Source organism: Glaciihabitans sp. UYNi722 (assembly GCF_040549465.1).
GTDB lineage: Bacteria > Actinomycetota > Actinomycetes > Actinomycetales > Microbacteriaceae > Lacisediminihabitans.
This window is the reverse complement of the sequence record NZ_JBEPTL010000029.1, coordinates 1-42,900: the sequence shown is the minus strand read 5'-3', so window position 1 is coordinate 42,900 and position 42,900 is coordinate 1. Positions and strand designations below refer to the sequence as shown.

41 protein-coding genes, 2 tRNA genes and 2 pseudogenes are annotated in these 42,900 nt (G+C 64.0%); 31 read left to right on the top strand and 14 right to left on the bottom strand.

The features are described from left to right. The first annotated feature begins 125 nt into the window (after positions 1 to 125). Positions 126 to 935 (top strand): TetR/AcrR family transcriptional regulator, encoded by an 810-nt coding sequence (locus tag ABIB56_RS16555; RefSeq protein WP_354570323.1) that lies wholly within the window; start codon positions 126 to 128, stop codon positions 933 to 935. 64 nt (positions 936 to 999) lie between these two features. Next, the gene (locus tag ABIB56_RS16550; RefSeq protein WP_354570322.1) at positions 1,000 to 2,031 is read left to right on the top strand and encodes an aldo/keto reductase; all 1,032 of its coding nucleotides are present in this window, start codon (positions 1,000 to 1,002) and stop codon (positions 2,029 to 2,031) included. Between the two features lie 113 nt (positions 2,032 to 2,144). Here ABIB56_RS16550 and ABIB56_RS16545 read toward each other — a convergent pair whose 3' ends face one another. Both ABIB56_RS16545 and ABIB56_RS16540 read right to left on the bottom strand, forming a co-directional pair. After that, positions 2,145 to 3,440, bottom strand: coding sequence for an MFS transporter (locus ABIB56_RS16545; RefSeq protein ID WP_502917620.1), 1,296 nt, complete (start codon positions 3,438 to 3,440; stop codon positions 2,145 to 2,147). Positions 3,441 to 3,445: 5 nt separating this feature from the next. Beyond that, positions 3,446 to 3,859, bottom strand: coding sequence for a MarR family winged helix-turn-helix transcriptional regulator (locus tag ABIB56_RS16540; RefSeq protein ID WP_354570320.1), 414 nt, complete (start codon positions 3,857 to 3,859; stop codon positions 3,446 to 3,448). Between the two features lie 368 nt (positions 3,860 to 4,227). Between ABIB56_RS16540 and ABIB56_RS16535 the strand changes: the two genes are divergently transcribed. Genes ABIB56_RS16535 through ABIB56_RS16520 form a run of 4 tightly spaced genes read left to right on the top strand, consistent with a single transcriptional unit; the run spans position 4,228 to position 7,035 of the window. Next, positions 4,228 to 5,097: an alpha/beta hydrolase gene (locus tag ABIB56_RS16535; protein WP_354570319.1), complete on the top strand. Its 870-nt coding sequence runs from the start codon at positions 4,228 to 4,230 to the stop codon at positions 5,095 to 5,097. A 6-nt stretch (positions 5,098 to 5,103) separates the two neighbouring features. Continuing rightward, the gene (locus ABIB56_RS16530; RefSeq protein ID WP_354570318.1) at positions 5,104 to 5,568 is read left to right on the top strand and encodes an HIT family protein; all 465 of its coding nucleotides are present in this window, start codon (positions 5,104 to 5,106) and stop codon (positions 5,566 to 5,568) included. 32 nt (positions 5,569 to 5,600) lie between these two features. Continuing rightward, positions 5,601 to 6,650 (top strand): lipoate-protein ligase LplAB, encoded by a 1,050-nt coding sequence (gene lplAB, locus ABIB56_RS16525; protein WP_354570317.1) that lies wholly within the window; start codon positions 5,601 to 5,603, stop codon positions 6,648 to 6,650. A gap of 52 nt (positions 6,651 to 6,702) precedes the next feature. Then, on the top strand, positions 6,703 to 7,035 hold the full coding sequence (locus ABIB56_RS16520; RefSeq protein ID WP_354570316.1) for a hypothetical protein: 333 nt from the start codon (positions 6,703 to 6,705) through the stop codon (positions 7,033 to 7,035). 14 nt (positions 7,036 to 7,049) lie between these two features. On the opposite strand, the gene ABIB56_RS16515 is transcribed toward ABIB56_RS16520, so the two are convergent. Further along, a complete protein-coding gene (locus tag ABIB56_RS16515) occupies positions 7,050 to 7,337 on the bottom strand; it encodes a GNAT family N-acetyltransferase (protein WP_354570315.1) in 288 nt (95 codons plus the stop codon). Positions 7,338 to 7,393: 56 nt separating this feature from the next. Here ABIB56_RS16515 and ABIB56_RS16510 point away from each other — a divergent pair, with 56 nt between their 5' ends. From ABIB56_RS16510 to ABIB56_RS16490, 5 genes are all read left to right on the top strand, one after another. Further along, on the top strand, positions 7,394 to 8,263 hold the full coding sequence (locus ABIB56_RS16510; protein ID WP_354570314.1) for a DNA-methyltransferase: 870 nt from the start codon (positions 7,394 to 7,396) through the stop codon (positions 8,261 to 8,263). 239 nt (positions 8,264 to 8,502) lie between these two features. Beyond that, positions 8,503 to 9,747, top strand: a complete 1,245-nt coding sequence (locus ABIB56_RS16505) for a hypothetical protein (RefSeq protein WP_354570313.1) — start codon at positions 8,503 to 8,505, stop codon at positions 9,745 to 9,747. Then, the gene (locus tag ABIB56_RS16500) at positions 9,701 to 11,266 is read left to right on the top strand and encodes a PA14 domain-containing protein (RefSeq protein WP_354570312.1); all 1,566 of its coding nucleotides are present in this window, start codon (positions 9,701 to 9,703) and stop codon (positions 11,264 to 11,266) included. The genes ABIB56_RS16505 and ABIB56_RS16500 overlap by 47 nt, the downstream gene beginning before the upstream one ends. Continuing rightward, positions 11,230 to 12,984 (top strand): PA14 domain-containing protein, encoded by a 1,755-nt coding sequence (locus tag ABIB56_RS16495; RefSeq protein ID WP_354570311.1) that lies wholly within the window; start codon positions 11,230 to 11,232, stop codon positions 12,982 to 12,984. Before ABIB56_RS16500 ends, ABIB56_RS16495 begins: the two co-directional genes overlap by 37 nt. Then, positions 12,896 to 16,006 (top strand): PKD domain-containing protein, encoded by a 3,111-nt coding sequence (locus tag ABIB56_RS16490; RefSeq protein WP_354570324.1) that lies wholly within the window; start codon positions 12,896 to 12,898, stop codon positions 16,004 to 16,006. The genes ABIB56_RS16495 and ABIB56_RS16490 overlap by 89 nt, the downstream gene beginning before the upstream one ends. Here ABIB56_RS16490 and ABIB56_RS16485 read toward each other — a convergent pair. Beyond that, positions 15,971 to 17,255, bottom strand: a pseudogene (locus ABIB56_RS16485) (IS3 family transposase). The gene ABIB56_RS16490 and the pseudogene ABIB56_RS16485 overlap by 36 nt on opposite strands. A 508-nt stretch (positions 17,256 to 17,763) precedes the next feature. Here ABIB56_RS16485 and ABIB56_RS16480 point away from each other — a divergent pair. After that, a complete protein-coding gene (locus ABIB56_RS16480; RefSeq protein ID WP_354570310.1) occupies positions 17,764 to 18,021 on the top strand; it encodes a DUF2283 domain-containing protein in 258 nt (85 codons plus the stop codon). 229 nt (positions 18,022 to 18,250) lie between these two features. Here ABIB56_RS16480 and ABIB56_RS16475 read toward each other — a convergent pair whose 3' ends face one another. Together ABIB56_RS16475 and ABIB56_RS16470 are read right to left on the bottom strand one after the other, a co-directional pair. Next, positions 18,251 to 18,814 carry a hypothetical protein gene (locus tag ABIB56_RS16475; protein WP_354570309.1) on the bottom strand — a complete coding sequence of 188 codons (564 nt, stop codon included), beginning with the start codon at positions 18,812 to 18,814 and terminating at the stop codon, positions 18,251 to 18,253. Positions 18,815 to 19,220: 406 nt separating this feature from the next. Beyond that, positions 19,221 to 21,125 (bottom strand): MDR family MFS transporter, encoded by a 1,905-nt coding sequence (locus tag ABIB56_RS16470; RefSeq protein ID WP_354570308.1) that lies wholly within the window; start codon positions 21,123 to 21,125, stop codon positions 19,221 to 19,223. 153 nt (positions 21,126 to 21,278) lie between these two features. Here ABIB56_RS16470 and ABIB56_RS16465 point away from each other — a divergent pair, with 153 nt between their 5' ends. Continuing rightward, on the top strand, positions 21,279 to 22,052 hold the full coding sequence (locus ABIB56_RS16465) for a M15 family metallopeptidase (protein WP_354570307.1): 774 nt from the start codon (positions 21,279 to 21,281) through the stop codon (positions 22,050 to 22,052). Positions 22,053 to 22,142: 90 nt separating this feature from the next. On the opposite strand, the gene pgm is transcribed toward ABIB56_RS16465, so the two are convergent. Beyond that, complete coding sequence (pgm, locus tag ABIB56_RS16460; RefSeq protein WP_354570306.1) at positions 22,143 to 23,786, bottom strand: phosphoglucomutase (alpha-D-glucose-1,6-bisphosphate-dependent); 1,644 nt, start codon at positions 23,784 to 23,786, stop codon at positions 22,143 to 22,145. Between the two features lie 93 nt (positions 23,787 to 23,879). Between pgm and pheA the strand changes: the two genes are divergently transcribed. From pheA to ABIB56_RS16445, 3 genes are read left to right on the top strand one after another with little or no spacing between them, the layout of a single operon-like run. Beyond that, positions 23,880 to 24,836 (top strand): prephenate dehydratase, encoded by a 957-nt coding sequence (gene pheA, locus ABIB56_RS16455; protein WP_354570305.1) that lies wholly within the window; start codon positions 23,880 to 23,882, stop codon positions 24,834 to 24,836. A 36-nt stretch (positions 24,837 to 24,872) separates the two neighbouring features. Continuing rightward, complete coding sequence (locus ABIB56_RS16450; RefSeq protein WP_354570304.1) at positions 24,873 to 25,283, top strand: hypothetical protein; 411 nt, start codon at positions 24,873 to 24,875, stop codon at positions 25,281 to 25,283. After that, entirely contained in the window at positions 25,280 to 25,540 is a 261-nt protein-coding gene (locus tag ABIB56_RS16445) for a hypothetical protein (RefSeq protein ID WP_354570303.1), read from the top strand. Before ABIB56_RS16450 ends, ABIB56_RS16445 begins: the two co-directional genes overlap by 4 nt. Here the strand turns inward: ABIB56_RS16445 and ABIB56_RS16440 are convergent. Then, positions 25,537 to 26,517, bottom strand: a complete 981-nt coding sequence (locus ABIB56_RS16440; protein WP_354570302.1) for a diacylglycerol/lipid kinase family protein — start codon at positions 26,515 to 26,517, stop codon at positions 25,537 to 25,539. The two genes, ABIB56_RS16445 and ABIB56_RS16440, sit on opposite strands and share 4 nt — an antisense overlap. Positions 26,518 to 26,555: 38 nt before the next feature. Between ABIB56_RS16440 and serS the strand changes: the two genes are divergently transcribed. The 3 genes from serS (at position 26,556) to ABIB56_RS16425 (ending at position 28,757) form a co-directional block, all read left to right on the top strand. After that, a complete protein-coding gene (serS, locus tag ABIB56_RS16435) occupies positions 26,556 to 27,821 on the top strand; it encodes a serine--tRNA ligase (protein ID WP_354570301.1) in 1,266 nt (421 codons plus the stop codon). Further along, positions 27,818 to 28,618, top strand: a complete 801-nt coding sequence (locus tag ABIB56_RS16430) for an HAD family hydrolase (protein WP_354570300.1) — start codon at positions 27,818 to 27,820, stop codon at positions 28,616 to 28,618. Before serS ends, ABIB56_RS16430 begins: the two co-directional genes overlap by 4 nt. A 54-nt stretch (positions 28,619 to 28,672) precedes the next feature. Further along, positions 28,673 to 28,757: transfer RNA gene (locus ABIB56_RS16425), tRNA-Ser, on the top strand. A gap of 7 nt (positions 28,758 to 28,764) precedes the next feature. Here the strand turns inward: ABIB56_RS16425 and ABIB56_RS16420 are convergent. Together ABIB56_RS16420 and ABIB56_RS16415 are read right to left on the bottom strand one after the other, a co-directional pair. Continuing rightward, on the bottom strand, positions 28,765 to 29,919 hold the full coding sequence (locus ABIB56_RS16420) for a trehalase family glycosidase (protein ID WP_354570299.1): 1,155 nt from the start codon (positions 29,917 to 29,919) through the stop codon (positions 28,765 to 28,767). 345 nt (positions 29,920 to 30,264) lie between these two features. Then, positions 30,265 to 30,477 (bottom strand): hypothetical protein, encoded by a 213-nt coding sequence (locus ABIB56_RS16415; RefSeq protein ID WP_354570298.1) that lies wholly within the window; start codon positions 30,475 to 30,477, stop codon positions 30,265 to 30,267. A 71-nt stretch (positions 30,478 to 30,548) separates the two neighbouring features. Between ABIB56_RS16415 and ABIB56_RS16410 the strand changes: the two genes are divergently transcribed. From ABIB56_RS16410 to ABIB56_RS16390, 5 genes are all read left to right on the top strand, one after another. Beyond that, entirely contained in the window at positions 30,549 to 31,037 is a 489-nt protein-coding gene (locus ABIB56_RS16410) for an FAD-dependent monooxygenase (protein ID WP_354570297.1), read from the top strand. An 11-nt stretch (positions 31,038 to 31,048) separates the two neighbouring features. Next, positions 31,049 to 31,915, top strand: a complete 867-nt coding sequence (locus ABIB56_RS16405) for a fumarylacetoacetate hydrolase family protein (RefSeq protein ID WP_354570296.1) — start codon at positions 31,049 to 31,051, stop codon at positions 31,913 to 31,915. Positions 31,916 to 31,945: 30 nt separating this feature from the next. Next, on the top strand, positions 31,946 to 32,722 hold the full coding sequence (locus tag ABIB56_RS16400; RefSeq protein ID WP_354570295.1) for a CoA transferase subunit A: 777 nt from the start codon (positions 31,946 to 31,948) through the stop codon (positions 32,720 to 32,722). After that, positions 32,722 to 33,360 carry a CoA transferase subunit B gene (locus ABIB56_RS16395; RefSeq protein WP_354570294.1) on the top strand — a complete coding sequence of 213 codons (639 nt, stop codon included), beginning with the start codon at positions 32,722 to 32,724 and terminating at the stop codon, positions 33,358 to 33,360. Before ABIB56_RS16400 ends, ABIB56_RS16395 begins: the two co-directional genes overlap by 1 nt. 168 nt (positions 33,361 to 33,528) lie before the next feature. Then, complete coding sequence (locus ABIB56_RS16390) at positions 33,529 to 34,767, top strand: LCP family protein (protein ID WP_354570293.1); 1,239 nt, start codon at positions 33,529 to 33,531, stop codon at positions 34,765 to 34,767. A gap of 45 nt (positions 34,768 to 34,812) precedes the next feature. On the opposite strand, the gene ABIB56_RS16385 is transcribed toward ABIB56_RS16390, so the two are convergent. Next, positions 34,813 to 35,694, bottom strand: a complete 882-nt coding sequence (locus tag ABIB56_RS16385; protein ID WP_354570292.1) for an LLM class flavin-dependent oxidoreductase — start codon at positions 35,692 to 35,694, stop codon at positions 34,813 to 34,815. 158 nt (positions 35,695 to 35,852) lie between these two features. Between ABIB56_RS16385 and ABIB56_RS16380 the strand changes: the two genes are divergently transcribed. Then, positions 35,853 to 35,941: transfer RNA gene (locus ABIB56_RS16380), tRNA-Ser, on the top strand. Between the two features lie 171 nt (positions 35,942 to 36,112). On the opposite strand, the gene ABIB56_RS16375 is transcribed toward ABIB56_RS16380, so the two are convergent. Continuing rightward, positions 36,113 to 36,961 carry a hypothetical protein gene (locus ABIB56_RS16375; RefSeq protein WP_354570291.1) on the bottom strand — a complete coding sequence of 283 codons (849 nt, stop codon included), beginning with the start codon at positions 36,959 to 36,961 and terminating at the stop codon, positions 36,113 to 36,115. 127 nt (positions 36,962 to 37,088) lie between these two features. Here ABIB56_RS16375 and ABIB56_RS16370 point away from each other — a divergent pair. After that, a pseudogene (locus ABIB56_RS16370) lies at positions 37,089 to 37,984 on the top strand (IS5 family transposase). Positions 37,985 to 38,305: 321 nt separating this feature from the next. On the opposite strand, the gene ABIB56_RS16365 reads toward ABIB56_RS16370, so the two are convergent. Continuing rightward, positions 38,306 to 39,211 carry a LysR family transcriptional regulator gene (locus tag ABIB56_RS16365; RefSeq protein WP_354570290.1) on the bottom strand — a complete coding sequence of 302 codons (906 nt, stop codon included), beginning with the start codon at positions 39,209 to 39,211 and terminating at the stop codon, positions 38,306 to 38,308. Positions 39,212 to 39,306: 95 nt separating this feature from the next. On the opposite strand from ABIB56_RS16365, the gene ABIB56_RS16360 reads away from it, so the two are divergent. From ABIB56_RS16360 to ABIB56_RS16340, 5 genes are all read left to right on the top strand, one after another. Continuing rightward, positions 39,307 to 39,846, top strand: coding sequence for an alpha/beta fold hydrolase (locus ABIB56_RS16360; RefSeq protein WP_354570289.1), 540 nt, complete (start codon positions 39,307 to 39,309; stop codon positions 39,844 to 39,846). Beyond that, complete coding sequence (locus tag ABIB56_RS16355) at positions 39,752 to 40,189, top strand: alpha/beta fold hydrolase (RefSeq protein WP_354570288.1); 438 nt, start codon at positions 39,752 to 39,754, stop codon at positions 40,187 to 40,189. The genes ABIB56_RS16360 and ABIB56_RS16355 overlap by 95 nt, the downstream gene beginning before the upstream one ends. Then, on the top strand, positions 40,189 to 41,022 hold the full coding sequence (locus ABIB56_RS16350) for an LLM class flavin-dependent oxidoreductase (protein WP_354570287.1): 834 nt from the start codon (positions 40,189 to 40,191) through the stop codon (positions 41,020 to 41,022). Before ABIB56_RS16355 ends, ABIB56_RS16350 begins: the two co-directional genes overlap by 1 nt. A gap of 182 nt (positions 41,023 to 41,204) precedes the next feature. Next, complete coding sequence (locus ABIB56_RS16345) at positions 41,205 to 41,993, top strand: class I SAM-dependent methyltransferase (protein WP_354570286.1); 789 nt, start codon at positions 41,205 to 41,207, stop codon at positions 41,991 to 41,993. Continuing rightward, positions 41,990 to 42,682, top strand: coding sequence for an alpha/beta fold hydrolase (locus ABIB56_RS16340; protein WP_354570285.1), 693 nt, complete (start codon positions 41,990 to 41,992; stop codon positions 42,680 to 42,682). Before ABIB56_RS16345 ends, ABIB56_RS16340 begins: the two co-directional genes overlap by 4 nt. Before the next feature lie 26 nt (positions 42,683 to 42,708). On the opposite strand, the gene ABIB56_RS16335 is transcribed toward ABIB56_RS16340, so the two are convergent. Then, positions 42,709 to 42,900: hypothetical protein (locus ABIB56_RS16335; protein WP_354570284.1), on the bottom strand; the 192-nt coding region annotated here is incomplete at its 5' end.

The following is a 42,900-nucleotide window of genomic DNA, read 5'->3' as shown; positions in this document are numbered from 1 at the left end:
CGGGCAGGGCCACGTTAGTGATAGTCGAATCCATCAGATCCATAACGAGAGCGACCATCAGAATGACCGTCGCCACCAACCGTTTGTTCACGTGCTTCTCCTCAATGACGGGCGATTGAATCGCCATGCGTACGCCGTACGCGCTATTGCGTACACCGTACCCATCTGATAAATTCCTGTCAACACGCCAAGGAGATTCCGACATCGTCGAAGCATCGAATGCCGCCCGCCCTGGGTGGGCCACCACCGCCTGGGGACTGGCCGGGACAGCCCGCGGCGCATCCGATCGCGGACTCAGCACGGGCAGGATCGTGCAGGCCGGCATTGAGCTCGCCGACGAAGAAGGGCTCGCCGGGCTATCGATCCGGAAGCTGGCCCAGCGCCTCAACGCGGGAACCATGGCGACCTACCGGCACATCGAGTCGAAGGACGAGCTGGTCATCCTGATGGTCGACGAGGCGCTCGGTGAGCCTCCTACAAAATTGCGAAGCTCTGAAGGTCTCAGGGCGGGTCTAACCGCATGGGCATCGGGGATGTCGCGGCGATATGGGGCGCATCCGTGGCTGCTCGATGCCCCGATCGTCGGGTTGCCGTCGACGCCTAACCGCGCTCTCTGGCTCGAGTACCTGCTCACACCCCTGGCCGACACCGGGCTTGGCCTGCAGCAGATGCTGGATGCGGCACTGCTTATCGACGGCCACGCCAGGAACGTCGCCTATCTCGTTCGTGAGATCGCAAAGGCATCGGTCGGTGAATCGCGTGATGCGGGCACATGGCTGGCTCCGCTGCTCGATCCGAATACCTTTCCCGTGCTCTCGAGGGTGATGGCCTCCGGTGCCCTGGAGGACGACACGGAGCAGAACCTCGACTTCGGGCTGGAGCGCATCATCGCCGGGATCGAGGAGTTCATCCGCTCGGAGGTGCCATCAGCCTGATCGCCAGGGTGTGAGTACGCTCCATCACCTGGAGCGCGCGCTCGGACAGGGTTACCTTCGAGGTATGGAATATCGCACACTCGGAAACAGCGGAACAGTCGTCTCAGCCCAGGCACTCGGCACCATGACCTTCGGCGCGGAGGCCGACGAAGCCACGTCACACCTCATCCTCGACACCTTCCTCGAAGCCGGCGGAACATTCGTTGACACCGCGGACGTCTACAGTTCCGGCATCTCGGAGCAGATCATCGGCAACTGGCTCGGCGAACATCCGACGGAGCGCGAACAGGTGGTCATCGCCACCAAGGCGCGCTTCCCGATGGGGGAGGGCCCCAACGATCTGGGACTCACCCGCAGGCATCTCGCGCGTGCGCTCGATGCATCCCTCGGTCGTCTCGGCGTGGAGCAGATCGACCTCTACCAGATGCACGCCTGGGACGCCCTCACCCCGATCGAGGAGACGCTCGGCTTTCTCAACGACGCCGTCACCCGGGGCAAGATCGGTTACTACGGTTTCTCCAACTATCTCGGCTGGCAGCTGACCAAGGCCGTGCACGTGGCGAAGGCGCATGGCTGGGCGGCCCCGGTCACCCTGCAGCCGCAGTACAGCCTGCTGGTGCGCGACATCGAGCATGAGGTCGTTCCGGCCGCCCTGGATGCGAAGATCGGGCTGCTGCCATGGTCACCGCTCGGCGGAGGCTGGCTCAGCGGCAAGTACCTGCGCGATCAGGCGCCGACCGGTGCCACGCGCCTCGGGGAGAATCCGCAGCGCGGCATGGAGGCCTGGGAGAAGCGCAACGCCCAAGAGCAGACCTGGGCGATCATCGATGCCGTGAAGTCGATAGCGGATGCCCACGGCGCCAGTTCATCGCAGGTGGCGCTTGCCTGGCTGGGGGCGCAGCCGGCCGTCACCGCGGTGATTCTCGGCGCGCGCACCGTGGAGCAGCTGACCGACAACCTCGGCGCGGTGGACCTGGAACTGTCCGCCGACGAGATCCAGAAACTCACGGATGCCAGTGCGCCGCAGCCCGACGACTACCCCTACGGCACGGGAGGCGTGCAGCAGCGCAATCGCAAACTCGAGGGCGGGCGTTGAGCGGGTCGCGGCAGCTGCGCTTGGGCGACTACCAGTTGTCACATTCGGTGGTCTAAGGGCAGCCAGACCACGTTTACTGCCAACTGACGGCGCGAGCGTCGGGTGCGCCGCAGCTAGCCCTTCTGGCTCGTGACCTCCTCGGTCACGATCTCTTCGGCCGCACGCATCGGACCATCCAGGCTGAAGGAGAAGCGGCGGTCGGCGTAGTGCAGGCGCAGGCTTCGGTAGCGCACCAGCCAATAGAGGCCGACGAGTGCCGCCAGGATGCCAGCGGCTGCACCGACGCCGAGGGCCCAGCGGGGTCCGAACTCGTTGGCGACCCAGCCGACGATGGGGGCACCGATCGGGGTTCCGCCCATGAAGATTGCCATGAAGATCGCCATGACCCGTCCGCGCACCGGCGCGGGGGTGGAGAGCTGCACGGTGCCGTTCGCGGTGGTCATCATGGTCTGGGAGGCCAGCCCCACGACAGCGAGCGCGGCGCCGAAGCCCCAGAAGGTGGGCATGAGAGCGGCAACGGTGCAGCCGATGCCGAATACGGCCGTCGCGATGAACAGGAATCGCATTCGCGGTCTCTCCCGTCGCGCCGAGAGCAGAGCGCCGACGATCGACCCCACCGCCATCACCGAGGAGAGCACGCCGAACTCCGCGGCGCCCTGATGGAACACCACCGTCGACATCGTGGAGATGAAGATCGGAAAGTTGAGGCCGAAGGTGCCGATGAGGAAGACCATTACGAGGATGACCATGATGTCTGGTCTCGATCGCACGTAGCGGAATCCCTCGATCAGGTTGCCACGTTTTCGGCCGGCTTTGGCGGTGCGCTGCAGCTCGTTCACCCGCAGGAACTTCAGCGAGATCAGCACCGCCGCGAAGGATGCCGCATTGATCAGGAACACCCAGCCGGCCCCGACGGCGGCAGTGAGCAGTCCGGCGACGGCCGGCCCGATCATGCGTGCCGCGCTGAAGGACGCCGAGTTGAGCGACACCGCATTGGACAGGTTCACGCCACCGACGAGCTGGGAGACGAAGGTCTGCCGCGCGGGTGCGTCGAAGGCCGCGGTGCAGCCGAGCAGCAGGGCGAAGACGTAGACGTGCCAGAGTTGAACGACCTGAGTGACGGTGAGGATGCCGAGCGCGAGCCCGAGGATGCCCATCACCGCCTGCGTGGTCATCAGCACCTTGCGCTGGTCGAAACGGTCGGCGACCAGTCCGCTGAGCGGTAGCAGCAACAGTTGCGGACCGAACTGCAGCGCCATCACGAAACCGACGGCCGCGGCGTCGTGATCGGTGAGCTGGGTCAGTACCACCCAGTCCTGTGCCGTGCGCTGCATCCAGGTACCGACGTTCGAGACCAGGGCGCCTGCGGCCCAGACCCGATAGTTGTATCCGGTGAGCGAGCGGAACATGGCACTCACTGGTCGGCGATCTCCCTGAGAATCGGGGCAACCTCGTCCAGCACGCGACGCTGTTCCGGCGTGAGCGCGGCGAGGCGTTTGGTGAACCAGGCGTCGCGGCGGCGACGGGTCTCCGTGATGAAAGTGCGTCCGGCATCCGACAGGTCGAGTTTCACTTTGCGGGCGTCGTCGTCCGCGGTGGTGCGCGTGACGAGGCCGAGAGCCACCAGCGCGTTGATGGTGCGGTTCATGCTGGGAGGTGTGACCCGCTCGTGTTCGCTCAGGGCTCCGAGGGTCTGCGCACCGCTGTTGGCGAGGGCGAAGAGCACCGAGCGCTGCCCTTCTGTCACCTCTTCGTCCGCCTGCATCGAGCGGATGCGACGGGAGAGACGCTGGATGGCGAGGCGCAGTTCCTGATCGTCGTGGGGCACAATTAGTTAGCATAGCAAATTAGCTTTGCTAACTAAAGGTGACCGCCGGCGCGCCCGTCCCATGCGCCCCTGGCCGCGCCGCTCACGCGCGGTCGGCCGAGCCGTCGGCCGTGCCGCTCCCGCTGCTCCCGCTGCTCCCGCCGCACGTCCGCCCCCGCCGCGCGCCCTTCGCGCGCCTCCCGTTTCACGAGAGTCGCCAAATGGCCCCTGCTGGCCGAGCACAGGGGCCACTTGGCGACTTTCGACCTCGCTGGGCGGCAGCCGGGTCGTCGCGCCGAATCGCTCGCGCTCCTGCGCCAAGGTCCCAATACACTGAGCAGACGAGCAGACGAGCAGACGAGCAGACGAGCAGAGGGCGAGGAGGCCGGATGGTCCAGTTCACGGCCGCGCGGCAGGAGCGCACCTTTGTCGATTCCGATGGCGTCACCATCCATTTCTCCGTGTGGCAGGTCGGCAGCCCGATCGGTGTGGTGCAGCTCGCCCACGGGCTCGGCGAGTACGCGGCGCGGTACGAGCAACTCGCCCAGCAGCTGGTCGGGGCCGGGTTCACCGTCTACGCCGATGATCACCGCGGGCATGGCCTGACCGGGCTCGAACAGTGGGGCGGCGACCACTCGCAGCTCGGCAAGCTCGGGACGGGCGGCATCCGCTCGACCATCGAGTCGGTACACGAACTGACGGGCATCATCCGCGCGGAGAATCCGGAACTGCCGCTCGCACTGCTCGGACACAGCTGGGGTTCGCTGTTCGCACAGGCCATCATCAATGCTCACGCTGAGGAGTACGACGCGCTCGTACTCACCGGGACCGCGTACCGAACGCTCCTGCACATGAATGGCGGCGACCTGGCCAAGAAGCACAGGCATCTCGGCACCACCGGGTTCGAGTGGCTGAGCCGCGACCACAGCGTCGGCCAGGCGTTCCTCGACGATCCGCTGACCTTCACGGCGAGCTCCCTCAAACTGTTCGGAGTGGTGGAGAACCTGCGCCTGCTCGGTCGTCCGTCGAAACGGATCGCGCACGACATCCCGGTACTGATCCAGATCGGCAGCGAAGACACCCTGGGTGGCGAGCACAGCGTGGAGCTGCTGGCCGAGGCCTACCTCACGCGCTCACGCCTCACTGATGTCGAACTCATCGTCTACACGGGCGCGCGCCACGAGGTCTTCAACGAGACCAATCGCGACGAGGTCATGGCTGACACGATCGCCTGGTTGACCTCGCGATTGGCCGCCTGAGGCTCGATGACCTCCATCTTTACCCGCATCATCAACGGGGAGTCTCCTGCCCGCTTCGTCTGGACGGATGACACCTGCGTCGCCTTCCTCACCATCGAGCCGCGCGGCCCCGGCCATACACTCGTTGTTCCTCGCGAGGAGGTGGACCGGTGGCTGGACGTCGACGCGGGCACCATGGAACACCTGATGCGGGTCGCCAGACTCATCGGCCTCGCCCAACGCGAGGAGTGGGAGTCTGACCGGGTGGGTCTCATGGTGGAGGGATATATGGTGCCGCACCTGCACATCCACCTCTGGCCGTCATGGTCGCCTTTCGAATTCCACCCGACAGGAATCGACCGCAATGCCAACCCGCGCCACCTCGACGACAACGCGGTGCGACTGCGCGCCCGTCTTCGGTCGCACGGTCATGGCGAACGCATCCCGGGCGAGAATACCGAGCGCGGGAGCTGGCCCGTCCCAGCGAACTAGGCTTAAAGCCACTGACCGGAGAGGCACTACCCATGCACGGCGAATACAAGGTTCCTGGCGGAAAGCTCGTGGTTGTCGACCTCGACGTGATCGACGGCCGCATCGCCAACTTCCAACTGGCCGGCGACTTCTTTCTCGAGCCCGACAGCGCCCTCGGCCTCATCAACGGCGCGGTCAACGGGCTACCAGAAGACAGCGATGCGTCCACGATCTCCTTCGCGATCCAGGGTGCCCTTCCCGGGGATGCCCTGCTGCTCGGCTTCTCGCCGGATGCCGTCGCGGTCGCCATCCGCCGCTCGCTCGCGCGGGCCACCACCTGGACCGACTACGACTGGCAGCTCATCCACGGGGCCGCCTATCCGCCGGTGCTGCAGATGGCGCTTGACCAGGTGCTCTCCGAGGAGGTCGGTGCCGGTCGCCGCAAACCGACGCTGCGCATCTGGGAGTGGAACGAGCCGGGCGTGGTGATCGGCAGTTTCCAGTCGGTGAAGAACGAGGTCGACATGGAGAAGGCCGCGAAATACGGCTTCCAGGTGACGCGGCGGGTGAGCGGCGGCGGTGCCATGTTCATGGAGGCCGGTTCGGTCATTACCTATTCGATCTACGCGCCGACCGATCTCGTGCACGGCATGACTTTCGCCGATTCTTACGCCTTCCTCGACGAGTGGGTGATCATCGCGCTGAAGTCGTTGGGCATCGACGCCTCGTACGTTCCTCTCAACGACATCACGAGCCCCACCGGCAAGATCGGTGGGGCGGCGCAGAAGCGTCTCGGCACGGGCGCAGTGTTGCACCACGTCACCATGAGCTACGACATGGATGGCGACAAGATGGTGCAGGTGCTGCGGATCGGTCGCGAGAAGATGAGCGACAAGGGCACCAAGAGCGCCAACAAGCGCGTCGATCCGCTGCGCAGCCAGACCGGGTTACCGCGAGCCGAGATCATCGAGCGTATGGAGCAGACCTTCACGAGGCTCTACGGCTCGACCTCAAGCGAGGTCACTCCGGAGGAGCTGGCCAGGGCCCAGCAGCTTGTCATCGAGAAGTTCGGCACAGAGGAATGGCTCTACCGCGTGCCATGAGTTCATCCGCTGGTCGGATGCGATTGTGCCGACCGTCGTTTAGCCTTGGACGATGAACTGGTGGATCTTCGGGGGCGTGGTGCTCGGCATCATCGTTCTCGGGCTTCTCCTCCAGCATTTCAAATTCATCGATCTTTCGGGCAAAGACAAGCCGAAGAGTTCGGGAAGCGGCTCGGGGATCATGGGTATCGGCGACGAGGTCTTCGCGCCGAGTCGCCATGAGGCCGCGATCGAAATGGACCGCCAGACGATCCTCCCCGCGCCCGCACCGCTCGCCGGTGACCCTTCGACGGGTTCTGGGAGAGTGGAAGAGTCAGCGCGCGCGGGGCTCTACAAGGGGCAGGTAAAAATTGACCTGTCCCAGGCGGGCAAGCGCTCCACGTAGTCAGCGGTGACGGGTCAGCCGCGCTGTTCGAGTTCGTGGTACTCGGGATGCTCTCCCAGCCACTTCACGACGTAGGGGCACTCCGCGACGACGCGATAGGCCGTGTCCGTGCGGATGCTGTCGAGCACTCCCTGCACCATCTCCGAGGCCAGCCCTTCGTCCCTGAGTTGCGGGTCGATCTCAGTGTGAGTGAGGTGGATCTCGTTGCCGTGCAGTGAATAGTCGGTGAGGCCCACCTGCTCGCCATCCTTCTCAAGGATGTAGCGATTCTGGCCCGGAAGGTGCTGCACGGCGCTGGACATCCCACGAGCCTACGTGTGACACCTGAGTGCCGCAACGACAGTGGGAGAATGGGCCAATGCCCGAACTCTGGACGCCCGACTCGCCCTCCCGAGTCATCAGGGGAGACAACCTCGAGGTCGTTGCAGGGCTGCCCGACGGGGCATTCACCATCGTCTATCTCGACCCGCCGTTCAACACCGGGCGCAGCCAGACGCGACAGTCGACGACCAGTGTGCGCTCGGCGTCCGGCTCCGTCAGGGGTTTCAAGGGCCAGCAGTACGAGCGCATCCGCGGCGACCTGATGAGTTACGACGACCACTTCGAGGACTACTGGTCCTTTCTCGAACCGCGTCTCGCCGAAGCCTGGCGCCTGCTGGCTGATGACGGAACCCTTTACCTTCACCTCGACTACCGCGAGGCGCACTACGCCAAGGTGCTGCTCGACGCCCTGTTCGGGCGTGCCAGCTTTCTTAACGAGATCATCTGGGCGTATGACTACGGCGCGAAGTCGAAGAACCGGTGGCCGACCAAGCACGACACGATCCTGGTCTACGTGAAGAACCCGAACGGCTACCACTTCGATTCGACGGCGGTCGATCGTGAGCCCTACATGGCTCCCGGCCTCGTCACCCCGGAGAAGGTGGCTAAGGGCAAGCTCCCGACCGATGTCTGGTGGCACACGATCGTGTCGCCCACCGGCAAGGAGAAGACCGGATACCCCACCCAGAAACCGGAGGGCATCCTGCGCCGCATCGTGCAGGCGTCGAGCCGCGAGGGCGACTGGGTGCTCGACTTCTTCGCCGGATCGGGCACCACCGGGGCCGTTGCGGCCGCGCTCGGGCGCCGCTTCGTGCTTGTCGACCAGAGCGAGGAGTCGATGGCGGTCATCCGCGCCCGCTTCGCGAAGTCGGGCGTCGACGTTGAGTTCGTCACGCCTGACGATTGACGGCCCCCGAACTGGGGTGGTGCGCCACGGTGAATTCTCGCGGTTAAGGTCGCGCTGTGAGTTTTCTATGCCCTAGCTTTCAGTCACTGACCAATCGTGAGGTTCGTTCAGGCGAGCGAACCATCGGGCAGCTCAGGCGCTTCTTCTAGGTGAAGTTGGTTGTCGTGGGTAGTGCTCTGCGTGGTTCTGGCCGGTCGTGGGTTGCGGTTCTGGCGTCTGTGGTTTTGGTGGCGACGGTGTTGACGCCTACTGTTGCGAATGCCGCGGAGAAGGCTCCGATTGTTCCTCGTGATAACGTGCCGGTGGTGACCTCGCCGGCGTTGGTGTTCCCGACGCCGAAGGCTCCGAAGGGTGACTTCGATCCGAAGGCGTACAAGGCTTCGGCGACGATCTCGCCGCCGAAGGTCGAGGTGAAGAAGCCATCAAAGGATCTGGCGTTCGATCAGGCGTCGGCGACGGTGACCGGTCGTGACGAGTTTTCCACGACTTTCACGGACGCGAACGGTCTTCATCAGGTGGCATTGTCGAACTCGGCGGTGAACGTCAAATCGGCCGGGAAGTGGGTTGAGGCCTCGACGAGTTTGAGTGATGACGGGTCTGGCGGTTTGCAGGTGAAAGACAACCCGCTTGCCCCGCATTTCGCGGCGAAAGCGGACGCGTCTGAGCTGTTCACCGCAAGCCGGGGTGGCCATACTCTGTCGTTCGCTTTGGATGCTGCGAAGGCATCGGTCGTGGAGCAGTCGACTCTGCCGCTTCTTCCGCTCGGCCGGGATCGTGCAGCCTATCTGTCGGTGTTGCCGAACACTGATCTTCGGTATCAGGTGACTGCGGGTGAGGTCAAAGAGTCGATCGTACTCAAGAAGGTTCCCTCTGCCGCACAGTCCTCCTATGTGTGGACGGTGAACGCGCCGGGGCTGACTCCGGTGCGGAATAAGTTCGATGACCTCGAATTTCAGGACAGTGCGGGTGCGGTGGTGTTCACCATGCCGGTGCCGGCGATGTGGGATTCCTCGGGCAAAGACGGTGAGCAGCAGGCGGCGCTAGCGAACATCGCGTACGACATTGTGAAGAAGTCGGGGTCGAAGTGGACACTGACGCTGAGTCCATCGCGGAAGTGGCTGACCGACCCTGATCGGGTCTACCCGGTTGTGCTCGACCCGACGGTCAATCCGGCATCCAATGATGTGCATTCCTATAAGTCGGATGGGGCGACGTTCACCGGAAAAGTTCACCGGAAAAGCGTATGTGGGCAATACGCGCGAATCGAACACGAACCGGTACTGGCGTGCCGTGCAGCATTACAACTACGAGCAGCTGTTCGGCAAACAGGTAATCGGAACGAGCATGCACGTGTATCCGACGACCGCGGCCGCGGGTTGTGCGGCAGGTGGCGTGTATTCGGCCACCCAGTTCAGTTACAACGGGGTGGGCTCGAGGTTGGCCGATCTGACCGTCTGCAATACGGACGCCAGCACGAGCGATGACCGTCTGACCAGCTATATGGCAGCGTGTGTCAATAACGGTGGGGTTGGTGCCTACCTCATGATTACTGGGGCTGAGGGCGGTAGTTACACGTTCAAGGCGATGAACACGGACATGTATCTCACCTATAAGGATTTCCCTGCCGTTACGGGGGTCACCGGTCCTACTCCGGTGAATGGTGCACGTGCGCCGCTCATGCCGATCGTCCAGGCGACCGGTTATGACCCGGGCGCGACGGGACTTGCCCACAAATACGACTTCAGCACTACCTCCGATTTCGCCGCGATCACCTACACCTCCGACTGGGTCGGTGCGGGACCGTTCCAGGTTCCCCAGCCGTCCCAGTCCAACATGGTCGGCGGACAGCGCTACTACTACCGGATTTCGGTCAAAGATGGCTACGACGGCTACTACGGTGTCAGCACTCGGCGACTCACCACCAATGCAGCTTGGTATTTCACGGCGAACAACCCGGCACCCACGCGGCCGGCCGCGAGTGTGTTCCCGCACGACGGCGAAGTCATCAGTGACCTTTCCCCGACGTTCACTTCGCCGACGGTCGTCGACGCGGACGGTGACACACCGGTCCAATATCAGTTCCGTTTGTCCACGGGTACGGATGGCAAGTCGGGAGCGATCACCACATCCGGGTGGCTGACGGCGCCGCCGACCGGGCCCGTGTCGTGGTCGCCGCCGAGCGGTTATCTGCACGATGGCGGCGCTTACACCTTGGCGGTCATGACGAGTGACGGAGTCGACCAGTACATCGACCCGCAAACCGTCAACCATTTCAAGGTAAACCTGCGCATCGGCGTTTCCGGCCCGTCGCCCACTGACACCGCAGGACCGGTGACTGTGAACCTCGCGAACGGGAACCTGAACCTCAGCTTCGCTTCTCCCTCCGTTTCCACGGTCGGTGGATCGATGGGGCTGTCGTTCGCCTACAACTCGCTGCAGGCCACCACTCTCATTCACGGACTCACCGGCGCGTATTTCAACGCGTTGAACCCCGGGCAGACCTCCACCACGACGTTCGACTACACCGGCCGGTCGCCGGTACTGACCCGAGTGGATCCGAACGTGGCATTCACCTGGGCGGCAAATAGTCCGGCCCCGTCCGTGCCGGCCGACTACTTCCTGGCCAAATGGACCGGGTTCGTCTCCATCCCCACGACCGGCGGCCCCTACACGTTTGGCGTGCAGCACGACGACGGCGTGAAATTGTTCGTCAACAGCAGCACCCTGATCGATCAATGGACCGCCGGCGGAACCCACTGGGCCGCTTCCGCCACGAGCGCTGCAGCACCGGTTCCGATCGAACTTGACTACTACGAGATCAACGGCCCGGCCTCGGTGCAGCTGTTGGCGAAGGGCGCGGACGGGGTCAGCTCCCCGTCCCCTCCTCCTGGCTCAACCCGAGTTACGAGGTTCTGCCTGCCGGCTGGTCGGCATCGACCGACCTCGACGGCAGCGGCGGCACATTCGTGTCCGCCCAGGTCACCGAAGGATCCGTCGCTCTGACCGACGACACCGGAACCGTGCACACCTACGCGAAAGCATCGACCGGCGGCTACACGCCTCCGACCGGTGAGTACGGTGTCGTCGGCCTCGACAGTGCAGGGCTGGTCACCTTCACCGACGATGGCGGCACTGTCTACTCCTTCAACGGAAGTGGTCGGGTTGCGACAGTGACGCCAGCGGCGGACTCCCTGAAGCCAGCGACACCCGTCGTCTCCTACAGGGCCGGAACCGGGCAGATCGACAAAGTCTCCGACCCGCACTCCAAGGACGCCGGCGGTAACTACGGCCGCGAGGTCGTCTTCGCCTACTCCACCGACACTGCCGCATCGATCAGCGGACTGACGGCGGCGGACACCGATTCCGGAAACGTGAACGCGGTGGGAAGTGCCTGCCGCATCCCTTCAGGTTATGTGGCAGCCCCGCCCGGGAAGCTGTGCCGCATCATCTACCCCGGCCACGTCGCCGGTGCCGGTGACACGACGCAATTGTTCTACGACACGAACGGGCAACTCACCCAGATCCTTGACCCCGGAGCCGAAGCTTCCACTTTCGCCTACAACTCCGCTGGCCAGATGACCCTCATCCGCAACTCGCTCGCCAACGACTGGCTAGTCGCCGACAACACACGAGTGCCCGCAGCCGCGAACGCGACCACCATCGGCTACGACAGCTCAAACCGGGCCACATCAGTGACCCTGCCTGCGCCGGACGGCGTCACGACAGCGAACCGGCCACAGAAGACCTACACCTACGACGCAGCCAACCGCACCACCTATGTCGACACCACAGGTCTCGACATCACGACATCGCCGATCGGTCACGCAGCGAAAGTCGTCTACGACGGAGCACTGCGGCAGATTTCCGGAACATCTGCGTCAGGGCTGGTCTCCACACGCACCTGGTCAGACAAAGACCAACTGCTGTCCTCGACAGATCCGACCGGTCTCCAATCGACCACCATCTACAACCCGCAAAGCGACCGGCCAACGGACTCCTATGGGCCAGCTCCGGTGAGTTGCTTCGGCTCCGACCGGACGCCACTGGCGTCATGCGCGATCACACCAGCACACAGCGCAACGAGTTACGCCCAGAACCTCGCCGGCCTGAACGTTGCCTACTACGACAACGCCGCGCTGAGTGGTGCACCGAAGGCGTTCACCCTGGGGTTGAGTGGCGTCGCCGACGGCTCCACCAACGCCAACTGGGCAACAGCCGCACCCGGCCCTGGAGTCGGCGTCGACAATGCGTCCATGCGGATGACCGGGACCCTCACTTTTCCGTCCGCCGGCACCTACCAACTCAGCACCGTTGTCGACGACGGAGCCAGAGTCTGGGTCAACGACGTCCTCCGCCTCGACGCCTGGGCCCCCCACACCGTCACCGACACCCTCAACCGGGGGAGCCTTCGTTGTCGCGGCCGGGGACAACCTCACCCAACGCATCCGGGTCGAATACTCCGAGCTCACCGCAGGCGCGAACCTCAAACTGATGTGGTCACTCAACGGCGCCACAGCCAGCGTCATCCCCGGGACCGCGCTGAAGCCCGACTACGGGCTGAGCACCAGTTCGACCATCGACGATTCCGCACCCAGTGGCGTTGCCGGTATCAGCAGTGCGCAGGTTCCGTCGATGACGAACGCCACCAACTACGGCACCAGCCCGTGGCTGGGTTTGGCCGCGACCTCGAGCGTCGACCCGGCCGGGCTCAACCTCACTGACAGCTCCAGCTACGAGACTCCCGGCACCGCTTGGCTGCGCCCCTTGACGTCGACCAAACCGGCTGGCGCAGCGACCACCTCGACGAACACGTACTACGGCGGTAGCCAGTCATACGGTGCGGCGTTGAGCATCGCATCACCGGTCTGCGGGCTCCCGGTTGCAACACCGCAGTACGGGATGTTGAAGACGAGCACCGGTCCGACGAACTCGTCGGGTGCGGCGATCGCCACCACCTCTATCTACGACATCTTCGGCCGCCTCGTGGGGCAGAAATCCATCAGCGACACGGACTGGACCTGCACGTTCTACGACACTCGCGGCCGCACAACCAAAACGACAACGCCGGCGATCGGTGGCACAGCTCGCACAGCAACCGTCAGCTACTCCAGCACCGGAACCTACGATGTCAACGGAAACCCGATCGGCGATCCGCTGACCACCTGGTCGCAAGACGACGGGGTTACTGGTTCGCCGACTTCCGGGCGGATCACCACGATCAGTGACTTGTTAGGGCAGGCGAAGACCTATACGGATGTGTGGGCGACCGTCACCACGAACACCTACAACATCCTCGGCCAGCTGACCGTGCAAGCGTCTACTCCCGCGGGCCAGGCGACAAAGAAGAACTACTTCAGCTACGACATGGACGGCCGGCTCGTCGGTGTTGCAAAGGAATCGCCGACTGCGGCTCTGGCGTCGGTCATCTATGTGAACGGCAGGCCCGTGCAGATCGCCTACCCGGGCGGATCTACTGGTGTTGGGTCGAATGTCTCCGGAACCATCGGATACGACGCGGCAGGTAGGCAACAGTCGCTCGGGTGGGACTTCTCTGGCACGCAGAACGACATCGTCGACACGGCGATCCGTTCCCAGTCGGGGCGGATCCTCCGTGACACCCTCACCGACGGATCGACAAGCTACCCGTCCACCTATTCGTATGATGCTGCGGGTCGGCTGGTGTCGGCGGCGATCCCCCACCACCAGCTGACTTACGGCTACGCGTCCACCGGTGGTTGCGGAACGAACACCGCTGCGGGTGCCGACGGAAACCGCACTGGTGTCAGCGACAGCCTGGACGGAGCCGCTGCGTCGAGCACCTCTTTCTGCAACGACAACGCCGACAGGCTGACTGCTACGACACTGACCAATCCTGTCCCGGGCGGTGACCAGCTCGCCTCCACCCCGATTTCCACCAGTACGAGTGGCATCACTTCCCACGCCTATTCAACCCCTGGCACGTACACGGTGGGTTTGACCGAGACGGACTCCACCGGAGCGACAGCGCAGACGAGTCATTCGGTGACTGTCGTCGCAGCCGATCGTGGACCGGTCGCGGTGTTCACGTCCGCAGCAAGTAACCTCACTGCCACCTTCGCTGCCTCCGGATCGTCCGACCCTGACGGAACCGTTGCCGGATACGCGTGGGCGTTCGGCGATGGCACGACCGGAACCGGGGTGTCGACCTCGCACACGTATGCGGTCGCGGGAACCTACGCGGTGACTCTCACCGCAACCGACAACCTCGGAGCCACCGCGACCATCGACCACCAGGTTGCGGTGGCGGGTGCGTTCGGTGCCGACACGTTCGCTCGTACCGTGTCGAACGGTTGGGGAACAGCCACCACCGGTGGTGCGTGGGCGGTCGCGCCTGCGGCCACCCAGTTCTCGGTTGCTGCCGGGATTGGAAAGATCACGGCAGCCCCGTTCCAGACGTCCGCGGCTTCCCTCGGCTCGGTCTCTACCTCTGACACTGATGTGACCGTCGGGTTCTCGCTCGACAGTATGCCGACGGCGAGTTCCTACACGAAGGTCCTCGGCCGCCAGATCGGCACGAGTGCCTATTCAGGGGAGGGGTATATCAATTCGGCCGGTGCCGTGATCCTCCTCCTCGAACAGGGCAGTACGACTCTGCGGCAACTGACCATCCCCGGTCTCGTCTATACCGCGGGCACAAAGCTGAAGCTTCACGTTCGCGTCACGGGAACGTCGCCGACGACCGTGCAGGCGTCGTTGTGGCAGGCGTCGGCAACAGAACCGGCAACCTGGCAACTCAGTACCACCGACTCCACGGCGGGTCTGCAGGCAGCCGAATCGATCGGCGTGGCTCTTTACGAATCTGCCGCCTCAACAGCACCGATCACGGCTAGTTTCACTAATCTGGTCGCCAGCCCGTCTGCCGCACCAGCAGCCTCGACACCGTTCGCTGCCCGGTTCACCACGTCGACCATCGGATCAGCAACAACGGTGGATGCGTCGTCGTCGACTGATGCTGGTGGCACGATCACCGCGTGGGCGTGGACGTTCGGTGACGGAACCAGCAGTTCCGGTGCGAATCTCGCCTACGACGCGCACGGCAACACCACTGTGTTGGGCGACCAGACCATGACCTATGACGCGTCCGACCGCCACCTGTCCAGCATCACAACCGGGGCGGGTGGTGCGACGATCACCTACCAGCGGGATGTCACCGACCGGATCGTGTCGATGACCACCACCGCCGGTGGCACCACGACCGCTGTCCGGTACTCGTTCTCGGGTGGTGGTGATTCGCCGGATTGGACGCTGTCGCCGACCGGTTCGGTACTCGAGCACACCCTGGCCTTGCCGGGAGGAGTGGTCGTCTCCATTCAGGCCGGTGGTGCGACCTGGGTGTGGTCTTACCCCAACATTCATGGCGATGTGATCGTCACCTCCACCGGTGGTGGCACCCGCACCGGGACTGTGAACCGTTACGACCCGTTCGGGCAACCGATCAATCCGACAACAAACAGCATCGGTACGACGACCGCTGATAGCAGTGTCCCGAACAACACCACCCAACCGGTGGCGGGCTATGGCTGGGAAGGCTCCCACCAGAAGCTCTACCAACACGCCGCCGACATCGCCACCATCGAAATGGGCGCCAGACAATACGTGCCAGGTCTCGGACGATTCCTCGAAGTGGACCCCGTAGCCGGGGGCAACGTGGCTGAACCGTCCCGGGTTTCATGCCGCTGTTTTGTTGGCGGCTTCGTCGGCTGACGGGCCGGTTATATCAGCGTAATAGTTACGCTCGTATTCCTCGGGTGGGATGTTCCCGAGGAAGCTGTGGAGCCGGTCGTTGTTGTACCAGCTGACCCAGTCGAAGACGATCTCCTCGACCTCTGGCAGGCCTTTCAGCGGTCCGGTGCGGAAGGGCGAGCTCTTACTAATTGCTTCGTTCTTGAACAGCCCCATGACGGTCTCGGCGGCTGCGTTGTCGTATGCGTCGCCGACGGATCCGATCGATGCGGTCAGGCCTTCGAGGGCAACGGTCTCAGTGAAACGGATGGATGTGTACTGGGCAGCGTCGCTGTGATGAATCATTCCTGGCTCGATCGGACGGCCGGTGTGGTCGCGACGCCACAACGCCATTCGCAGGCACGCCTCCACGAAGCTGGTGTCTTTGACCATCGAGGCCTGCCAACCTACGATCGCTCGAGAGAATAAATCGATGGCGAAGGCGACATAGACGAACCCTGCCCAGGTGGCCATTAGGTGAAATCGGTCACCCAGGTGTGGTTCGGCCGCGGGGCGGTGAACTGCCGGTTCAGCATGTCGCCGGCACGAAGACCGTTCTTGGCGGGGATCGTGGTGACAGTCTTCCGCCCACGAACGAGTCCGTTCATGCCCTCGTCACGCATGAGACGGTCGACGCTGTGTTTGGACACGCCCGGGAATCCCGACCTGGCCAGCCATGCTGTCATCTTCCGCCGACCATACAACACCTCGGGACGTTGCCGGCCCCGCCCGTCACGTCCCCGAAGGGCGCGCAAGACCGCGACCAGGGCAGCGTCGTCGATAGTCCGCGCTGATGGGGCGCGTCGTCTCCAGGCCCGATACGACCGTGGGGCGACGGCCACGCCCTGCTGATGCAGGACGTGACACGTCGACTCGACCCGGTGGCCGCAGGCTTTCATCTCATCAATGAACTGGACGATCAGCGGCGGCGAGGGTCGAGCTCCCCCGCGAAGAAAATTGATGCCGCTTTCAATATTTCGTTCGCTTCTCGAAGATCACGGTTCTCGCTCTTCAGCTTCTTGATTTCTTCCAGCTCCGCACTGGTCGGGCCGACCTTCGCTCCGGCATCAATTTGGGCTTGCACCACCCACCTTCGGAGCGTCTCGACACCGACATCCAACTTCGGGGCCAACGCCTTGCAGGCAGCGAACACCGTCGGATACTCCGACAGGCGATCCAGGGTCATCCGAACGGCTCGATCGCGAACCTCGGGAGGAAACTTCTTAGGCATGAAACGCATCCTTTCACCAGAAAGAAAGCGGCACGAAACCCGGGACGGGTGGGAACGTGAACGACTACGTGTACCCCAACGACCCCATCAACGGATCTGACCTGTCAGGGCAATGTCTAGAAGATGCCTGTGTCGGCGAAGGCATAATTGCGTTCTTCTTTGTTGCATGGGCGGTCTCGGCGCTTTGGTTGATATCTCAACATCAGGCCGTTCCAGAATTCCGGCTCCCAACTCTGCCATCACGTACTACGAGCAGTACGTTCGTTTACAGCGGGCACCAGCAACGCGGCCAAATATTGCAGGCCAGAGGAAACACATCACACGGCGCAAAAAAAGCTACTAAACGTCAGATCAGCGGTGACATGATCGATCAAGCAATACAAACGGGAAGGAAGGCAACTTCGCGAGGCGGCACGACAAAATATACCGGTAGAAAGATATGGATAATCACGGGTCGCGGAGGGGGGATCGTTTCAGTCGGATGGAACGGAAAAGGGAGTAAAGGAAAATGACCGAAGAAAATGACGAGACGGCAGTGGACCCAAACAATCAAAAGTTCATCGTTCAAGGAGAGTGGGATCATGAAGCGGATGCGATGTATCTCACTCTTACGGAGCCTTCGGACGGCAAAGTTTGGGGCAATCTTATGGTTGAGGACGACCGAATCCCTGGCTATGTAGTCTTCGACTTTGATAAGGATGACAAGATCGTCGGCATCGAAATCATCAGTGCTCTGGGAGTGCTTGGCAGGGACCTCACGGCATAGCCTCTTGAAGCGTTAGGAACTGACCTGTCCTGATTTTTCCGGACACTTGAGGGTCACGTCCCGTGGAGTGGATGCTCCTATGGCTGTCAAGCGGCGTTTTGAGCGGGTTCTGCTGTTTGCTGCGTGTGAGGTCGTTGAGCCATATTTGGTAGGCGTTTGGGAGCTCCGTGTCGGAGCGTTCGCCCATTTCCAGGCGCCGTAGGCGCTGGTAGGGGAGTAGAGATCTGCTTTAGTCGGTTCCCGCGGGCGCTTCGGGCGCGATTACCGCGAGGGCCGTGAGGTAGTGGCTGTTGATACTGACCGACGTGACTTCTCTGAGCCGGTAACCGAGTGGTTTCCGGTGCCAGGATGCGTTGGGGCGAACCTCTAGGAGTCCGAACCATTTGCCGTTTTTTCCCACGTATTCACCTATCCAAATGCTACCGGCGCGGACTCGGTCGCGTTCGACGGCGACCATGGAAGCCAGGGATGACAGCGTCTCTATGACTTGGTCCGTTCGATCCAGATCGATTGTGGCCAGGTCCGCGGGGGTGGGTTGTGGCTGGGTGATCGCGAACTCCGTTTCGAATGACCGGTCTTTCGTGAGCTTCGAGACGTCACGGACTCGGACTGCGATCAGACCGTCAGAATAGCCGCCGTCCATGGTTCGGGCGATCAGTACCCATTTCTTGCCGAGACCGACGATGAACCCGTCGATGCGATCCATGGCGTCGATGTGGCGAGTGATTCGATAGATCGATGAGGTTTCGAGGGCTCGTTGAAGCTTGGCTTGGACTTTTGATTGCTTGCTCACAACGGCCTTTCCGCCTCGAACCGGATGGGTCAATGGACGTCCTTGACCTTATCCGCTTCCGCCAGGTGTGCGGACGCCTCCATAGATGGCGTCGCCGCTGGAGTGAGCGTGGCACGACGAGCGCCCGGGCCGCAGCAATCACGGTCGGACGGCAGGGCGCGGATCTGCCCAACACGGCCGATCTAGCGACGGTTCCGGCATCTCAGACCGGCTCACAACTTCGTTGACCATCGAACAAACGCGCCGTGTCCACCAGGAGGTCGCGTCCATCCCGGTGAACGTTGGGCTGCTTCTGCTTGCCATCGCCGTTGCGTTGCTGAGGTTCGCGACGCTATAGCCGAAGCTCGCCGTTAACGACAGGGCGGCCCACCGAATACGGTGGGCCGCCCTGTCGTCAAGTCGGAGCCTAAGAGTCTGTCTTCCGGTCCGGATCGACGGCGGGGTTCTCTTGCGTGGACAGGAACGGCTCCGCGGGAGAGCCGACAGTCTGTGCTGCCTTGGTCGCGAGGATTGCCGCGTCGGCATCCGCCACCTCCTGCAGCGCCGACTTCTGGCGGAGCGGCGTCGCTTTGAGGAAGAAGCTCAGGATGAACGCGAGGAGCACGACGCCCAGGCTCACCCAGAAACCGCGCACCATGGCCTCGGAGAACCCGTTGAGGAATGGGGCGGCGAGGGCGTGATTCGCGCCGGTGAGGAACGAGGTGTTGGAGTCGAGCGAGGTCGACGCTGAGCCTGACCCGCCGAATCCACCTCCCGAGCTCTGGGCGAGGATCGAATCGACGACACCCTTGCGGGTCGCCGAGTTGGATAGGTCGACACCGGGCGGCAGGTTGCCGGTGACCTTGTCGACAATCGGGCCGTAGATCTTCGACATGATGCCCTTGTTCTCGGCGGCACCGGAGACCGAGGGGTTGAGGGCCGCGTTGAGCGCCGAGCGCAGCACGTTCTTGTCGGTGAAGTTGGCCTTGATGAAGCCTCCGACCACGCTGAAGACCACCGAGAAGATGACGGCGACACCGAGGGTTCCACCGACCTGGCGGAAGAAGGTGGACGAGGATGTCGCCACACCGATGTCACGCGCACCGACAGCGTTCTGACTGGCGATGGTGAGGGTCTGCATGAGCTGTCCGAGGCCGAGCCCGACGAGCAGCATCGCCGACGCGAGCACCAGATAGTTGGTGTCCGTCTTGATGGTGGTGAAAAGCAGGAAGCCGAGGGACATGAATGCCGTGCCGAGGATCGGGAAGATGCGGTAGCGACCGGTACGGGAGATGAGCTGGCCGCTCACGATCGACGAAATCATCAGGCCGAGGATCATCGGGAGCAGCTGGAATCCGCTCTCCGTCGGGTTCGATCCCTTGACGATCTGCAGGTAGAGCGGAACGGTGGAGATGGCACCGAACATACCGAACCCGACGAGCACACCGAGGATGGTGGCCATGGAGAAGGTCGAACTCTTGAAGAGCTTGAGCGGGATCAGCGCGTCGTCGCCCATCATGCGCTCCGCGAAGATGAATGCGGCGATTCCGAGGGCACCGACGATGTAGCAGGTGATTGCACCGGCCGAGTCCCAGCCCCAGTCGCGACCCTGCTCCGCAACGAGCAGCAGCGGTGCGACGGCCACGATCACGGTCGCCGCCCCCCACCAGTCGATGCGCACACCGCGATTGACGCTTCGCGTCGGCAGATGGAGGAACCTGAGCACCATGGCGAGGGCGATGATGCCGATCGGGAGGTTGATGAGGAAGACCCAGCGCCATCCGGTGATGAACAGGATGAAGGGCGCACCCGCGAACAGTCCACCGATGAGTGGACCGATGACGCTCGAGATACCGAAGACCGCGAGGAAGTAGCCCTGGTACTTGGCCCGCTCGCGCGGAGCGAGCATGTCACCCATGATCGCAAGCGGCAGCGCCATCAGGCCGCCGGCACCGAGACCCTGCAGGGCGCGGAAGCCGGCCAGTTCGAGGATGGAGGTCGAGAATACCGAGGCGAGTGATCCGGCGAGGAAGATACTGATCGCGATGATGAACAGCGGACGCCGCCCGAAGATGTCGGAGAGCTTGCCGTAGATCGGCGTCGCAATGGTCGAGACGATCAGGTACGCGGTGGTGACCCATGCCTGCTGGCTGAGGCCATCCAGGTCGTCGGCGATCGTACGAATGGAGGTACCGACGATGGTCTGGTCGAGGGCGGAGAGGAACATTCCGGCCATGAGACCGTAGATCACGAGCAGGATCTGGCGGTGCGTCATCACCCCGCCAGAGTCGTGCACGGCTTTGGCCCGGTTTGCTGTGTCGGCGCGTGACATGGTTCCTCGTTCTGTAGTGCTGCGGGCTGTCTGTTAAAAACGAATAGCCACTGCAGAACGCAGTCCGACAGTGGCAGAGGAATTTGCGTAGAGCGCAAATTTACACCCGGGGAAAGGATTTTTGCAACTTCTTTCGGTCATAACATCGCAGGTATGCATTCGCCCCGAATCCTCCGGTCTTCCGCCCTCATTGTCACGGTGGCGCTGGTCGTCTCCCTGGCCGCATGCGCACCGGACCCGGCGCCCGAGAAGTCGCCGAAGCCATCCGCATCCGCGTCGGCGGAACCGACCCCCACCCCCACGCCGACCCCGACCTTTGACAAGGGGGCACACTCGCTCGACGACCCGACGAGCATCTGGGTCGTCGTCAATAAGGTACGACCGCTGCAACCGAACAACTACGTTCCGTCGGATCTGGTCAGCACGCCAGTGCCGCACATCTCTGCGCCGCTCATGCGGCCCAAGGCGGCTACGGCGCTCGAGGCGATGTTCGCGGCATCGACCGCCGAGGGTGGTGGCGCCCTGCAGATCCAGAACTCCTACCGCTCGTACACGGTGCAGGTCAACACGCACAACCGGCTGGTGGCGAGCCTCGGCGAGGCGAAAGCCGACGCCCAGAGCGCACGCCCCGGCTACAGTGAGCACCAGACGGGGCTGGTCGCGGATATCGCCGCATCGCCGAGCAAATGTGACATCCAGGCCTGCTTCGGCCAGACGCCGCAGGGCATCTGGCTTGCCGCGAATGCCTGGCGTTTTGGCTACCTGCTGCGTTACCCGGCCGACAAGACCGCGGTGACCGGATATATCTACGAGCCGTGGCACTTTCGCTACATCGGCGTCGAACTCGCGGCCGAGATGCACGCCAAGGCAATCACGACCCTCGAGGAATTCTTCGGGCTTCCCGGGGCGCCGGATTACGCCCCGTAGCTCGGGTGCGCGCCCAGGGCGTCGCGCGTGTGCAGGCGGGGTGCGGATGCCCGACGGCGTGCGGATGCCGACGTCGTGCGGATGCCGACGTCAGTCGCCGAGGGCGGCGTCCACGATGGTCTTCGCTTCGGCCTGCACCTGCTTGAGGTACTCGGCGCCGAGGAAGGATTCCGCGTAGATCTTGTAGACGTCTTCTGTGCCGCTCGGACGCGCGGCGAACCAGGCGTGCTCGGTGACGACTTTCACTCCGCCGACGGCTGCCCCGTTGCCCGGCGCCTCACTCAGTTTCGCGATGATCGGCTCGCCGGCCAGGGTGTCCGCGGTGATGTCGGAGCCGTTCAACCTGCCGAGTGCTGCCTTCTGCGCCTTGCTCGCCGCGGCATCCACTCGCTCGTAGACGGGTGACCCGTACTTCTCCGTGAGCTCGGTGTAGAGCTGGCTCGGCGACTTGCCAGTGACCGCGATGATCTCACTGGCGAGGAGGGCGAGCAGGATGCCGTCCTTGTCGGTCGTCCAGGCCGTGCCGTCCTTGCGCAGGAAGCTCGCGCCCGCCGACTCCTCGCCACCGAAACCGACAGATCCGTCGACAAGCCCTGGCACGAACCACTTGAAACCGACGGGTACCTCCCAGAGGCGGCGTCCGAGCGATTCTGTCACCCGGTCGATCATGGTGCTGGAGACGAGGGTCTTGCCGACCGCGGCATCCGCTTTCCACCCTGGGCGGTGCTCATAGAGGTACTGGATGGCGACGGCCAGATAGTGGTTGGGGTTCATGAGACCGCCGTCGGGGGTGACGATGCCGTGGCGGTCGGCGTCCGCATCGTTGCCGGTCACGACGTCGTAGTCGTCGCGATGCTTCAGCACAGAGGCCATGACGGATGATGATGATGGGTCCATGCGGATTTTGCCATCCCAGTCCAGCGTCATGAATGCCCAGCGCGGGTCGACCTCGGGGTTCACGACGGTGAGGTCGAGCCCGTAACGCTCGGCGATCGCCGACCAGTAGTGCACGCTCGCACCACCGAGTGGGTCGGCCCCGATGTGCACGCCGGCCCGCTTGATCGCCTCGATGTCGATGATGTTTTCGAGGTCGTCCACGTAGTTGCCGCGGAAATCGTAGGTGCCGACATCCGAGGGTTCGGCCAGCTTCACGTCGCGGTTGCCGCCGGCGATCAGTTCGTTCGCACGGTTCGCGATCCAGTTGGTGGCGTCGCTGTCGGCCGGACCGCCGTGCGGGGGATTGTATTTGAAGCCGCCGTCCCGCGGAGGGTTGTGGCTTGGGGTGATGACGATGCCGTCGGCCCGGCCCGCGAGTGTGGCTTCAGGTTCAGCGAGCGGGAGGGCGGCGTTGTACTTGATGATCGCGTGGCTGAGCGCCGGCGTCGGCACGTAGTCGTCGAACTCGTCGACGAGTGCCTTCACCCCGTTCGCGCCGAGCACCTCGAGGGCGGTGGTCTGCGCGGGATGGCTGAGCGCGTGGGTATCACCACCGATGAAGAGCGGACCCGTGATGCCCTGGCCGGCACGATACTCGACGATCGCCTGCGTGATGGCGGCGATGTGGGTCTCGTTGAACGCGCTGTCCAGTGAGGAGCCACGGTGCCCGGAGGTACCGAATACGACTTTCTGCTCGGCGATGCTGACGTCGGGCACCAGCTCGTAGTACGCCCTGATGAGCGCTTTCACGTCGACGAGGTCGGATTCCTGAGCAGGCTGTCCAGCGCGAGCATTCATGGTGCAAGTCTGTCACCCGCGGACAATATGTTGCAGAGTGAGGTGACCGCTCCCGGCGCGCGGATCACATCGGCGCCAACTAGGCTTCCAGTCATGCCCGAAACGGATGCCTCAGAGACCTACAGCTACCTGGGCCCGGCCGGCACCTTCACCGAGGCGGCGCTCGCTCAGGTGCCGCAGGCCATGGGCAAGACCTGGCGCTCGGTCAACAACGTCGGTGAGGCTCTCGACGACGTGGTCAACGGGCACAGCGTTGCAGCCATGATCGCGATCGAGAACTCGGTGGAGGGTGGCGTGTCTGCAACCCAGGACGCCCTCGCGAATATCCCAGGCCTGCGCATCATCGGCGAGTATTTGGTGCCGGTCAACTTCGTGCTCGTCGCAGTGCCCGGAACGACGCTGGCCGACGTGAAGGTGCTGAACGCGCATCCGGTCGCCTACGCGCAGTGCCATCTCTGGCTCGACGCCAACCTGCCAAGCCACGGCCACATCCCCGCGACGTCGAACGTGGCGGCCGCGGCATCTCTCTTCGAGGCCACGGGTTCAGCGAGCGGTGGGGCGGATGCCGCCATAGCCCCGCCCGGCATCACCGCCCACCACGACCTGGTGGTGCTGGCCGAGAACATCGGCGACAACCCGAACGCCGTCACGCGCTTCGTGCTCGTGAGCCGCACGGTTCCGACGCCACCGGCCACCGGCGCTGACAAGACCAGCATCATCGCGGAGCTTCCGGATGACCGTGCCGGCGCGCTCCTCGAGATGCTCGAGCAGTTCGCCACTCGCGGCGTCAACATGAGCCTGCTCGAATCGCGGCCCATCGGCGACGCACTCGGACGCTACCGTTTCGTCATCGACCTCGACGGGCACCTTCTCGACGAACGGGTCGCGGATGCCCTGCTCGGCGTGCGCCGGTTCAGCCCGAAGGTCATCTTCCTCGGCTCCTACCCGCGTGCGGATCGCGACCCTGTGCGGTTCGATGCCCGCTATGAAAACGAGATCTTCAGCGAGGCGCGCGACTGGCTCGACCGCTTGGAACGCGGGCTCGAATAGTCTGGATGACGATGGCTCGCGAACGAGGGGAGCACCGTGGCCGATGAGATCGATCCGAGATACGACCCGGCTTTTCAGCGCGGATTCACCCCACCCCCGGCGCCCCCACGGATAGAGGTCGTCGGGCCCCCGCCGCCCGCGGTCGTGCAGCAACAGCCGGTAGCTGCACCGGAACCGAGGGATAGTCCTGTCGAACCGTTCTCGCGACGTGTCAATCCCTACTTCGCCGCTCTCTGGGCGATAGCCGCCGTCTTCGTCATCGGCGGTGCGGGGTTGTATCTCGTGTCACTTCGAGGTCTGTACTCCGCCTCCGATGGGTTGGGCAATTCCCGCGTACTGGCCCAATTCGCCTATGCGTTCAGCCCGCCGCTCATGACGATCGGACTGGCCATCGTGATCGGGCTGATCTTCGTCAAGGCAGCACGCTTGCACAACGGTCGATCATGAGATGGGCCGAGCGGCTGGTTGCCGTTATTGCGGGGCTAATCCTTGTCGGCACGATAGTGGCCTGCTACATTGCAGCCACCTCACCGAACAGCTATTCCGGAGACGGCAGCGACATCCCGCTGAGCTTTTATCTGACCCAGGTCGTCTATGGTCTGGCCCCCCAGTTCGCCTGGGTCGGTTTGGGCGCAGGTGCCGGCCTGCTGTTCCTCCGTGGCCTTCGCTGGCATCCGCTAGCTGAAACCGACCCAGAAGGTTAGGCCGGAACTTTTACGGTGAGCGCGCCGGGATCCACCCAGGCGTGCACCGACTTCGCCATGCCGAACTCGTCGCCGTCGAGCTGGAACTCCTGTGGCTCCTCCACGGTGAAGTGCAGGTCGCGGCCGGTGAAGTTCAGAACGTCCTTCACATCGGCCGTCAGGTCGATGATGGAGCGGCCGAGTGCGCTCTTTCGCAGCACACCGTTCTCCCACGCCACCTTGTTCCAGACCTTGACCCAGCCGAACGGTCCGCGGGGCCTGAGTGCGGCGATGTCGAGGATGCCGTCATCCGGCTTGGCGTCGGGCATCAGCAGCAGGCCGCCGGGCAGCGCTCCACAGTTGCCGACGATGATCGTGTGCACGCTCGCCGATTTCTCCGCCGAACCGTCAACGCTGTAGCGGAGCTTGACCGGCTTGAGTTCGGGCAGCGAGCGCCCGATCGCATCGACGTAGGCGAGCCATCCGACAGCCTTTTTGAGCTTCGGGTTCGTCAGCGCAATCATCTTGGCATCGAGACCGAGGCCGGCCATCACCAGGAAGGCGTGCTCCTCGCGTTCGTCGTCGTCACGGGTGATTTCGGCCATCCCGAGATCGATGCGCCGGTCAGCCCCGGTGAAAGCGGTGCGCACGGAGCCGTCCATGCTGTTCAGCACGAGGTTGAGGTTGCGGGCCAGCAGGTTGCCCGTGCCGGAGGGAACGAGCGCCAGCGAAACGCCAGTGTCGCGCAGGGCTTCGCCCACAGCGCGCACGGTTCCATCGCCGCCTGCCGCCATGACGACAGCGGCGCCGTCGGCGATCGCGGATTTCGTGACATTCTGGCCGGCATCCTTCGCCGTCGTCGAGTACCAGAGGGTCTCATCCCAACCGGCAGACTTCTCGGCCGCCGCCACCGACTTTTTGAGCTTCTCCAACTCCACCTTGATCGGGTTGTATACGACCGCGGCACGCCGCTTGGTGGGTGTGGGGGAGGCTGGCACGTGAACAACGGTACGGCATTGCTCAATAGACTGGGCTCGTGATTGATCCGCAGCTTCTCCGTGACAATCCCGACGTAATCAGGGCATCGCAGCTCGCTCGAGGCGACTCCACGAAGCTTGTCGACGTGGCGCTCGCTGCGGATGTCAGTCGGCGCAGTGCGATCTCCGAATCCGAGAGCCTCCGCGCGACGCAGAAAGTACTCGGCAAGCAGGTGGCGCAGGCCACCGGCGACGACAAGGCCGCCCTTCTCGCCGAAGCACAGCAGCTCGCCGCCAGCGTGAAGGAACTCGCCCAGGTGGCCGCGGATGCCGAGATCGCGTTCACGACGACGGCCCGCAGCATCGCGAACCCCATCATCGACGGCGTGCCGTCCGGTGGCGAAGAGAACTTCGTCACCCTGCGCGAGTTCGGCGAGAAGCCGTCGTTCGATTTCGAGCCGCGTGATCACCTGGAGCTCGGCGAATCGCTGCGCGCCATCGACATGACCAGGGGCGCCAAGGTCTCCGGCAGCCGCTTCTACTTTCTGCGCGGAATCGGCGCACGCCTGGAGATCGCCCTGATGAACCTGGCGCTCGACAGGTCGCTGGACAACGGCTTCGAGCCGCTCATCACGCCAACGCTGGTGAAGTCGGAGATCATGGCGGGAACCGGCTACCTCGGTGAGCACGCCGACGAGGTCTACTACCTGCCAGCCGACGACCTCTACCTCACCGGAACCAGCGAAGTGGCGCTCGCCGGATTCCACGCTGACGAGATCCTCGACCTCAGCGACGGCCCGATGCGCTATGCCGGGTGGTCGACCTGTTATCGCCGGGAGGCGGGTTCCGGCGGCAAAGACACCCGCGGCATCCTGCGGGTGCACCAGTTCAACAAGCTGGAGATGTTCAGCTACGTGCTGCCGGAGAACGCCGAGGCGGAGCACGCGCGTCTCGTTGCGCTCCAGGAGTCGATGTTGCAGGCCTGCGAGCTCAGCTACCGCGTAATCGATGTTGCCGCCGGCGACCTCGGATCGAGTGCCGCGCGCAAGTACGATATCGAGGCCTGGGTTCCCACCCAGGGCACCTACCGTGAACTCACCAGTACGAGCAACTGCACGACCTACCAGGCGCGGCGCCTCGACATCCGCTATCGCACCGAGTCGGGCAAGACCGCCCCGGTCGCGACCCTCAACGGCACCCTCGCCACCACCAGGTGGATCGTCGCCATCCTCGAAACCCATCAGCAGGCCGACGGCTCGGTTGTCGTGCCGGCGGCCCTCCGCCCCTATCTCGGCGGCCTCGAAGTCATGGAACCTGTCGCGTGACCGATCGCTGGCTCATCGCGCTCGACATCGATGGCACCCTCATGCGCGAGGACGGCTCCGTCTCCGACGAGGTCATCGCCCAGGTGCAGCGCGTGCGCGACCTCGGTCACGAGGTGATGCTGGCGACCGGCCGTTCTGTCTCGATGACTCTTCCGGTGCTCGACCGCTTCCAGCTCACACCGCTCTACGTCGTCTGCTCGAACGGTGCGATCACGCTTAAACGGGATGCGGATGCCCCAACCGGCTACTCGCGCACGGCCGTCGATTCCTTCGACCCATCCGAGGTTCTCACCACCATCCGCGGCAGCCTCGCGGATGCCAGCTACGCCGTCGAAGACGAGGCCGGCTTCTACCGCTACACCGGCTACTTCCCCGACTCCACCCTCGGTGCGAGCAGCGAACGCGTGCCGTTCGAAGAGTTACTCACGCACCAGGCCACGCGTGTTGTCGTGATCTCACCGGAACACGCGATCGAAGACTTCCTCTCCATCGTCGAGAAGATGGGGCTGCACAAGGTCACCTACAACGTCGGTTGGACCGCCTGGCTCGACATCGCCCCCGACGGTGTGAACAAGGCGACAGCCCTCGAGCGGGTGCGTGAGTGGCAGGATATCCCGCGCTCGCGGGTGATGGCTGTCGGCGACGGACGCAACGATATCGACATGCTCGAGTGGGCATCCGCTGAGGGTCGTGGCGTGGCCATGGGCCAGGCACCGGCCGAGGTCCTTGCCGCATCGAACGAGTCGACGGCGTCGGATATCGACGACGGAGTTGCGCAACTCCTCGCCGCGTTCTGATGGCCCGAACCGATCGGCTCGCCCGAACTCTGTAGAATCGTGCCTGTTCCATATGGAGGGCTGTCCGAGCGGCCGATGGAGCCAGTCTTGAAAACTGGTGGGCAGAAATGTCTCTAGGGTTCGAATCCCTAGCCCTCCGCAGTGTCCTATTTCGTCACTTGCTCGAGCAGTTCGTCCAGTCCTACCCGCTCGGCGAGGCGGCGTCCGAGCAGTACCACGGCGGCACTCGTCCAGCCGTGGAGGGTGATGGTTCCGTAGCGGCTATTCGGTTGGGCAAGGGTTCCGTCGACCACGTTGTATTTTTCGTAGGTCTCGCCCGTTTCGTCATAGTTGCGCTGAATCGTCGCCAGAAGGCGTTCCGCGATAGTGTCCGCCTCGGCACGATAGCCGTAGCGATCGAGTCCCCAGCAGGCGATGATGTGAAGCGGCGGCCATCCGGCGGGAAAAGTCCACTGGAGGTCTTCGTACGCGAGAGCGAAGTGCGCAGGGTCTGGACGCGAGTCTTCGGTGCAGAGCATCCCATGGTCGCGCAGGAGTTCACCGAGACCGGCTGCCATTCGGGACGCTTGTTCGGATGTCGCAATCCCCGCCCATAGCGCCCAGTACGACGTGGCTCCGAGTACCGTGACATGCCGCTGCTCCACGAAGTCGTAGTCGAGAAACTGACCGCGGACTTCGCTCCAGCAGTACTGGCGCACCAGCTCGCTACGCTCGTCGGCCTCTGAGTTCCACTCGAGCTCGTCGCTCTCGACGCCGACCATCGCTGCCATTTTTGCGAGAGTGCGGGCGTAGACCACGAGGGCAGCGTTGGTCATCACCGGATTCGTGTGGGTGACGTCGCCATCGAACTGCGTAGTCCAGTCGAGGCCGGTTTCAGCCTCTGCAGAGAGCCGAGGGTCAAGTGTCGGGTCGCCAAGGTCGCGATTGGTGACCAGCCCGGTCGGGGTTGCGTGATGTTCGGCTAGCCAGTAACCGCGATACTCGGCGCAGAGGAGGGGGTAGGCCCGCGCGAGAAGTTCATCATCACCGGTCGCCTCGATGTAGCGCAGCACGCTATCGACGAAAAGTGGAGTCTGTGATCGCGTCGAAAGGGGTACCTCGTTGCCGTTCGGCATGTATCCGAATCGGTCGATCATCGCCAGGTAGTTTTCGATGTTTCCCCGCACGAGGTCACGCCGGTCGTGCACCAGCAGGGCGAGATTGGAGAAATACGTGTCCCAACTGAACATCGTCGTGTACCAATCGGGGGAGGTGGGAGCTGCCCCGGCGACCCACGGATGCGGTAGGTCGATAGATTGCACTGACGTTCTCCTCGGGTCGTCAGACCTCACAACGTCGCTATCCCACTGCTCCCGAGTTATCTCGTCAAGTTCCACCGCTGTACCACCAGTCCTGAATCCGTTTATAGGTTTCGCTGCAAGCCAGCCCTGTGTGGCGTGAATTTCTTTGGTTGGCTGGTCACGTTGATCGCGAAATGAAACGTATCAGATAGCACTTTCGCTTTCTAGCTTTCACCCGGTGAGATTGTCGAGGTCGAGCCTCTCGGACTTCACGACTGACCGCACTCGAACACCCCGGCGAAGCAGTTTGGGTACGAGCGGCCGCCGTGGTTGCCTGTCGCTGGGGTGACGAGGAACGGTCGTCCGTCAGGCGCTGGCGCCCGTCGCGCACTGTTGCGCGAAGGCGAGCTGAGACGCCTGGAATTCCTCGCTCGGCAGGTGAAAGTCGATGCAGTGTCCGCTGCCCAGCTGCAGGGCAGCATCCATCGAGGCCGCCGAGGTGAACCCCGCGCGGTATTCGTCGATCTCGTCCTGGCTAGTGATCCAGAGGTGATCGAACTCGCCTTGGCGATGATGCACCGGGACGGTGATGCGGGCGGTGGTCTCTGGTCGCTTCTCACTCCAGCCGCCGGTGATGCAACGAGATGCTGATGGGCTCCGGTCGCAAATCTGATGCAGCCCGCGCGAGGGCTGCCGAGGTGATCCAAGAGGGCAAGCGTTCCGAGTTCCACAGCCTGGGGCTCGTACTCGGGTACGGATACGGACCCGACTCCGCAGCGCAAGCGCCATCCAGCGAGATCTACCTGCCGCAGGCTCGGATCGGCAACCGGCTGCCGCATGCGCGCTCGATCGACGGTTCTTCGCTCTTCGACAAGCTCGGCCCCGATTTCACGGTGATCGGAAGTGCCGACTCCTCGAGGCCCCTTCTCGCGGCGCTCGCCACCCGAGGAGTTCCCGCGGTGCACCTCGACGCGATTGCGGCCGGATTCTCGGCGGCAGAGGTACCGTTGCTCGCCCTGGTGCGCCCAGACCAACACCTCGCCTGGGTCGCCGAGGAATCAGTCATGCCTGACGACCCCGACCTGATCATCGACGCCGCTCTTCGCGGTTTTCGCCCATCGGCATCCGCCGCCCAATAGAAGGAGTACACATGCGCATCGCCAATATTGACGGACGGGCCGCGCTGGTCGCCGACGGCCGGGCACTCGACCTGGCCACAGCATCCGGCGGCACACTGCCCTCCGACCCTGCAGCTCTCTTCGCGCTGTGGGATGACGTAGTGGCGTGGGCGGAAGGGGAGGATGCCGCTACCGACCCCGCCTCTGTCGCCTACCAAACCACGCAGCTGCGGGCACCCTCCCCTCGCCCGTCGCAAGTGATCGGTATCGGGCTGAACTACGCCGACCACGCGCGCGAGGCCAACCTCGACATTCCGACCGCGCCCGTCGTGTTCACCAAGTTCGCATCATCGGTGGCCGGGCCGGGTGTCGACGTCACTCTGCCCGGCGACACCGTCGACTGGGAGGCAGAACTCGTCGTCATCATCGGCACGGGCGGTCGGCATATCGCCGAGGCGGATGCGGCCGCACACATTGCCGGATACACCGTCGGGCAGGACCTGTCCGAACGCACAGTTCAGTGGCAGGGTTCCCCGGCGCAGTTCAGCATGGGCAAATCGTTCGAGGCTTTTGCCCCGACCGGTCCGGAGCTGGTGACCGCTGCGGAACTCAATCCCGCGAACCTCAGGGTCACGACGATTGTTCATGCCGGGAGCGAGGCGACCGTGGTGCAGGACGGCCGCACGGACCAACTCATCTTCAGCATCCCCGAACTGATCGCCAGACTCTCAGAGACGATCGAGTTGCGCCCCGGCGACCTGATCTTCACCGGCACGCCTCCCGGGGTCGGTGCTGCGATGGACCCACCGCGCTTCCTCAAAGACGGCGAGCGTGTGGTCACCGAGATCGAAGGCATCGGCACCATCGAGCAGCGCTTCCACTATCCTGCCCAGAGATAGTCCATCACCAGTCACGGCGAAAGGAGCATCGTGGATAAGGCTTACCCGTCAGCGGCCGAAGCCGTCGCCGACATCGAGAGCGGTGTGACGCTCGCCGTCGGTGGCTTCGGCCTCGTGGGCGTGCCGATCGTGCTGATCCGGGCGCTGCTCGCTCAGGGAGCCGATCACCTCGAGGTCGTCTCCAACAACTGCGGTGTCGACGGCTGGGGCCTCGGCGAGTTGCTGTCCGCTGGTCGCATCGACCGCATCATCGCCTCCTACATCGGCGAGAACAAGGAGTTCGCCCGGCAATACCTCTCCGGCGAAGTCGAGGTCGAACTCACACCCCAGGGAACCCTGGCCGAGCGCCTTCGGGCAGGGGGTGTCGGCATCCCCGGTTTCTACACGGCGACGGGTGTCGGAACGGCGGTGTCCGATGGGGGCCTTCCCTGGCGTTACGCCGCTGACGGCAGTGTGACGATGATGTCCCCGGCCAAGGAGACACGAACGCTGTCGTCGCTCGGGGAAGACCGGGAGTATGTCTTCGAACAGGCCATCCGGGCGGATTTCGCCCTGGTGAGGGCTGCGAAGGCCGACCGCCACGGCAACCTGGTGTTCGAGAAGTCAGCCCGAAACTTCAATCCACTCGCCGCCATGTCGGGCAAGATCACCATCGCGGAGGTAGACGAGATCGTGGAGGCTGGCGAGATCGATCCGGATGCTGTTCACCTGCCCGGCATCTACGTCGACCGCATCGTGCAGATGACGCCGGACGAGGCGGTCGAGCTGCCGATTGAGAAGATCACGGTCAGAAAACGGAACGACTGATGGCACTTACGCGCGATGAGATGGCGGCTCGTGCCGCCAGGGAACTGCACGATGGAACCTACGTCAACCTCGGCATCGGGCTGCCAACACTGATTCCGAACTTCATCCCCGATGACGTGACCGTGATCCTGCACTCGGAGAACGGGGTTCTCGGGGTCGGACCCTACCCGTGGGAGGGCGAGGCGGATCCGAAGCTCATCAACGCGGGCAAGGAGACGGTGACCGTGTTGCCCGGTGCGTCGTACTTCGACTCGGCGAGCAGTTTCGGAATGATCCGCGGGGGCCGCATCGCGACCGCAGTGCTCGGTGCGATGCAGGTCTCGGTCGCGGGGGATATTGCCAACTGGGCGGTGCCGGGCAAGCTCATTAAGGGCATGGGCGGGGCGATGGACCTGGTCAACGGCGCAGACCGGGTGATCGTGCTGATGGAGCACGTAGCGAAGGACGGCAGTGCGAAGATCGTTGAGGAATGCAGTCTGCCGCTCACCGGTGTGCGCTGCGTCGCTCGGATCATCACCGAACTCGCCGTGATCGACGTCACGAGTGACGGACTCGTGCTCGTCGAAGTCGCACCAGGCGTGACCGTCGACGAGGTGATCGCCGCGACGGGTGCCCCGCTGAAGGTTGCTCTCGCCTGATAGCCGGGCCGTCCCGTCGTCGGTCAGCAGCGCCACGTTGTTCCACCACGGTCGGTACCTACCGGGCGGCGCAGCGAGGTTCGTTTAGTATGAGGGTCGCACTTGCGGGAGCCCGTCGGTGCGCCAGGGGTTCCACTTCACACCCCGGCCGAACGATAAGGATCTGTCATGAGCGAGCTACGCCCACGCTCCAGGTCGAAAGCCATCGACGGCGTCGCCCGGCACGGACGGCTGCGTGCCTCGAATCCTTTTGTGACAGTGCTCAAGTTCGTGGGTGCCGCCGTCGCCGTTGTGGCGGTGAGCGCCGCATCCGTCGCGGGCATCACCCTCAGCCAGTTCACCGGCGACATCAAGACCGTCCATCTCGCTGGCGCACCGACCGCGGGACCGCCGCCGGACCTCGGCTCCTACGACGGTGGCTTCAACTTCCTCCTGGTCGGCAGCGACACCCGCAAGGACCAGGGCGCCTACGCGGGCAAGGATGGGGCGACACTCAACGACGTCACGATGATCCTCCATGTCTCGCAGGACCAGACGAATGCAGTCGCCATCAGCATTCCACGCGACATGGTCGTGCCGATTCCGGCGTGCCCGCGGCAGGACGGCAAGGGCAACTACGGCGCGATGTCCGCCCAGCCGATCAACAACACTCTCGCCTATGGCGGACTGCCGTGCACGGTACTCACCGTGAAGAAGCTGACCGGCCTCGACATCCCCTTCGCCGCCCTCATCACCTTCCAGGGCGTCATCGACATGTCCACTGCGGTCGGCGGCGTTCCGGTCTGCATCAACGGGCCGATGAAAGACAAGTACTCCGGCATCAACCTTCCGGCCGCCGGCACCTACTCTCTCTCCGGATTCGACGCCCTCGCCTTCCTGCGCAGTCGACACGGTGTCGGTGACGGCAGCGACCTCGGCCGCATCAGCTCGCAGCAGGTGTTCCTCTCCTCACTGGTACGCACGGTCAAGAGTGACAAAACGTTCACCGACTTCACCAAGCTTTATGGCATCGCCACCGCGGCCACCAAGAACATGACGCTTTCCGACAACCTGAAGAACATGAACACGATGGTGTCGATGGCGCTCGTGCTCAAAGGCATCCCGCTCGACCGCATCACCTTCGTGCAGTATCCGAGCACCACCGGCGTCGGCGGGGTCTATACGGGCAAGGTCGCACCGCTCACCGGTCCGGCGGCGGCACTCTTCGCCAAGGTGAAGGCCGATCAGGCGTTCGTGCTGAACTCCGGCACCGGGCGTGGATCGGTGGGTGACCCGAACGCGCCGGCCGCTACTGCCGCTCCGGTGCCATCCGGTTCTGCGGCTCCGCCGGCGACAGACGCGGAAGTGCTGCCGGGCGTGCTCGGCCAGACCGCTGCCGACTACACCTGCTCGAAGGTCTACAACTAGGTACCTCTGTCGTCGCTCAGAGGAGCGGCGCCGGCCATCGACCGCCTAATCGAGAAGCGGCAGTACGCTGCGGCCAAGCCACTCGGCGAAGCCGGTGATATCGGGCTCGTCCGCGGTCGGCTGCACCACGAAGGTCGTGATCCCCGTGGCTGCGAGACGGTTGATGGATGCCGCGATCTGCTGTGCATCCCCGGTGTAGCCGATCGGCTCGCTCAGGTCGGACCGCCACAGCGCCGCCTCGGCGTCGACCCGAGCCCTGGCATCCGATCCGGTGGCGACGATTCCGGTCGCCACGATCTCGTGAGCGGCAGGGGAACCGTTTCGCCTGGAGACCCCGGTGCGGATGTGGCCGCACGCCTCCTCGATCTCCCCGTCCGTCAGGGCAGCGGTGAGCATGCTTCCGTCGCCGAGTTCGCCGCTCAACCGTAAGGTTCGCGGACCTGCACCACCGACGAACAGCGGGATGGAGGAATCTGGCGACCAGGTGAGTCGCACGTCATCGAGGTGGACGTATTCCCCATGGGTGGTCACGGTTTGCCCGCCGAGCAGTGCGCGGAGCGCGTCGAGATACTCCGTGAGGAGGGTCATCGGCGATGTGGCCTTCGATCCGGTCTGTGCCATCCATTCCTGCACCCCGTGACCGACACCGGCAACGAAGCGCCCGGGAAACAACCGGTCGACGGTGGCGATCTCCATCGCGGTCATGGCCACGTTTCTGAGCGGCGCCGGCATCAGGCCGAGACCGACCCGCAGGCGTGCGGTCCACGCCAGCGCGGCGGTAGCTGAGGCCACACCGCTCTCCTTGAAACAGTCCTCCCAGACCCATAGGTCGTCAAGTCCGGCCGACTCCGCGGCCATCGCGAGGTCTTTGAGCGCCTCGGGTGGTGATGTCGGAACGAAGGCGATGCCAAGGCGCATTCGACTCATGGTGAAACCTCTCATCGTTGGTCCTGTTCGCCAGCGGTGCTAACGAATGGTTTCAGACTGCCCCATGCCAACGACATGAGGAAGGATGAGGCACCGAAACGAGTCCCGTCGCCGAATCGATCGGCAGCCCCGGTGCCGCTATAATTGCTGAGGTTACTGGAGACGTCGCATAGTTCGGCCTAGTGCACCACCCTGCTAAGGTGGAGAACCCGTAAGGGTTCCGAGGGTTCAAATCCCTCCGTCTCCGCACTTGAATTGCTGGTCAGAGCTACTTTTGCTTTGACCAGGCTCGACTTAGGCACCTCCTCAAGATCGCTCCTCCGGGAGGTCTTGTGCACTCGTTGTGTACCGAGAATCTGCCGCGGTTGAGAGCGCCTGCCATTTGGCTCGCATTGGTCAACTTCGGGGTCTATCACTTTCACCCGAAGATGTTGGGTACCGGCTGCTGCCCGGCGCGGTAGACGACGTAGTTCCAAGTCGATTCGTCCACGCTTTCCGGGGGAGCAACCTGCTTTGGTTTAGCGGGCTCTCGGCTCCACTGATCGAAGCCGAGCGATTCGCGTGACACGAGGAGCCCAGTTCGAATGTTCTCGACACCTGCACTCGTAATGACCCAGTCCTCGGTGACGACCTCGTAGAGCGTCCCATGCAGGGTTTCCTGGTCGACCGGGAGGCGCTGGTTCTCGAGCGCGAGTTGCAGACCATTCTGGAGGTTGCGTAGCGCGAGCGGAAAGTCGAAGGCCTTGGCTTCGGGCAAGTGGTCGCGGCGTCGCAGATCAGTGTCGAGCTCGCTGCCGATCTCATCGCTCGTCATGGCCGGTGCCCAATCGGCGCTAATGATTGGTCGCCAAGCTTCGCTCGCGCGCTTGGCGAACTCCACCTCGACCGTGAGCTTCGGAACCGTGCCGTCATCGATCACGAGGTCGTCGCCGCGGGAAATAACTGATGTCGCGAGCTGGAACTCCACCGCGAGCCACGGTTCGTGGCGGCTACCGGGTACGGTGAGCTTGCCGCTTCGGATTGCGCCCACTCGCTCCGCTTCGCTGAGTGCTGCTGAGATGGTGTCAAAGGAGACGTCTTCAGCGATGGCGGCAACGGCTCCGTCTTGTGTTGACTCTCTCTCCGCTCGTCGAGCGTTGAGGCGTTCTTCGAGGTCATCGAGACGGCTACCAAATGCCTCAGTTCGCGCAGTCACGACGGCCTCGGCAGCATCCTTCACCCGTTCGGCGACGTTTCGTGTGAACCGGCGCTCGAAAGCGAACAACACGAATGCGAGCAGGAAGGCGGCGCCGACGCTGCTGATGACGCCTGTCGTGACTTCAGGCCACCTCCAGACGAGCGCAACTAGGGTGTGCCTGACAAATGGTTGGGTGTGGTGTTGGGATGCTGGTGGGGTGTCGCGTTTTCAGGTGCTCTCGGATGCTCAGTGGTCGTTGATCGAGGGGATGCTGCCGCGTTCGACGGGTCGTGAAGGGCAGGCCGTTCGCGGATGCCAGGCTGATGGTCGAGGGGATCGTGTACCGGTATCGGTGCGGGATCGCGTGGCGTGATGTGCCGGAGGTGTTCGGGCCGTGGCAGATGGTGTGGACCTGGCATTACCGGATGGCTGCTGACGGGACGGGGGACACGGTGCTCGCGAAGTTGATCGCTGCCGCGGACGAGGCGGGGTTGATCGCTTGGTCGTTGTCGGTGGACTCGACGATCGCTCGTGCGCATCAGCACGCGACCAACACCACACGGCTCACCGGGGGCTTCATCGAATTACACGAATCTTCACGTCGAGCCGCCTGATCACGCGGTCGGCCGCTCCAGGGGAGGCCTCTCGACGAAAGTCCATCAGTTCGTCGATGGCAACGGGCTTCCGCTGGTGAGTCTGCTCACTCCCGGCCAGGCGGGCGATTCGCCGATGTTCGTGCCCGTGATGGGGGAACTGCGCGTTGGCCGGAATGGTGGCAGACCCCGCACCCCACCCGACGCGGTTCGCGCCGATAAGGCGTACTCATCCAGAGCGATCCGTGCGCACCTACGGGCCCGCGGGATCGTCGCGGTGATTCCCGAACCCGATGACCAGAAGGGCCACCGCAAACGGCGCGGATCACGCGGCGGCCGACCCGTCAGCCTCGACACCGACAGCTACCGAGGCCGCAACGTCGTCGTGCGCCGGTTCTGCGATCTGAAACAATGGCGAGGCCTCGCAACCCGCTACGACAAACACGCGATCACCTACCGCGCCGCCATCAGCCTCAACGCCGTCATCACCTGGACCCGCCAATTATCAGACACGCCCTAGCTCGGGTAGCCAAGATGCCCGGTCCCAGTAACGGCGGGGAAGCGTCCGCTGATTGCGGGCATACGGGCATCAGCGATGATGGTTGTGCTTGTGTTCCCGCTGTCATTCTCCGAAGTCGGCTGCACAGATGTCAGAACTCGACTCCGCAACTCGGTCCCATCAGCTGATTGCGGGTGGTTTGGTCAGACCACATAGTCATCTCACGGTGCGATCGGTTCTCTGCTGGCATGGTGGCTAGCAATCGGGACACCCGTCGCAGAGTATGGCGTCCCGCAAAGCGCTGTTCGCCTCGAACAGATGGTCGGTTAAGGGAGACGGGTATCACGCGTTGGCGGGCGGAAGCGCGAGTTCGGTTGCGACTTCGATGGCGATCTCGATTGCCCGGCGGGCGAGCGGGGAGTGGGTGCGTCCGGCTCGCCAGTGCAGGTAGATCGTCCGTGGTGGCACGGGTGGCCGTAGCTCGTGGATGCGGAGCCGACTGTCGGATGCGACGTCGGCGCCGCGGATGGCGAGCCGGGGTAGCGCTGCCGATCCGAGGCCTGCTCGCACCATTGACAGCAGGGTGTCGTTGACGGCGGTGCGGAATACGACGCGCGGGCGGGCGCCGCCGCGGGCGAGCGCCTGCTCCATGCCGGGCTGGTCGCAGGTGAGCGGCCAGGCGACCATCGGTTGATTATCGAGCTGTTCAAGCGAGACCGCGCCTTCGGGGAAGGTTCCTGCCGCTGCCACCAGCAGGTACGGGTCGTCGAACAGTTTGACGTGTTCGACGTCGCCGTCGATGGGGCCGTCGTAGAACAGCAGGTCGAGATCGCCGATCTGGGGTTGGTCCGGTTCCTCCTCGGACAGCCTGATGTCGCAGTTGGGGAACTCATCACGCAGCCGGCTTACGACCGACGGCAGAATCACGTTGGACACGCTCTGAAACGTGCCGATGTCGATCCGACCGTCTCCAGCCTGGAACCTGTCCACGGCGTCGGACAATGCCTGCCCTTTGGCCAGTAGTTCGCGGCCCTGGTCGAGGACTACGGAGCCCAGTGGGGTGATCCGTACCGGCTTGGGGCCGCCCGGGCGGTCGAACACGGGACCGCCGACGGCTTTCTCCAGCGCGGCGATCTGTTGGCTCACCGTCGACTGGGTGTACCCGAGACGGGCGGCCGCACGACCGAACGATCCCTCCTCGGCGATGGCGTTCATCGCTGCCAAGTGGCGGAGCTCGACGTCAGTCATGGCAGCCACGTTAGCAAATGTGATCGCTGGTGGCGATTGACTTGATCGAAAATTATCGCTTTTCATGATGGGGGTCGCACATTTAGCGTGGTGACATGACCTCCTCTCGAGCACACGAAGCACAACTCGTCCCTACGAACGGCATCGAGCTCTGCATCCAGAGCTTCGGCGATCCGGCGGCACCCACGCTGGTGCTTATTGGTGGAGCTGAGGCGTCGATGGAATGGTGGGCCGACGAGTTTTGCGAGCGTCTCGCCGCCGGCGGCAGGCACGTCATCCGCTACGACACCCGTGATACCGGCCGCTCCACGACGTTTCCTCTGGGACGGCCACCGTATGGCAGCGATGCGCTCCTCGCCGATCTTCTTGGCCTGCTCGACGAGCTCGGTATCGCCGCTGCTCACGTCGTTGCGCACTCTATGGGCGGTGACACCGCCCAGCGGCTGACCGTGTTCCGACCCGCTCGGGTCGCCTCCCTGACGCTCATCGCCGCTAGCCCCGACGGACCCGCCGGCCCGGGCCACCCCGAGCTGCCAGCCGATGAGTGGAGAGGCGAGCCAGAAGCTCGCCGATCGTCTGAAGCTTCCCGACTGGTCGGATCGCGAGTCGGTCATCACTTACTACACCGAGGGTGAGCGCGATTTCGGGGGCACTATCCCGGTCGACGAGGAGTGGGTGCGCGATGTCGTCGGCCGCGCCTGGGACCGCAGCCCGGCAATGGCGGTGGCGCAGAATCACTGGCTGCTCGGCGGTGGCACGCCGGCCCGCGACCGCCTGGGCGAGATCAGGGTGCCGACGCTCGTGCTCCACGGCACCGATGACCCGCTGCTCCCATACGTCCACGGCCAGGCGCTGGCACGAGAGATCCGCGGAGCGCGGCTCGTCCCACTCACCGGCATGGGCCATGGGATGCCGCCGCGGGAGCTCTGGGACATCACGATCGAAGAGATTCTCGCCGTCTCCGAAGCAGGCCGCTGATGGCCGGGCTGCGGTCGGCTCTGTGGCTGCCGCTCTTCGACGAGCTCGCCGACCCAAAGGTGCTCGCGCGCCTCGCCGCCGAAGCGGAGGAAGCCGGATGGGATGGCCTCTTCGTGTGGGATCACCGATTCTGGCGGGCGCCGATCCGGCAGGCTGCCGACCCGTGGATCGCGCTGGCGGCGGTCGCGACCGCGACCGAGCGGCTGCGAATAGGCCCGATGGTGACCACACTTGCCCGTCGCCGACCGGCCAAAGTCGCCCGAGAAACCGCGACGCTGGACCGACTCAGCGACGGCCGACTCACCCTCGGCGTCGGCCTGGGCAGCGACCGGTTTGGCGGCGAGCTGTCCAAGACCGGTGAACAGCTCGACGACCGCACACGCGCACAGATGCTCGACGAATCGTTGGAAATCCTCACCGCCGCATGGTCCGGAGAACCGGTGCGCCACCGCGGCGAGCACTACATCGTCGACGACGTCACGTTCCTGCCACGACCCGTGCAACGCCCCGGAGTGCCGGTCTGGGCGGCCGGATTCCCCGGCAACGTGAAACCGATCCGCCGGGCCGCCAGGCTCGACGGATTCTTCCCGGTCAATCTCGAGCACCCGGACCAGCTCGCCGAGGCGGTCGCCATCCTCACCGAACTTCGCGGCGGCCAGATGGCCTCGTACGACATCGCGATCAGCCTGCCACCCGGCGTTGACCCCCAGCCCTATGCGGAGGCGGGAGCGACCTGGTGGCTGCCGGAAGTCGCGCCCGGTTCACCGATCGATACCGTGCGCGGTGTACTCCGTGACGGCCCCTGCGACGTGAACGAAAGTTGGGGGAGGTGATCGTGTGATCATCCTTATTGCACTGGGAGCGATCAGTCTTCTTGCTGTTGCCGCTACCGTTCGTGCCTTGATCGTTGATGGGTATCGGCGAGTACCCACCCGCTGAGCAAAGCGGCCTGCGACCGCGAAAGAGGTGCGCTCGGTGCACAATAATCGGGCCATATGAAGGAGGCAGAATTCCGATGATCCCAGAGAATCGAACAGATTTCGACGCCGAATTGCGGCGTCACAACGACGCGTTGCGTCAGGCGGCCAGCATCCGGCCCGGCGACCACATCCTCGACATCGGTTGTGGCACGGGACAGACGACTCGGCAAGCCGCTGAGACCGCTCGGGAGGGCAGCGCGGTCGGGATCGATGTCTCCGCGGCATCGATTGCACGTGCACGCCAACTCGCCACGGCAGCGAAGCTGCGCAATATCGCGTTCGAGCACGCCGACGCGCAGACCCACCTCTTCCCGCCGGGCCATTTTGACGTGGCGATCAGCAGGTTCGGCACGATGTTCTTCGACGACCCCGCCGCAGCGTTCGTCAACATCCGAACAGCACTGCGCCCGGCCGGCCGGCTCGTTATGGCGGTCTGGCAAACCCGCGAGCGAAACGAATGGATCGTTGAACTCAACCGAACGCTCCACACGCCCGGAGAGCCTGTGGCCCCAGACGCCGGCGGACTAGACCCCTTTTCACTCGCCGACCCATCGACCGTGACCGAGCTCCTGGAAGCGGCAGGATTCGCCAACATCACCTTCGCTGAGGTCTCCGAACCGGTCTACTACGGTGCAGATATCGGCACCGCCCTTGAATGGATTGGAGGCTTCACCTGCACGAGCCAGACTCTGAGGCGGCTCGATCCGCCAGGCGCGCAGAGCATGGTCACCCGTCTACGCCAGTTGCTTGCCGCGCATATGACCGACAACGGGGTGTGGTTCAACTCCAGCTCCTGGATCATCACAGCTGAGGTCGCCCAGTGAGCACCTTCGTCTTGATCCACGGCGGCGGAGATGTCGGGTGGCACTTCCACCGGGTGGAAGCCGAACTGCTTGCGCGCGGACACGACGTCGTCGCGCCCGACCTGCCGGCGGATGACGACCTAAAGACCCTCGACGACTACGCCGACGCCGTGGTGGAAGCGGTCGGCCCCAGGCGCGATCTGGTCGTCGTCGGGCATTCCTTCGGCGCATTCACCGCACCGCTGGTGGCCGATCGCCTCCCGGTCGACATGCTGATCCTGCTGGCCGGGATGATCCCGGCACCAAGGGAGTCCCCCGACGACTGGTGGGCCAACACCGGCTACGGCAGAGCGGTGGCCGAGCAGGCCGCTCGAGACGGCGGCCTGACCGGCAATCCGGATCCGTTCGTGAGCTTCTACCATGACGTTCCGCGGGAACTAGCCGAGGAGGCGATGAGCAAAGAGCGTGCACATCCGTCGATTGCGGCGGGTGTCACTCCGTGGCCGTTGGAATCGTGGCCCGACGTACCGACGAGGTTTCTGCTGTGCAGCGACGACCGCTTCTTCCCGCCTGACTTCCTCCGACGACTGGCTCGCGAACGCCTGGGCATCGTGCCCGACGAGATCGCCGGCAGCCACTGTGTCGCGCTCAGCCGACCGAAGGAACTCGCAGACAGACTCGAGCAGTACGCAAAACAAGCCGTCCGGTGAAGATCGCACTTACTTCTTCTCACACTTCATGGCTGCGAGAGGGTCGCGAGAGACCTCATACCGTTGTCCGGCGCCAACGAGGGCCGTGGTTTTGGCAGCGCGAGTCCGGCGACTGCTGTCAGGAGGTAGGTGGTGACGGTGACGAGCAGTGCGGTGATGACGCCGTCCTGGGGTGATGCGCCGTCTGTGATCCGTCCGAAGAAGATCGACCCGGGCAG

Coding starts and splice junctions, on each gene's coding strand:
- ABIB56_RS16545 (WP_502917620.1), bottom strand. CDS start 3,440: ATGTTCCGCTCGCTCACCGGATACAACTATCGGGTCTGGGCCGCAGGC.
- ABIB56_RS16390 (WP_354570293.1), top strand. CDS start 33,529: ATGAGCGAGCTACGCCCACGCTCCAGGTCGAAAGCCATCGACGGCGTC.
- ABIB56_RS16445 (WP_354570303.1), top strand. CDS start 25,280: ATGAGATGGGCCGAGCGGCTGGTTGCCGTTATTGCGGGGCTAATCCTT.
- ABIB56_RS16410 (WP_354570297.1), top strand. CDS start 30,549: ATGGGCTCCGGTCGCAAATCTGATGCAGCCCGCGCGAGGGCTGCCGAG.
- ABIB56_RS16470 (WP_354570308.1), bottom strand. CDS start 21,125: ATGTCACGCGCCGACACAGCAAACCGGGCCAAAGCCGTGCACGACTCT.
- ABIB56_RS16535 (WP_354570319.1), top strand. CDS start 4,228: ATGGTCCAGTTCACGGCCGCGCGGCAGGAGCGCACCTTTGTCGATTCC.
- ABIB56_RS16555 (WP_354570323.1), top strand. CDS start 126: ATGCGTACGCCGTACGCGCTATTGCGTACACCGTACCCATCTGATAAA.
- ABIB56_RS16515 (WP_354570315.1), bottom strand. CDS start 7,337: ATGTCCAGCGCCGTGCAGCACCTTCCGGGCCAGAATCGCTACATCCTT.
- ABIB56_RS16550 (WP_354570322.1), top strand. CDS start 1,000: ATGGAATATCGCACACTCGGAAACAGCGGAACAGTCGTCTCAGCCCAG.
- ABIB56_RS16395 (WP_354570294.1), top strand. CDS start 32,722: ATGGCACTTACGCGCGATGAGATGGCGGCTCGTGCCGCCAGGGAACTG.
- ABIB56_RS16405 (WP_354570296.1), top strand. CDS start 31,049: ATGCGCATCGCCAATATTGACGGACGGGCCGCGCTGGTCGCCGACGGC.
- ABIB56_RS16385 (WP_354570292.1), bottom strand. CDS start 35,694: ATGAGTCGAATGCGCCTTGGCATCGCCTTCGTTCCGACATCACCACCC.
- ABIB56_RS16510 (WP_354570314.1), top strand. CDS start 7,394: ATGCCCGAACTCTGGACGCCCGACTCGCCCTCCCGAGTCATCAGGGGA.
- ABIB56_RS16480 (WP_354570310.1), top strand. CDS start 17,764: ATGACCGAAGAAAATGACGAGACGGCAGTGGACCCAAACAATCAAAAG.
- ABIB56_RS16360 (WP_354570289.1), top strand. CDS start 39,307: ATGACCTCCTCTCGAGCACACGAAGCACAACTCGTCCCTACGAACGGC.
- ABIB56_RS16520 (WP_354570316.1), top strand. CDS start 6,703: ATGAACTGGTGGATCTTCGGGGGCGTGGTGCTCGGCATCATCGTTCTC.
- ABIB56_RS16530 (WP_354570318.1), top strand. CDS start 5,104: ATGACCTCCATCTTTACCCGCATCATCAACGGGGAGTCTCCTGCCCGC.
- ABIB56_RS16345 (WP_354570286.1), top strand. CDS start 41,205: ATGATCCCAGAGAATCGAACAGATTTCGACGCCGAATTGCGGCGTCAC.
- pheA (WP_354570305.1), top strand. CDS start 23,880: ATGCCCGAAACGGATGCCTCAGAGACCTACAGCTACCTGGGCCCGGCC.
- ABIB56_RS16350 (WP_354570287.1), top strand. CDS start 40,189: ATGGCCGGGCTGCGGTCGGCTCTGTGGCTGCCGCTCTTCGACGAGCTC.
- ABIB56_RS16490 (WP_354570324.1), top strand. CDS start 12,896: ATGACGAACGCCACCAACTACGGCACCAGCCCGTGGCTGGGTTTGGCC.
- pgm (WP_354570306.1), bottom strand. CDS start 23,786: ATGAATGCTCGCGCTGGACAGCCTGCTCAGGAATCCGACCTCGTCGAC.
- ABIB56_RS16355 (WP_354570288.1), top strand. CDS start 39,752: ATGAGTGGAGAGGCGAGCCAGAAGCTCGCCGATCGTCTGAAGCTTCCC.
- lplAB (WP_354570317.1), top strand. CDS start 5,601: ATGCACGGCGAATACAAGGTTCCTGGCGGAAAGCTCGTGGTTGTCGAC.
- ABIB56_RS16465 (WP_354570307.1), top strand. CDS start 21,279: ATGCATTCGCCCCGAATCCTCCGGTCTTCCGCCCTCATTGTCACGGTG.
- ABIB56_RS16365 (WP_354570290.1), bottom strand. CDS start 39,211: ATGACTGACGTCGAGCTCCGCCACTTGGCAGCGATGAACGCCATCGCC.